57 protein-coding genes (2 of these 57 cut by a window edge) are annotated in these 57,671 nt (G+C 51.1%); 3 read left to right on the forward strand and 54 right to left on the reverse strand.

Going from position 1 to position 57,671, the window contains the following annotated elements:
- The 12 genes from PCH05_RS09200 to PCH05_RS09250 all read right to left on the reverse strand — a co-directional run.
- A protein-coding gene (locus PCH05_RS09200) for a methylated-DNA--[protein]-cysteine S-methyltransferase (RefSeq protein WP_281278752.1) crosses the window boundary here: on the reverse strand, positions 1–149 show its 5' end (the start). The gene continues 394 nt to the left of window position 1, outside the view; the window shows 149 of its 543 coding nt (coding positions 1–149); it begins with the start codon at positions 147–149; the stop codon falls past the left edge of the window.
- 17 nt (positions 150–166) lie between these two features.
- Positions 167–745, reverse strand: a complete 579-nt coding sequence (locus PCH05_RS09205; protein ID WP_127602089.1) for a bifunctional transcriptional activator/DNA repair enzyme AdaA — start codon at positions 743–745, stop codon at positions 167–169.
- Positions 746–948: 203 nt separating this feature from the next.
- Positions 949–1,464, reverse strand: coding sequence for a DinB family protein (locus PCH05_RS09210; RefSeq protein WP_127602090.1), 516 nt, complete (start codon positions 1,462–1,464; stop codon positions 949–951).
- Between the two features lie 87 nt (positions 1,465–1,551).
- Positions 1,552–2,073 carry a cysteine hydrolase family protein gene (locus PCH05_RS09215; RefSeq protein WP_127602091.1) on the reverse strand — a complete coding sequence of 174 codons (522 nt, stop codon included), beginning with the start codon at positions 2,071–2,073 and terminating at the stop codon, positions 1,552–1,554.
- Positions 2,074–2,273: 200 nt separating this feature from the next.
- Positions 2,274–2,441: a hypothetical protein gene (locus PCH05_RS27235; RefSeq protein ID WP_164766594.1), complete on the reverse strand. Its 168-nt coding sequence runs from the start codon at positions 2,439–2,441 to the stop codon at positions 2,274–2,276.
- Positions 2,442–2,487: 46 nt separating this feature from the next.
- Positions 2,488–3,417, reverse strand: a complete 930-nt coding sequence (locus tag PCH05_RS09220) for an alkaline phosphatase family protein (RefSeq protein WP_246049430.1) — start codon at positions 3,415–3,417, stop codon at positions 2,488–2,490.
- 5 nt (positions 3,418–3,422) lie between these two features.
- Positions 3,423–4,049, reverse strand: a complete 627-nt coding sequence (locus tag PCH05_RS09225) for an undecaprenyl-diphosphatase (RefSeq protein ID WP_164766595.1) — start codon at positions 4,047–4,049, stop codon at positions 3,423–3,425.
- Positions 4,050–4,150: 101 nt separating this feature from the next.
- Positions 4,151–5,545, reverse strand: a complete 1,395-nt coding sequence (locus tag PCH05_RS09230; RefSeq protein WP_164766596.1) for a HAMP domain-containing sensor histidine kinase — start codon at positions 5,543–5,545, stop codon at positions 4,151–4,153.
- 14 nt (positions 5,546–5,559) lie between these two features.
- The gene (locus PCH05_RS09235; RefSeq protein ID WP_127602094.1) at positions 5,560–6,234 is read right to left on the reverse strand and encodes a response regulator transcription factor; all 675 of its coding nucleotides are present in this window, start codon (positions 6,232–6,234) and stop codon (positions 5,560–5,562) included.
- A gap of 225 nt (positions 6,235–6,459) precedes the next feature.
- The gene (locus PCH05_RS09240) at positions 6,460–7,353 is read right to left on the reverse strand and encodes a DMT family transporter (RefSeq protein WP_127602095.1); all 894 of its coding nucleotides are present in this window, start codon (positions 7,351–7,353) and stop codon (positions 6,460–6,462) included.
- 121 nt (positions 7,354–7,474) lie between these two features.
- On the reverse strand, positions 7,475–8,317 hold the full coding sequence (locus PCH05_RS09245; RefSeq protein ID WP_127602096.1) for a metallophosphoesterase family protein: 843 nt from the start codon (positions 8,315–8,317) through the stop codon (positions 7,475–7,477).
- Between the two features lie 167 nt (positions 8,318–8,484).
- Entirely contained in the window at positions 8,485–9,528 is a 1,044-nt protein-coding gene (locus tag PCH05_RS09250) for an acyl-CoA dehydrogenase family protein (RefSeq protein WP_127602097.1), read from the reverse strand.
- A gap of 148 nt (positions 9,529–9,676) precedes the next feature.
- Between PCH05_RS09250 and PCH05_RS09255 the strand changes: the two genes are divergently transcribed.
- Positions 9,677–10,528: a class I SAM-dependent methyltransferase gene (locus PCH05_RS09255; protein ID WP_127602098.1), complete on the forward strand. Its 852-nt coding sequence runs from the start codon at positions 9,677–9,679 to the stop codon at positions 10,526–10,528.
- Positions 10,529–10,583: 55 nt separating this feature from the next.
- On the opposite strand, the gene PCH05_RS09260 is transcribed toward PCH05_RS09255, so the two are convergent.
- From PCH05_RS09260 to PCH05_RS09350, 19 genes are all read right to left on the reverse strand, one after another.
- Positions 10,584–10,916: a metal-sensitive transcriptional regulator gene (locus PCH05_RS09260; protein ID WP_246049440.1), complete on the reverse strand. Its 333-nt coding sequence runs from the start codon at positions 10,914–10,916 to the stop codon at positions 10,584–10,586.
- 108 nt (positions 10,917–11,024) lie between these two features.
- Complete coding sequence (locus PCH05_RS09265) at positions 11,025–11,846, reverse strand: VanW family protein (protein ID WP_127602099.1); 822 nt, start codon at positions 11,844–11,846, stop codon at positions 11,025–11,027.
- A gap of 143 nt (positions 11,847–11,989) precedes the next feature.
- A complete protein-coding gene (locus PCH05_RS09270) occupies positions 11,990–12,529 on the reverse strand; it encodes a helical membrane plugin domain-containing protein (RefSeq protein ID WP_127602100.1) in 540 nt (179 codons plus the stop codon).
- Positions 12,530–12,531: 2 nt separating this feature from the next.
- Positions 12,532–15,483, reverse strand: coding sequence for a formate dehydrogenase subunit alpha (fdhF, locus tag PCH05_RS09275; RefSeq protein WP_127602101.1), 2,952 nt, complete (start codon positions 15,481–15,483; stop codon positions 12,532–12,534).
- 234 nt (positions 15,484–15,717) lie between these two features.
- Positions 15,718–16,236 carry a hypothetical protein gene (locus tag PCH05_RS09280; protein ID WP_127602102.1) on the reverse strand — a complete coding sequence of 173 codons (519 nt, stop codon included), beginning with the start codon at positions 16,234–16,236 and terminating at the stop codon, positions 15,718–15,720.
- A gap of 224 nt (positions 16,237–16,460) precedes the next feature.
- Positions 16,461–17,369, reverse strand: a complete 909-nt coding sequence (locus tag PCH05_RS09285) for a YitT family protein (protein WP_127602103.1) — start codon at positions 17,367–17,369, stop codon at positions 16,461–16,463.
- Between the two features lie 44 nt (positions 17,370–17,413).
- Positions 17,414–18,646, reverse strand: a complete 1,233-nt coding sequence (locus tag PCH05_RS09290) for a cation:proton antiporter (protein ID WP_127602104.1) — start codon at positions 18,644–18,646, stop codon at positions 17,414–17,416.
- A 4-nt stretch (positions 18,647–18,650) separates the two neighbouring features.
- A complete protein-coding gene (locus PCH05_RS09295; RefSeq protein ID WP_127602105.1) occupies positions 18,651–19,145 on the reverse strand; it encodes a cation:proton antiporter regulatory subunit in 495 nt (164 codons plus the stop codon).
- Between the two features lie 261 nt (positions 19,146–19,406).
- Positions 19,407–19,760, reverse strand: a complete 354-nt coding sequence (locus tag PCH05_RS09300; RefSeq protein ID WP_127602106.1) for a hypothetical protein — start codon at positions 19,758–19,760, stop codon at positions 19,407–19,409.
- Between the two features lie 130 nt (positions 19,761–19,890).
- Positions 19,891–21,630 carry an assimilatory sulfite reductase (NADPH) hemoprotein subunit gene (gene cysI, locus PCH05_RS09305; protein ID WP_127602107.1) on the reverse strand — a complete coding sequence of 580 codons (1,740 nt, stop codon included), beginning with the start codon at positions 21,628–21,630 and terminating at the stop codon, positions 19,891–19,893.
- A 44-nt stretch (positions 21,631–21,674) separates the two neighbouring features.
- On the reverse strand, positions 21,675–23,504 hold the full coding sequence (locus tag PCH05_RS09310; protein ID WP_127602108.1) for an assimilatory sulfite reductase (NADPH) flavoprotein subunit: 1,830 nt from the start codon (positions 23,502–23,504) through the stop codon (positions 21,675–21,677).
- Between the two features lie 258 nt (positions 23,505–23,762).
- On the reverse strand, positions 23,763–23,951 hold the full coding sequence (locus PCH05_RS09315) for a hypothetical protein (protein WP_127602109.1): 189 nt from the start codon (positions 23,949–23,951) through the stop codon (positions 23,763–23,765).
- A 175-nt stretch (positions 23,952–24,126) separates the two neighbouring features.
- Positions 24,127–24,666: a superoxide dismutase family protein gene (locus PCH05_RS09320; RefSeq protein WP_127602110.1), complete on the reverse strand. Its 540-nt coding sequence runs from the start codon at positions 24,664–24,666 to the stop codon at positions 24,127–24,129.
- A gap of 114 nt (positions 24,667–24,780) precedes the next feature.
- Positions 24,781–26,046, reverse strand: coding sequence for an MDR family MFS transporter (locus PCH05_RS09325; protein WP_127602111.1), 1,266 nt, complete (start codon positions 26,044–26,046; stop codon positions 24,781–24,783).
- Positions 26,047–26,381: 335 nt separating this feature from the next.
- Positions 26,382–27,470 carry a Gfo/Idh/MocA family protein gene (locus PCH05_RS09330; protein ID WP_127602112.1) on the reverse strand — a complete coding sequence of 363 codons (1,089 nt, stop codon included), beginning with the start codon at positions 27,468–27,470 and terminating at the stop codon, positions 26,382–26,384.
- 15 nt (positions 27,471–27,485) lie between these two features.
- Positions 27,486–28,436 (reverse strand): helix-turn-helix transcriptional regulator, encoded by a 951-nt coding sequence (locus PCH05_RS09335; RefSeq protein WP_127602113.1) that lies wholly within the window; start codon positions 28,434–28,436, stop codon positions 27,486–27,488.
- A gap of 45 nt (positions 28,437–28,481) precedes the next feature.
- Positions 28,482–29,483, reverse strand: coding sequence for a Gfo/Idh/MocA family protein (locus tag PCH05_RS09340; RefSeq protein WP_127602114.1), 1,002 nt, complete (start codon positions 29,481–29,483; stop codon positions 28,482–28,484).
- Positions 29,484–29,669: 186 nt separating this feature from the next.
- Positions 29,670–30,764 carry a Gfo/Idh/MocA family protein gene (locus tag PCH05_RS09345; protein WP_127602115.1) on the reverse strand — a complete coding sequence of 365 codons (1,095 nt, stop codon included), beginning with the start codon at positions 30,762–30,764 and terminating at the stop codon, positions 29,670–29,672.
- Positions 30,765–30,791: 27 nt separating this feature from the next.
- Positions 30,792–31,538, reverse strand: a complete 747-nt coding sequence (locus PCH05_RS09350; RefSeq protein ID WP_127602116.1) for a sugar phosphate isomerase/epimerase family protein — start codon at positions 31,536–31,538, stop codon at positions 30,792–30,794.
- A gap of 122 nt (positions 31,539–31,660) precedes the next feature.
- Here PCH05_RS09350 and PCH05_RS09355 point away from each other — a divergent pair, with 122 nt between their 5' ends.
- Positions 31,661–32,548, forward strand: coding sequence for an AraC family transcriptional regulator (locus PCH05_RS09355; protein WP_127602117.1), 888 nt, complete (start codon positions 31,661–31,663; stop codon positions 32,546–32,548).
- Between the two features lie 50 nt (positions 32,549–32,598).
- Here the strand turns inward: PCH05_RS09355 and PCH05_RS09360 are convergent, their stop codons facing one another.
- The 8 genes from PCH05_RS09360 to PCH05_RS09395 form a co-directional block, all read right to left on the reverse strand.
- The gene (locus tag PCH05_RS09360; RefSeq protein WP_371860536.1) at positions 32,599–33,972 is read right to left on the reverse strand and encodes a DHA2 family efflux MFS transporter permease subunit; all 1,374 of its coding nucleotides are present in this window, start codon (positions 33,970–33,972) and stop codon (positions 32,599–32,601) included.
- Between the two features lie 94 nt (positions 33,973–34,066).
- Positions 34,067–34,660: a TetR/AcrR family transcriptional regulator gene (locus PCH05_RS09365; protein WP_127602119.1), complete on the reverse strand. Its 594-nt coding sequence runs from the start codon at positions 34,658–34,660 to the stop codon at positions 34,067–34,069.
- 159 nt (positions 34,661–34,819) lie between these two features.
- Entirely contained in the window at positions 34,820–35,443 is a 624-nt protein-coding gene (locus PCH05_RS09370) for a pyroglutamyl-peptidase I (RefSeq protein WP_127602120.1), read from the reverse strand.
- A gap of 24 nt (positions 35,444–35,467) precedes the next feature.
- Entirely contained in the window at positions 35,468–36,223 is a 756-nt protein-coding gene (locus PCH05_RS09375) for a LamB/YcsF family protein (protein ID WP_127602121.1), read from the reverse strand.
- A complete protein-coding gene (locus tag PCH05_RS09380) occupies positions 36,210–37,223 on the reverse strand; it encodes a 5-oxoprolinase subunit C family protein (protein ID WP_127602122.1) in 1,014 nt (337 codons plus the stop codon). The genes PCH05_RS09375 and PCH05_RS09380 overlap by 14 nt, the downstream gene beginning before the upstream one ends.
- On the reverse strand, positions 37,220–37,933 hold the full coding sequence (gene pxpB / locus PCH05_RS09385) for a 5-oxoprolinase subunit PxpB (RefSeq protein ID WP_127602123.1): 714 nt from the start codon (positions 37,931–37,933) through the stop codon (positions 37,220–37,222). The genes PCH05_RS09380 and pxpB overlap by 4 nt, the downstream gene beginning before the upstream one ends.
- A 153-nt stretch (positions 37,934–38,086) precedes the next feature.
- Positions 38,087–38,926, reverse strand: a complete 840-nt coding sequence (locus PCH05_RS09390; protein WP_127602124.1) for a YitT family protein — start codon at positions 38,924–38,926, stop codon at positions 38,087–38,089.
- A gap of 153 nt (positions 38,927–39,079) precedes the next feature.
- Complete coding sequence (locus PCH05_RS09395) at positions 39,080–39,925, reverse strand: L,D-transpeptidase family protein (RefSeq protein ID WP_127602216.1); 846 nt, start codon at positions 39,923–39,925, stop codon at positions 39,080–39,082.
- Between the two features lie 261 nt (positions 39,926–40,186).
- Here PCH05_RS09395 and PCH05_RS09400 point away from each other — a divergent pair, with 261 nt between their 5' ends.
- Positions 40,187–41,239, forward strand: a complete 1,053-nt coding sequence (locus PCH05_RS09400) for a permease (protein WP_127602125.1) — start codon at positions 40,187–40,189, stop codon at positions 41,237–41,239.
- Positions 41,240–41,414: 175 nt separating this feature from the next.
- Here PCH05_RS09400 and PCH05_RS09405 read toward each other — a convergent pair whose 3' ends face one another.
- From PCH05_RS09405 to PCH05_RS09475, 15 genes are all read right to left on the reverse strand, one after another.
- Positions 41,415–41,957 (reverse strand): hypothetical protein, encoded by a 543-nt coding sequence (locus PCH05_RS09405; protein ID WP_127602126.1) that lies wholly within the window; start codon positions 41,955–41,957, stop codon positions 41,415–41,417.
- A gap of 87 nt (positions 41,958–42,044) precedes the next feature.
- On the reverse strand, positions 42,045–42,914 hold the full coding sequence (locus tag PCH05_RS09410; protein ID WP_218030518.1) for a helix-turn-helix domain-containing protein: 870 nt from the start codon (positions 42,912–42,914) through the stop codon (positions 42,045–42,047).
- A gap of 244 nt (positions 42,915–43,158) precedes the next feature.
- Positions 43,159–45,375 (reverse strand): DEAD/DEAH box helicase, encoded by a 2,217-nt coding sequence (locus PCH05_RS09415; RefSeq protein ID WP_127602127.1) that lies wholly within the window; start codon positions 45,373–45,375, stop codon positions 43,159–43,161.
- A complete protein-coding gene (locus PCH05_RS09420) occupies positions 45,372–46,697 on the reverse strand; it encodes an ATP-binding protein (protein ID WP_127602128.1) in 1,326 nt (441 codons plus the stop codon). The genes PCH05_RS09415 and PCH05_RS09420 overlap by 4 nt, the downstream gene beginning before the upstream one ends.
- 5 nt (positions 46,698–46,702) lie before the next feature.
- Entirely contained in the window at positions 46,703–48,259 is a 1,557-nt protein-coding gene (locus PCH05_RS09425; RefSeq protein WP_164766597.1) for a TerB N-terminal domain-containing protein, read from the reverse strand.
- A 231-nt stretch (positions 48,260–48,490) separates the two neighbouring features.
- Positions 48,491–49,411, reverse strand: coding sequence for a DUF4179 domain-containing protein (locus PCH05_RS09430; protein WP_164766598.1), 921 nt, complete (start codon positions 49,409–49,411; stop codon positions 48,491–48,493).
- A 121-nt stretch (positions 49,412–49,532) separates the two neighbouring features.
- Positions 49,533–50,081 carry a sigma-70 family RNA polymerase sigma factor gene (locus PCH05_RS09435; protein ID WP_127602131.1) on the reverse strand — a complete coding sequence of 183 codons (549 nt, stop codon included), beginning with the start codon at positions 50,079–50,081 and terminating at the stop codon, positions 49,533–49,535.
- A gap of 155 nt (positions 50,082–50,236) precedes the next feature.
- Entirely contained in the window at positions 50,237–50,755 is a 519-nt protein-coding gene (locus PCH05_RS09440; protein ID WP_127602132.1) for a GNAT family N-acetyltransferase, read from the reverse strand.
- A gap of 144 nt (positions 50,756–50,899) precedes the next feature.
- Positions 50,900–51,571 carry a hypothetical protein gene (locus tag PCH05_RS09445; protein ID WP_164766599.1) on the reverse strand — a complete coding sequence of 224 codons (672 nt, stop codon included), beginning with the start codon at positions 51,569–51,571 and terminating at the stop codon, positions 50,900–50,902.
- A gap of 156 nt (positions 51,572–51,727) precedes the next feature.
- Complete coding sequence (locus PCH05_RS09450; RefSeq protein WP_127602134.1) at positions 51,728–52,783, reverse strand: ABC transporter permease; 1,056 nt, start codon at positions 52,781–52,783, stop codon at positions 51,728–51,730.
- Positions 52,780–53,505, reverse strand: a complete 726-nt coding sequence (locus tag PCH05_RS09455) for an ABC transporter ATP-binding protein (RefSeq protein WP_127602135.1) — start codon at positions 53,503–53,505, stop codon at positions 52,780–52,782. The genes PCH05_RS09450 and PCH05_RS09455 overlap by 4 nt, the downstream gene beginning before the upstream one ends.
- Positions 53,506–53,771: 266 nt before the next feature.
- The gene (locus tag PCH05_RS09460; protein ID WP_127602136.1) at positions 53,772–54,365 is read right to left on the reverse strand and encodes a YdeI/OmpD-associated family protein; all 594 of its coding nucleotides are present in this window, start codon (positions 54,363–54,365) and stop codon (positions 53,772–53,774) included.
- A 187-nt stretch (positions 54,366–54,552) separates the two neighbouring features.
- Complete coding sequence (gene rbsB / locus PCH05_RS09465) at positions 54,553–55,473, reverse strand: ribose ABC transporter substrate-binding protein RbsB (RefSeq protein ID WP_127602137.1); 921 nt, start codon at positions 55,471–55,473, stop codon at positions 54,553–54,555.
- Between the two features lie 13 nt (positions 55,474–55,486).
- The gene (rbsC, locus tag PCH05_RS09470) at positions 55,487–56,455 is read right to left on the reverse strand and encodes a ribose ABC transporter permease RbsC (RefSeq protein ID WP_127602138.1); all 969 of its coding nucleotides are present in this window, start codon (positions 56,453–56,455) and stop codon (positions 55,487–55,489) included.
- A 1-nt stretch (position 56,456) separates the two neighbouring features.
- Positions 56,457–57,671: the 3' portion of a sugar ABC transporter ATP-binding protein gene (locus PCH05_RS09475; RefSeq protein ID WP_127602139.1), read on the reverse strand. Its footprint extends 267 nt past the window's final position; 1,215 of the gene's 1,482 nt are visible here — the last part of the coding sequence; its start codon lies off the right edge, out of view — the gene reads right to left on this strand; its stop codon occupies positions 56,457–56,459.

The raw sequence follows: 57,671 nt of genomic DNA on the forward strand, positions 1-57,671 counted from the left end.
TGCTTCGATATCCATGTTTCCATTTCCTCAAAAGGCTGGTTCGCCGAACCGACGTAACAAAGCCCCCGTTTGGTAGCTGCAATATGCATGTTCCAATCCTTGTACTGAAGCACCGTCCAATACATGATTTGTTCCGATTGTGCTTGCAAATCGAACACCTCCATCGTTAATCCTGATCTTCATAAGACTGTCGTCTGTACTCGGCAGGCGTGATCCCTGTTTTCTTCTTGAACTGAGCAATGAAATAGGAGGCGTGAGGAAAACCGACCGTGACTCCGATATCAGAAACGCTCATGCCGGTACCCAGTAAATATTGTTTGGCTTTGCCGATCCGAATGTTCATCAAATATTCCGCCGGCGTCATATGCATCATTTTCTTGAATGTCCGGTGCAGGTGATACGGACTTCCATGGCATTCATCAGCCAAGTTGTTCAAGGTAAGTGACTTCGAATAATTTTTGTCCATATACTCCATCATGACCGCGACCCATTCCTTATCAGGGAGCCGTTCACCGGTAGGCTTGCAGCGCTTGCAGGGCCGATATTCTTCCCTTATCGCCTGCTGCGCCTCGCGGAAAATTCGCACATTGTCGCGATTGGGCACCTTTGACTTACAGGAAGGCCTGCAAAAGATGCCGGTAGATTTGACCGCATAAAAAAATGTATCGTCGTAAGACGCATCATTGTGAATAATCGCCTGCCACTGCTCATCGGTCAGAAACTCTGATGCCTGTGTCCTTGTCATCGATGATCACCTCTTCAAACACATTATATCCCGAAAACGGCCGGAAAGATGATTTTCGCGAATGTAAAAGCAAGATTGTGATATGAGTGTCATACCTTTGCTTCCTCATAGAAAAACGGGAGGCTCTGTCAAGAACCCCCCGTTTTTGCATGACTGCACGACCCGAATCGCAGCTTAGTGGTATTGAAAACGACGTTTGTACCTTACGCCAGGTACTTATCCCGAATGATGTTCACATGATGAAGCTCATGTCCTGCCAAGATATAAGCCCAGGCCCGGGCCGAGGATTCGCGGCCGGCGACATTTCCCGTACGGGTCCAGGCTTCATCAGGCAGCCCGCGCAGCAGAGCTATTGTAGCGCGGCGCACGTACGTGTACTCGGCGAGAAGATCCGGGAGGGTTACTGTCTCAAATGGGGCTCCATCCATCAGTATATCCTGGTCATATCCAGGCAAAGGCGTCTGGTCGCCCCGGGCAATCCGAAGCAATCGGTAGCTCATGATCCGCTCGTTGTCCGCAATATGGCCCAGAACCTCCTTCAAGCTCCATTTTCCCTCCGCGTAACGATAATCCGCCTGCTCAGCCGTCAAGCTTGAGAAAAGCTGATCCGTTTCCCGTAGCTGATGTTCCAGGATTTCCACGATATTCCCCTCTGGAACCAAGTCGATATATCTCCCGAAATACTCGTTATACTCTTCGAATGAAGGCCGGTTTGCCATGAATGAACACTCCTTGTTTTGCACATCGTATATTATTGCTCACATCCGGCGGGCATTTCAAAATATAGCCTCATAATTCTATATGATTTAGAACGAAATTTGAGACGCTTCCTCCAGCGTCGCATAGGAACGGAACTTACCGTTATACTCTTCAATAATTTGGGCAGCCGTTCGTTCGCCTTGGCCCCAAGTGCTATGCGCATTGCTGACGACCGTGACATCATAACCGAGCTCGCTGGCGCGTCTACTTGTCGCCTCGATACATATATCCGTCTGGATGCCGGTGATCACGAGACGTTCGATGCCCCTCTCTGTTAATACCTCCTGCAGCTCCGTTTCATGAAAAGAATCCGGGACACGCTTTTGGATAAGCAGCTCCCCTGGCTCCGGTGCGATGGAAGGATGAATTTCCCAATCGGCCGTACCCGTTTCCAGCTGCTCACCGGGACCTTCATTATGCTGAACGAAGATGACCGGAACGCCGCTGTCTTTTGCCTGCTCAATCAAACCTTGAATCCGCTCCAACAAAATATTACCGTCATATACCGGATCTGTCTCCGGAAACATGCCAACCTGTACATCTACGACTAGAAGCGCGGTGCGGCTCATACGACCATCCATCTCCTTTTAAATGAAATGAGGGTATACTTCAATCTGTATTCATATGTATGTGTGTAACATTATAACAGGAACGCTTGTTCCTGTAAATCAAAGATTTGTATCCCTGACCAATGCGCCAAATCAGTATTTTATCCACCCCAATAAAAGGCCGTCGATTAGGATTATCGACGGCCTTTTATTGCATGAGGCTATTCTTCTATGGAAGGGTCAAGACCAGGGATGACCAAAATATGATTCAAAATAAACTGCTGCTGTTTCTCGGATAAATCCGAGCTTCGGATCAGCTCTTTAATCCGGTCTTCCAGTCTGTGCATCGTCTGCAAAAACATGTCCATATCTTGAAGCTGTTCGTTCATACGGTTCATCTCCCTTTAATGCGAACTGGATATGAAATCGAGCCATTCAAGGTTTCCACAAGTTCAGAATAGGCTCCGCCTTGGATGTCTCCCCTAGATACGGCAGGTGATAGAAGTCCTCCAGCAAACGCAGCACGCTTAAATGGGTGATCCGCTGGTCTAGCTGAGCCGCCTGCACCTTCTCTCCAATCATCAGGGTCGGAATATGGTTCCGGCTTCCGTAGTCATCTTCATCCCAGGTCAGTATGAACAGGCTGTTATGCTTCTTCGCCCACTCTACATAACCACCCAGGTTGGACTTCAGCCAAGCGTCTGCCGAGCTGATGCTTCCGTCATGCATGTCATGATCCAGATTTGGAATGACGAATGAAACCGTAGGAAGCAGATGATAATCCTTCGGAAAGCTGGCCAGCGTCATGTTGGCGGATTGGGGCACATTTTTGAAGTTTACCCAAGGACTGTGTTTTCGGCCATACTTTCCATTCGTGCAAACCGTTGAACCCGTAGACGGCAAATCCTCGGAATATCCCCCGAAGGTATACTTCGCTCGAATTAGCTCGCTTGCCAGGTTTGGCGCATTTAGCGTATGCCCGCAAGAGTCATTTGTAACAGCCTGGTTGGAGCCTGAGAAAAGAATCAGGTAATTCGGCTGACTGGGATGGGTATTGGCATAGGAATTCGTGAAGTACGCTCCCTGCTTCACCAAGGCGTTCATGTAAGGTGCGGCAGCATTCCCTATAATTTTTTGCTCGGAATGGTTTTCCTCGACGACGATGACGATGTGATCCGGAGCGTCCTTGATCGTATTCCGGGACTTAGTCTGGCTCTTGGGATGGGGCTGAGTAGTCTTTGCCATGTCTGCAGACGAATGCTGGCCTTGATCCTTCTGGGAATCGGGACCCTTGCTGCCCTCCAGGCTCGTACAGGAACACAGAACGAGGATCAATAATAACGCTAGCGGTGTTGTTCGCTTCATAGCAGTCACTTCCCCTGGGCGGCAGATTTTTGTTCATTCCTTTTGGAACCGGGCCAAATTTTTGCTTCGAAAGTCTCATAGATCTGGATACATCCGAGCATGCAGCGGGATAACAAACGTGAGCGGCTGACAGCTGAATGCACACCGCAAGCTACCAGAATACCGATGATTGCTCCTCCAATAATATCTGTTGGATAATGCACGCCTGCCCATACCCGTGAAATGGCAATCAAAGCTGCTAATATCCACCACAGTATCCCTTCTTTTCTTCGGTAAATGCCGATCGACGTTGCTATGACAAATGCCCCGAGCGCATGGTCACTTGGAAAAGAAGCGTTGACAGGGTGATCGATCAGCTGCAGCACCGCATGGGCGACAAAGGGACGATTCCGATAAAAAAGATGGCCGAGAATCCAGCTGAAGGCCAGCCCAATGCAGAGTGAAACAGCAGCCTCAATAACCATCTTCCGATGGTTCCCTTTTCTCATAAACCAGTATGCTAATAATCCGATAAAGAAAACATAGAACGCATCTTTGGCTAAAAAACGGATCAGCGGATTAAGCATAGGAGCGGTTCCAGCCCACTCGTTAATAGCATGAAATAATTGGTAGTCCATCTGTTCGATACTCATGTACATTCTCCTTCTGTAGGTCTGCTGCACCGGATCACCTTCCGGCTTTTTATACCTTACAGGAGAAGGATGAGATTTTGATGAGAAAGATTGGAATGAGGCTAGCCTTCTTGTTGGTCAGGCAAATGAACGTCCACCCGTGTCCCCTCATTCTCCACGCTGATCATCTGAATATCGCCCTGATAGTGCTGCACGAGATTTCTGGCAATCGACAGTCCCAGGCCTGTACCGCCGATTTCCCGGCTGCGCGCTTTATCTACGCGATAAAACCGGTCGAAAACATACTGCAGCTCTTCGGAGGGGATGCCGATGCCATGATCCTGGACGACGATGCTAACCATGCCCCGTTCAGCCCGGGAACGGATGTTGATCCGTTTATCATCTTCCGAATATTTAATCGCATTATCCAATATGATCAAAAGAATTTGTTCAAAATGCAGCGGATTGATTTTCACGAGACAGCCTTGTTCCGGCAGATCCAATTCAAAGGCAAAATCCGGATGCAGGGCTTCCATCCGCTTAACGGTCTGTACCACAAACGGTGTAATCCGTACAACTTCGATATGGTCCGGCAGAGGTAAACTTTCTGTTCCCGTTAAGGTGAGCAGCTCCTGCACGAGTCCTTTCAGTCTGCGTACCTCCTGCAGCGAGGCTCCAATCGATTCCTCCAGAATGTCCGGATCCTTTTTTCCCCACCGGTTCAGCATGTTCAAATGGCCTTCCAGAATCGTAATCGGTGTACGCAGCTCATGGGAGGCATCGTCCACGAATTGCTTTTGCTGCTTGAAGGAAATTTCGAGCTGATCCATCAGCTCATTGAACAGCCGGATGAGCTCTGAAAGCTCATCTCCGTTTTCTATCACGGCAACGCGTTCCTGCAGGCCTTTCTCTTTGACATTTTGAATCGTCCCTGCCAGTGCCCTGATCGGCCGCAGAAATTGCTTGGCAATAGCCCATCCGCTCAAAGCGCTAATGCAGACGGCGAGTACCCCTCCGATCACCATGACCAGCAGGAGCGTTTTGTTGAAATGATCAAAGGTCTCCAGGTTGCTGGCAATTTCGATCGTCCCCTGAACCTTCCCGGATGAGAAAGGACTCCGGTACACGAGGATATGATCTTCATCATGCCGGATATCGAGCAGCTTCTGCCCATTATCCGCAGCGGGGCGAACCCACTCCGGATTAAAATGGCTCGATACGAGCAGCAGCTCCTGACCGTCGTGGTTCAGGATCCGAATCATTTGATTTTTGCCCAGCATGTTTCTCATATAGGATTTGGTTTCATTATCTCCGAAAGAATCCACCGTGCCCGTTTTATCTTGAACAAAGGCCTGAACCTGGGACATCATCGTATGCAGCGTATCCTGCTCCTGCTTCATCATCCAATTTTTCAGCACCAAATACTGCGAAAAATTGTAGGTCGCAAACAGCATAAAAATAAGCAGCGCCGCACCAAGCATGAGCTTCCAAATCATCGGCAGCTTTTTTAGCAGCATCGTTATCCGTCTGGTCATCGCAGTACATATCCCATTCCGCGGACGGTCTGAATCATGCTTTCTTCACCTTGATCGTCCAGCTTATTTCGCAAATACCTTACATATACGTCAACAACGTTGGTTTCAACCTCCGAATCGTATCCCCACACCTGATCCAGCAGCATATCTCTCGTCTGCACCAGATTCGGATGCTTCATAAAGACGGCCAAAAGATCGAACTCGCGCTTGGTCAGCACGACGCCAACTCCATGATGCTCCACCGTTCGGGCATTCAGATCCATCGTCAGCCCACGGAACGCGATCCGCTCCTGGCTTTGCCGGTCCTCCAGCTCGATCCTGCGAAAAACCGCACGCATGCGCGCAAGCAGTTCCTCGATATCAAAGGGTTTGGCTATATAGTCATCCGCCCCGCTGTCCAAACCGGAAACCCGGTCCTCCAGACGGTCTCTGGCCGTCAGCATGATCACGGGAGTTCGTTTGACCGCACGGATTTTGCGGCATACCTCCACGCCGTTCATTCCGGGAAGCATGATGTCCAGCAGGATTAAATCCCATTCCTCGGAAAGTGCAAGACTCAGACCGCTGTTTCCGTCATACGCGCTTTGGACGATAAACTGCTCATGCTCCAGCTCCAGCTGAATAAAACGCACAAGGCTTTTTTCATCTTCTATAATTAATATTCGCTTCATCGTTTTCTCCTTTTATGGCTGCCCTACGGACTCATTATAAATGAGAAATATGAAAAAGGGATGAGAATATTTTGGGGCAAAACTCGCACATCTTAAACCTCATAGGCACTCTAGCATCAATCGGACCCGTTAGGATAACCTCCGGCAAAAACAAAGAGATCCCCGTTTCCGGAGATCTCCTGGTTCAATCACGCTCGAACTAGCGCATGCTTCGCCCCTTATCGCTTAAGCTGGGGATGATGTCTTATCCGTTCTGCGGAATCGGACATTTACGAGAATGATGCTGGCAAGAATCAGCAGCAAGCCGACCACCAGGTTAAACGTCACATGCTCATGGAAGAACATGACGCTTGAAGCAATGGAAACGAGCGGTATGAGAAATGTATAGGAGCCGACTTTGCTGGCTTCACCCTCATGGATTAGTTTGAAATAAACATACCAGCCGAGCGCTATGACGAATATGGCAATGAATATGGTATCCGCAATGAACGGCAGATTCCATGTTATGGCTGACCAAGATTCCAAGCCGCTTCCGCCTGCCAACAATATGACGCCCCCGATCGTGATTTGCATCGCGGTGAGCCACAGTGAGTCGACTTTATGGCCGATCTTCTTCACGTATACCGTTCCGAGTGCCCAAGTTAAAGCCGTGATGATCGCTAGAATAATGCCGATCGTCGAAATATTCCCCGTCATTCCTCCGGCGCTCATCGTCGCTACGCCTGCGAAGCCGATGAACAGGCCCAGCATTTTCTGTCGTGTCATGCTTTCCCCAAGCCAAAGCCAGGAAAAGAGCCCAAGCAGCACCGGCTGCAAAAATACGATGGCGGAGAAAAGACCCGCAGGCGTGTACTGCAGACCGATGGTCTGAACGCCATAATACAGCACGATACTGAGCAAAGCCGATATTAGATATATGGGCCAGTTCCGGCGGAACTGAAGCTTCTTATACTTTGGCAGAGCCACGATGACCAGCAGGAGTCCCCCGATGAGAGCACGGAGCCCGGCAAAAAGCACAGGCGGTGTATACTGCAGCGCATACTTGGATAATGGCCAGTTAATTCCCCACACCAAGATCAGAAAAGCCAGCAGCAGAACCGTCTTATGATGTTGACGCATCTCAAGTTCACTTCCTCCAACAAAATCTAGACATGGAGAAAATTATACGCCCATATGTCTAATGCGTCATGTGTTTTTTCTGAAAACGTTATGATTAAGTCATGCTTCCCTGCCCCTCCGGTTATGAAATGACCGGTTTCTCGAGCTTCTGCAGCAGCAGTTCACGGTCTTTTTCCTTGCCACGTGCATGAGGCGTCGGCGAGAAATGCTTCATATGCTGGTGAAGTACCGGGGCACTGTCGAGAACGCGCGGGTCGGTAACATCGACGGCCGTGATTCGGATGCATTCCTCCCCTATATCGACCAGGCGGAAACCCGGTTGATCAAGACAAGCAGACATTTGCACGAAGGACCAATCCATCTGCTGGACAATGGAGTCCATGTGGATATGTCCGGTAAAATATATGCCGATCCCTTGATTACGGTTGAGAATGTTCCAGATGTTAATGGTCGGATGAATGGAGCCCATGTCCCGATCCGACCCGGCTGTTGTCCGGTAAACCGGGTGATGCCCGAATACAAGCAGCGGTTTAGTACCGGATTGGACGACTTTTGTATCCAGCCATTCCAGCTGTTCGAAATCCAGCCAGCCGCCCCAATCTGTATAATCCATCTCTTTGGCCGTGTCGAGGAAGACTAGCATCGCTTCATCGGTTTCGAGCATATGGTAGCGCTGCTGACCGGTCGTCTCCAGTACGTTCTGTCTGGGCTGTGCGTATAAATCATGATTGCCGAGGACGTGGATAAACCGCTTGCCCGGCTGGCCCAGCAGCTCATATACTTCCTTCAGCTCTGAGTTCAAGCCGTAATTGGTCAGATCCCCCATCGAAATATACAAATCGGCGTCCAGACTCATAAACTGCTGCAGCACATTGGAATAGAATGCCGAACGGGCTTCAGCCAGCCCAGGAATCGCGGTGTCGATTTCGTGGTAATGCAAATCTCCGATCAAAGCCAGTTTCATTCCATTCTCTCCCTCCGATATAGGATAAATCCTCTCCTTCCTTCATCATACAAGCCGAGTATTATTGATCCGTAAATTATTCGATCGTTGTTTGTAAAAGAAATATGCTCCGGATCAAGCTCCTGCCGAAAAAAAAGAAAACGGCTATCAGCCGTTTTCGGAATACACTATTCGCGCAGCAGCGCATGCTGGCACGCGGTCTGTAGGTCTCTCCACGTTCGATTCACATCGGTATCCTCCATGCATGCCGCCAATCCCAGCTGCGGAAACAGGCGCAGACCACAGCCTAACGATGTTCTGGCAGCCGTAACGCACTCGAATGATATGCGCTGCTCCATCTCCGGCGAAAGCTTGCCCTTGTGTCCTAGTTCCTCCCAGGACTTGTCCAGCACGAGATAAAAGGCTTCCTTCTGGCGGGCGAACTCCTGCTTCTGATCCTCCAGCGCAGCTAGAACCTGCTCTTTCCCCCGTTCCCGAAGGTGCTGCTCCGCCAATTCCACAAAACGATCTGCAAGCCCCATCGCCACGCCGGCAAACGAGGTTTGCGCAAAAGGAAGGAACGGATAACGGTACAGCAGCTCATCCTGATGCGACCGCATCTCATCAAAGGAAAAGGTCATTTCCTCGGGAATGAATGCCTCGGTGGCCACCATGCTATGACTTGCCGTGGCCTTAAGTCCAAAAGTATTCCAATCCTTAATAATCTCAACCTGTCCCGGCTCCATAATGATCGTGACAAGCTGCCGCTCGGCTCCGGAATCTGCCGAATCTTCCTGCTCGAGCACTGTATTCGCCGTAAAGGTTGTCGCATGCGTGGAACCGCTGCAGTATTTCCAGCGCCCGCTGACCCGGTATCCTCCTTCCACTTTCCGTGCTGTTCCGGTCACGGCCCCGCTGCCTGTAATGACGGCATGCGGATCAGCGAAGACTTTACGCCCGATCTCCTCCGTCATGAATGGAACGAAATACCCGCCGCCCGCTCCAATCGTAACCAACCAGCCAAAACTCCCGTCAATTCGGGCGCATTCCTGAAAAATGCGGATCGCTTCCGGCAGCGAAGTCATATTCCCCGCCAGATCATCGGCAACGAACAGGTGAAACAGCTTTTTATCGTATATGTACTGGAGTGCTTCCGGGGTAATCTCTCCTTCCTGCTCCATTCGACTGGACTGGGCACGGATGAGGTCAATTTCCTGCTGCGTAAATCTCATGCTACCACCGCTTTCTCTGTGTATATAAAATGAACGAATGAGGTTTAACTCGCGTATGATTTCTATTCTACCATGAACCAGCTAGAGAGTGGATTCCTGTATAATGATATTCATATCGGGTAGCGAAACCTGAACAAGGAGGGATTCCATGACAAACGATGTGACTGGCTTCATAACTAAATGCATGGCTTCTGCCCAAATAAGCGGCGGGGCCGCCGTCCAAATGACTCAGACCGAGCATCGCATTAAATTAACGCGTTTCTGGGGAATACATGAAGGCGCCAAAGTGCTTGAAATCGGTTGCGGTCAAGGTGATACGACAGCCGTGCTTGCTTATTTTGCAGGTTCTACCGGTTTGGTGCATGGAATTGATATCGGACCCCCAGATTACGGGGCACCGATCACGATCGGCGATTCCGCCGATTACTTGATGAAATCCCCTTTGGGACATCAGATTCACATGGAATTTGAAGTTGATATTCTGTCATCCGACACGGATTTTCCGGATGCCTTTTTCGATTTTGTGGTCTTTTCCCATTGTTCCTGGTATTTAAGTTCTCCAGAGGAGCTTTTGAAGCTATTGCGGAGAGTACGAGCGTGGGGCAAACAGCTTTGCTTTGCGGAGTGGGATACACGGGTGCAGCGGATCGAGCAGTATCCTCATCTTTTGGCCGTACTCATTCAAGCCCAGTACGAGTCCTTCAAGAACAGTAGCGAATCCAACGTTCGCACGCTTTTCACGCCATCCGACATCCAGCGGTTCGTCCAACAAGCGGGCTGGACCCTGGTTCAAGAAGCATCGATATCATCTCCTGAGCTTCAGGACGGTCAATGGGAAGTGGACAAGGTTTTGCTTGATGCAGAGGAAGAGTTCCAAGGGATTCCTCATCTGCCGGCTAAAAGTCTGGATCTCCTCCGATCTCAAATTCAGATGCTCAAGGATTCCACCGCTGGGCGCGATATCCAATCGCTTCCTGTTTACGCCTTCTCAGCCGTCTGAGCCGTTATTGCAGCTGACAACACAAAAAAGGCCGCCCATGGCGGCCTTTTACGTTTTACTTGATCAATTTGTTCATCGTCGTCATAAGCTCCGTTAATACTTCCTGGTCACCTTCCTGGATGCGCTGGACCACGCAGCTTTTCATGTGATGCTCCAGCAGCAGCTTCCCCACACCGTTCAATGCGGATTGTACGGAGGCAATCTGATTCAGGACATCATCACAATACGTATCCTTTTCAATCAGTCCCTTGATGCCTCGAACCTGGCCCTCAATGCGGTTCAAGCGGCTGATTAGACTGTTCTTTACCTTCTCTGAATGATGACTCTTTCGTTCCGAATGGTCACCTGAGCAGGTATCCGTGTTATGTTCCGTATTCGGGTCCATCATATCCGGTACCGTATTCATGCGATTCGCCTCCTTTTCCTTTCCTTCTATTATACTCGGCATCGGGATCTAAACAATCCTTAACCTGAACGATGTGAACCGGTCTACAAATCAGCTTCCGGACTCCAGGAACGGCTGATACATCATCAGCGCCCGGTTTTCAGTAACGAATTCATCGGCGACCAGCTCGCCGTCCAAGTTAAATATTTTCCGGTGAATCCGGTTATAGCGCTCATATCCTCCCCAATAATGCTGTGAAATCCGGTGCTGCTTTTCATAAATTTCATAACGGTAAAGCGCCGGCTTGGTTGATCTCCACTCCCCCGTTAACATTCCATCCTCCATCCCGAGGATGAGCTGATAAGGTTCATCCGTCGTATTTTTGATCCGCAGATCCAGGTAATTATAGGCGCAGGTCGCCCCGCTTCCGAACGGCTGCGTCCGGTTGGCATCCGGAAAAACGTCATAGCTGTGACGATGCCTTTCGGTGACCTCAAGCGGGGTATGCAGTGTGATCCAATAGAGAAGATTGGACAGCTGACACAACCCGCCCCCAACTCCCGGTTTAAAGCCGCCGTAAAATAGAACCATGCCTTCCACATACCCCTTGCGCCGATTCGGCTTACCGATCAGCTTCCAGTATGACATGGTTTCTCCAGGCATGATCGTCAACCCCTGAAGCCGCTCCGTTGCAAGCTTCAAATTGGTGACTTTATTATGCTGCATCCACATATCTACGTCCTTCAGTTGTCTAAGCATGGGTGTCCGATGTTCCGATATCCGGTAGGGAAGCGGCTCCTTCGTTCTTTTATGGGCAAATCGAACTGAACCAAAGCTCCATTCCCAATATCGTTTTCCCCTGTAATACGCCGTCCCCAGCAGCAATCTCCATTTAGACCTTCGAATCGGCTTGCGGATCGGTGTTGCTTCCATACACTCCGGTGCCTCCCATTCGCTTGAATTGAGGTTATGTATACAAAAGGGGCCTATATAATATAGGTCCCTTCGTTGGATCATGCTGATTTCTTCCATCATATCACATGAATTCTCATCATAGAATCTTTTCTGAATTCGGACTACATTTCATCCATAATATCCTGCTTATCCTGATTCATTTCTCGGTTGACTTCCTGCTGTGAATTCCCAAGATGCTGCCCCATACTCTTCAGGAACGTGAGCAGCATCGTAATCGAACGATTCACATCCTGATCCTTCATCATCTTAAGCAGATCGAAAAAGCCCTTATTCTCCCCATCCATATCCACATCTAGCGATTTGTTCAAACCGTGGCTAACCGCATTCATGGTGCGCTGCACTTTTTGGGGCTCCAGCGTCCCCAGAAACTGGAGGCCGGATATCACGTTTTTCATTACGATCGGCATGCCGGAAACTTTAATGAAATCGAACGCGTACGGCAGAACCTTTTCGCGGTTTTTGACCATTCCCTGCACAATTTCCAAATATCCCGCTTCGTACATTTCTTGGACAATGTCCATAAACATCAGCAGTCCCGGATGGCTTTTGGCAGCCCCCTCCGCGAGACGCTCCATTTCTTGGGCTCGTATTTCCGCTTCCGTCGGGACCTTGCGGTTAATGCGAGTGATTGGATTTGCCATGGTTAGACCTCCTCTCTCCGTACGACTTCGGCAACCTGTACAAAATCAGGCCGGTTCCACTTGTCCTCCACGCGAACGCCGATTTGCGGGTTCCGCTGCGTATCGATACGGTGATTGGATTTAGGCAGAGGAAGCTCGCCGTCATAGGATAGCACTTCCATGGAGACGGCCGTTTCCTTATAGTTCGGCGTATCCGTCACTTGATCATGATCGCTGCTGGTCAAAAAGTTAATCGCCTCGTTACGGCTGTCCGTATTCATCGGAAGGTATAATTCGTTGCCCTTCACACGATTCGTCACCAGTACAGGCAGCTTGACCGATCCTTCCGGCGACGTCAGACGCACGATTGCTCCGTCCGAAATACCGCGTTCGATTGCAAGCTCCGGCGAGACTTCAAGCCACGCTCTCGGTGCTTTATGTTTCAGGCCTTCGGATTGGTAGGTCATATTCCCTTCATGGAAATGCTCCAGCAAACGGCCGTTATTGATATGCAGGTCATATTGCTGATCATACGCATGCGGTGGCGTCCAATCTACAGGGAACAGCTTGGCTTTGCCGTCTGGAAAGTTAAAGCTGTCCTGATACAAGAGCGGCGTATCGGTACCGTCAAGCTGAACTGGCCACACCTGACTATTCCACCCTTCCAGGCGCTCATAGCTCACCCCCGCGAATAGAGGAGCCAAGACGGATGCCTCATCCATAATTTCGGAAGGATGTTTATAATTCCAATTGGCTCCCATTGCATTGGCCACCATTTGAATGATTTCCCAGTCCGGCTTGGAATCGCCCATCGGCTCAAAGACTTGATAGAAACGCTGAATGCGTCTTTCCGTATTCGTGAACGTTCCGTCCTTCTCCAAGCTTGGCGCCGCCGGCAGAATTACATCCGCATATCTTGCTGTCCTGGAGAAGAACACATCCTGCACAATAAAGAACTGCAGCTTGCTGAAAGCTTCGTCAACCAGATTGGCGTTCGCGTCGACAAGAGCCATGTCTTCGCCGAACAGATACATGGCTTTGATCTTGCCCTCCATAATGGCATCAACCATCTCATGGTTGTTATAACCGGTATGCTTGGGAAGCTCCACGCCCCATGCGCGTTCATAACGTCCGCGAATCTCGTCGTCTTCAACCGATTCATAACCCGGAAAAACATTCGGCTGCGTTCCGAAATCGCAAGCTCCCTGTACGTTGTTGTGTCCACGCAGCGGATAAGCTCCCGTGCCCGGTTTGCCAAAGTTGCCTGTGACCAGCTGCAGATTGCAGATAGCCGTGCTTGTATCCGTACCGCCCTTATGCTGGGTGACGCCCATCGCCCATAAAATGCATGTCGAATCCGACTCGTGAATCATCGTTGCCACTTGAATCAAGGTTTCTTTGGATATTCCGGTCATCTCTTCCGCAAATTCCAGCGTATACTTTTGCAGCGATTGGACAAATTCGTCATAGCCGTTAACGCGTTGTTGAATATATTCACGAGCTTCCCAGCCCTGATCAATGATGTATTTGGTCACGGCGTTCAGCCATATCAAATCGGTGCTGTGCTTCGGATGGAGATGAATATCGGCGCGCTCCGCCATCTCGTTTGTCCGCAGATCCGAAACGATCAGCTTCTGGCCGTGAAGCTTGTGGGCCCGCTTGATCCGGGTCGCGAGAACAGGATGCGATTCCGCCGTATTCGCTCCGATGATGATGACAAGCCCTGCACTTTGGATGTCCTGAATCGTACCGGAGTCCCCGCCGTATCCTACCGTCCGCAGGAGCGCTTTGGATGCGGGTGTCTGGCAGTACCGGGCGCAGTTATCCACGTTATTCGTGCCCATGACGGCCCGAGCGAATTTCTGGAAGATGAAGTTCTCTTCGTTGCTGCACTTGGACGAGGCGATATATCCGATCGAATCCGGGCCGAACTGCTCCTTCACGCTGCCCAAATGATGAGCGATGTAGTTCATGGCTTCGTCCCAAGTGGCTTCGACGAACTCGTCCCCCTGCCGGATTAACGGCTTCGTCAACCGTTCTTGGCTGTTCACAAAATCCCAGCCCCATTTGCCTTTGACGCAGGTTGAAACCCCGTTGACCGGTGCCTCTTCGTTAGGCTCCACTTTCAGAATATGCCGGCCCTTGGTCCATACCTCGAAGCTGCAGCCGACACCGCAGTAGGTGCATACCGTTTTTGTTTTTTTAATGCGCGAATCCCGCATCGAAGCTTCGATTTCAGATATTTTGAAAATATCGCGGTAACCGGGCTCGACTTCCTTCGTGAGATCGATCATCGGTTCCAATACATCGGCAAAGGTTCCGGTCAAATACCCGGCTTCACCGATCATGGATTTCTCCATCAAGGCGTTGCATGGACATACCGTTACGCAGTGTCCGCAGGAAACGCAGGAGGATTCGTCGATCGGAACATCCTGGTCCCAAATGACGCGTGGATGCTCTCGGCTCCAGTCAATGCTGAGCGTCTCGTTCACCTGCAGATCCTGACAGGCTTCCACGCAGCGGCCGCACAAAATGCACTGATCGGGATCGTAACGGTAAAACGGATGCGTCATATCCTTTTCATACGGCTTTTCTTTGAACTCGTATTTCTGATGGTCGAGCTCAAGAAACTCCGTCGTATTATGTACTTTGCAGTTTCCGTTGTTGTTATCGCAAACCGTGCAGTACAGCTCATGGTTTTCGAGAATGCGGGACATCGCTTCCTCCTGGGCATTCTTCACCAGCTTTGTATCGGTGCGAACCTGCATTCCAGGCCGCACCTCCGTCGCGCAAGCGCGAATCAATTCCCCGTCCACTTCGACGAGACAGGTATCGCATGTCTGAATCGGACCCAATTGTTCATGATAGCAGACGTTTGGAATATAGGTATCCCCGGATGCCTGCAGGATGGTTTGACCCGGCTCTGCCTTGTAGCTCTTGTCATTGATTCGGAAAACAAACGATTCTGCGTTCATTAAGGTATCACCTCATTAAGTATTCTGATATGAAAAAAGGAGCCGAACAGATATGTCAGCTTAAGAATAGTTACACGTGAATATTTAGCTTGAATCAGCCTCATAGCCCACCGGAATACAAGCTCAGGAGTCACGTCCACTTGTTATGCGTCACTTTTTTCTCTCATCACATGCAAAAAAGCCCGTCAGCACGGACTTTTCAGTAAGCTTTGAAGAAGCTTTGGAGTTTTCTGTTTAGTATCTTCTATAGGCTCTGCGGCGGCTCCGTCTTTCGTAGCGCGACATGGAAGCTGCCTCCATAAATTCATCGGGATATTTCACCGCAAAATAAATCGCTCTTCCGAGGACGATCCGGGCCACGGCGAATAGAAACGGAACAAACATCCGATCCCCCGTCAAAACGACCGGAATGTTGAACAGGTGAATGAAACCGTATTTGACAATAAATCGGATCGGCAGCGAAAACAGCCATACAGCAACCGAAAGCCATGAACCCGCGATCATCCAGACTTCATTATGCTGATACACCCGCGTGAGATGACCCTGAACGAAACCGACAGCCAAGCTCATCACAGTCATGATGGCAAGCGAAACGGCTTCCCCGGTTTGCACCCCCGAAGAAGCGCAGAAATATAATCCATACCCAAACATAATTATAGGAAGAACAAATAAGCTTCTTTTCATTGGCTTCGCGTTCAGCTGCCTTGCGGCAAGAATCAATATTACCAGCACTCCGATCCACATTTGATTCATGATCATTACCCTCCATTTTTCATCATATCCGATCAGGATCAACCTACGAAAAGATTCACCGCCTTCAATACCGACCGACGGTTTGATGTAATTTCATCATACATACCGGCAGTCGGTATGTCAAGCGCGTATTCTCTTTTGGATATGATAAAATTAGTCGTCTTATCCCACGTGCAAAAGCCCTGTCATGGACAGGGCTTTTGCATATCCAACGGATTCCCGTTTCAATCACCGGATCGGCGAGCCTGGCTGCGGACCTGATCCAGAATGATCACCTCCGCATTCGGATCCGCTTGTTTCGTTACCGCCTTAAAGCGGGGAATGTCCCAGACATGCAGCTTATATTTTAAATATACGGGACTTTCTTCCTCAACAAAATTACGCTGCACAGGCAATCCGCTGTTCAGCCGCAGTCTGCGCTGCACCATCTCATCAAACTTTTTCGGATTCGCAACAGATGCCAGCACGATTCGTTCTGTTCCGTACAGCACGAAAGCGGATGCCTCATATGCAGCCATGCAAGCCAGTGCTGAGTACAGGGTTCTCTCCCAATCCATCAACAAGCCGGCAATAACGAGCACACAGCCATGACAGAGGAGCAACCGGCCTGTCGTAAAATACCTGGGTGAGATCAGCCGCATGGGCAGCCCTATCCCCCGGTCACGCAATTCCAATCCCAACGAGTCCAGCAATCCTCCTGCTTTTGCAGCCATTCCAGCACCGATCCCCAGACATAGACCGCCCGCCATAGCAGCAATGACCGGTTCACTGCTTGCCGGAGGCACAGGCCCAAGCAGGAACGCCGCCCCCGCGAAGGCAAGCAGCCCGGGAACTCCCTTAATCAGTGCCGGCCACTGTCCGGATAGCCAATACAGCAGCAGAATTGGCAGGTTGAACACGATCAGCAAAACCGCAAAAGGATCATTGGTGTGAAAGGACACCAACGCGGAAATCCCGGTTATACCGCCTGCAATCAAGTCATGCGGATGGAGAAACATCTCAAGGCCGACCGCTGCCGTTATTCCGCCCAGTACAGACTGCAGCACCATTTTCCTGCCGCTGCCTTGGTCCCCGTTGTTTATCGGTTTATCCCGTTTCAAGGTCACGCATAGATCTTTATCCATAGAGGTCATCGTCTATCCCCCTTCACTCACGCAAGTGACATCAGATGATGCAGTTATAGCAGCTCATCCTTCGGAACGGCATTCGGCACGCGCCTGTCTTTGAATTTAAACCAACGGTTCAGCATGAAAAATATCGGTTTGGATTGCTTCGTCATAAGGGGACCGAGAATCGCCAGTATAAGCACATAGATCGCCGAAAAGGGCTGCAATATATCCATCAGGCCGCCGTCTTTGCCGAGATTGGCCATAATAATGGAAAATTCCCCTCTCGATACAATCGTAAGACCGATATTTGCGGACGCCTTCGGCGATAAAGACGCCGTTCTTCCCGCAAACATTCCGGCGCTGAAGTTCCCGATTAAAGTCACCACGACTGCAGCGAGCGCCAGCCAGATCGCGTTACCACCAAGCGATAATGGATCGATCGACAACCCGAAGCTGAAGAAAAATACGGCTCCGAAGAAATCCCGAAAAGGCATGATCAAGTGCTCGATGCGTTTGGCATGCTCCGTTTCGGCCAGCACCAATCCGACAAGCAGCGCACCGATCGCCTCTGCAACGTGAATCGTTTCCGAGAATCCCGCAATCAGAAATAACGAACCGAAAATCACGAGCGCGAACAGCTCATTCGAACGGATCCGCAGCCACTTGTTCAGCAGGGGCACCGCCTTGCGCCCGATAATGATTACGGCCAGCATGAATCCAAGAGATACCAGGGCAGACAAGAGGACGCCGCCGAGGGAGCTGGAATCGCTCAGGACGAACCCGGACAGAATCGAAATATAGACAGCGAGGAAAACATCCTCGAACATAATGATCCCCAGGATCATTTCGGTCTCGGGATTCGCCGTCCGTTTCAAATCCACCAATACTTTAGCCACGATCGCGCTGGAGGAAATGGTCGTGATGCCGGCAATGATCAACGATTCCGCGACCGGGAATCCGCTTAGAAAACCGAGCAGCAATCCCAGAGTAAAATTAATGCCGATATAGATCGAGCCGCCGACCGCAATGCTTCGTCCCGATTTAATCAGCCTGCCTACCGAGAACTCCAGTCCCAGATAAAAGAGTAGGAACAAAACGCCGATTCTCCCCATAAAATCAATGAACGGGGCGCTGTCGATGAACCGGAAATCGAAATGCCACAGCTCCATGGCATGAGGCCCGACAGCCATCCCCACCAGAATGTAAAACGGAATGACCGAGAAGCGCAGCTTCGCCGATATCAAACCGCCAAGCGCAATCAATCCGAGGGCCAAGCCAATTTCAAATACAAGATGCTCCATCCTTTCACCCGCTTCCGTTCATTAGAATTTGTTTGAACCGTTTTTGCTGCTCCCGCTCTCCGACCGCAACGACGGTCGCCTCTACGTTCAGCACGGCTTCCGGACCGGGATTCACCTGTTTACCCGTTTTTTTATCCATGAGAGCGATGACCGATGCACCCGACGTGTGGCGGATATTCAGTTCACCGATCGACTTTCCGATACAGCCGTAATGAGGCTCAATCCGGTACCACTCGATGGTCAGATCATCAAAAGCCATTTCGACGCTTTCGAGCTGCTTCGGTTTATACACCATGCCCCCGACAAGCGCGGCAAACTGCCTGGCCTCTTGATCCTCCAACGTCACCATGGAAATGCTTTGGTCATAATCCTCATACGAAAAATGATAGAGTTCCCGCCTTCCGTCATCGTGTATGACAATGACGATGCGATCCCCGCTTGCGGTATCCACCTGATACTTCATCCCGATTCCGGGCAAAACAGACTCACGAATATCCATGAACATACAGCCTCCTGATCGTATTCATTATAGTTTGAGATATTTTTCACATATATTATGGCTTCTACATCCGTCCAAGCCCTTTATGATTTTTTCGAAAAGATGCTTGTTGTACCTTGTGAAGCAAGATAAGAACTCATTGAAGGATCATTTTGAATCCAGATTTTTGGGTACACGAAATAAAGGTTGATTACAGAGGTTTTTTGACATGGAAAAACCATCCACCATCAGCTCAAAAAGGAACTTTGTACAGGATGCAGATTAAGCCACGTAACTTGAGGTGAATTTGATCGGCAAAAGCAAGAGGTATTTTTTACGGACGAGAATACAAGGCACAAAAGGCAATCGGGGTTTAGGAATGCGCAGCAATAGCAGCTGCGGTATGACAAAAAGCAGCGGAAGCGCGGATGCCATCAGCATCAGCCTTTGCATAAAAGAAGGGATTTTGCGTATGAGCGGTTTGCTCTGCGGATCGATGCGGCCATGCACCGTTTCGGTTTCATTGGCATAAGACGAGGGAATTTCTTCTTCAAAGGCGACGGGAAAAGATAACATCTGAAGGCATCCAAGGACGATAATCAGCAGCATACGAAGTCTGTTTGTCCGTGTCTTCATCCCATCCCTCCCTCTTGTGAAAAATTCATATATATTCATTTTATCATACAGAACAGGACCATTTCAAACCCGGAGTTGATTTAAAAACAAAAAAACAACCCTGAAATCAGGGTTGTTTGCATGTTCCATATCAGATCACAGCGCTCTGCGCATGGAATTCCTGTCCATCGCGGACTTCCGTCACATAGCCGGCCCGGATGACGAAATCTCCGAAATGCTCACCCGGCTCGCGCTCTGCGCCGTATCGGGCAAGGATGGGACGCAGCGATTCCAGAATCTCGGCTTCCCCAACATTCTCCTTGTACAGCTTATTCAGACGGTCGCCCGCAAATCCGCCGCCCAGATACATATTATACTTGCCCGGTGCCTTTCCGATGAATGCCAGCTCCGCCAGCATCGGTCGTGCACAGCCGTTCGGGCACCCAGTCATCCGGATCACAATATCCTCTTCCCGAAGACCTGCTTCTTCCAGGATAGGCTCGATTTTATCGAGAAGCGTAGGCAGATAGCGCTCCGATTCGGCCATAGCCAAACCGCAGGTTGGAAATGCCACGCAAGCCATGGAATTCCGTCTCAAAGAGGAGTAATGAGCGCCGTCCGTCAAATGGTATTCTTCGATCATCGCTTCGATTTTTTTCTTTTTCTGCGGACTGATATTGGCAATGATCAGGTTTTGATTCGGTGTCAGGCGAAAATCTCCCGTATGCACTTTGGCGATTTCGCGAAGTCCTGTCATCAGCTCGTATCCTTCTTCGTCCTTCACGCGTCCGCTTTGAATAAACAAGGTAAAATGCCATTTGCCGTTGGCGCCCTTCACCCAGCCGTAGCGGTCTCCGTTATCTTCGAAGCGGAATGGTCTGGCTACTTCCAGCTTCCATCCGAGACGGGAGGTCAGCTCATCGATAAACCAGCCGATTCCCCGGTCATCGATCGTGTATTTGAACCGGGCATGCTTGCGTACGGCACGATCCCCGTAATCCCGCTGGATCGTGACGGTTTTTTCGGCAACGTCGATCATCTGCTCCGGTGTGCAGAAGCCGATGACTTTAGACACCTGCGGGTAGGTTTTCGGATCGCCGTGCGTCATGCCCATGCCTCCACCGACAGACACGTTGAATCCTGCCAAGCGGCCATTTTCAACGATGGCAATGAAACCGAGATCCTGGGAATAGACATCCACGTCGTTCGAAGGAGGAACGGCAATGCCGATTTTGAATTTGCGGGGCAAATACACGCGCCCGTAGATCGGCTCCTGCTCTTCATTCTCGTCATCGCTGGATACAACCTTTTCACCGTCCAGCCAAATTTCGTGATATGCCTTGGTTTTGGGATCCAGGTGATCGCTGACCCTGCAGGCCCAGTCGTATACTTCGGCATGAATATCCGATTGATGCGGGTTCGGATTGCACATCACATTGCGGTTTACGTCTCCGCATGCGGCCAACGTGGTCAGCAGCGCATCATTCACTTCGCGTATCGTATTTTTGAGATTCCATTTGAGAACGCCGTGGAGCTGGAAGGACTGCCTTGTGGTCAAACGGATCGTGCCACTCCCATATTTGAACGCAATGCGATCCATCATCAGCCACTGGTCCGGCGTCACGACGCCGCCTGATGCGCGCACCCGAAGCATGAACTGGTACGCGGGCTCCAGCTTTTGCTTTTGCCGTTCATTGCGCAGATCCCGGTCATCCTGCATATAGCTGCCGTGATGCTTCATCAGTCGGTTGTCATCCTCCGGGATCGAACCGGTGATCGGGTCCTTCAGCGTTTCCTCTAAGCTTCCCCGCAAATAATTGCTGCGGATTTTGATTTCTTCCACGTCGCTGTGAGGGGCGCTGTTCTTGGACAATAGATTATTCTCAGACATCTGTAACTCTCTCCTCTCGCTATTCCACCAAGGATTCGGCAGGATTAATAGACATCGCGCTGATAACGCTTCTCCTGCTGCATCTGGAGCAAATACTCCGCTGCCGCTTCCGGGCTCAAGCCGCCTTCCCGCTCAAGTATGATCGCCAACGTCGCGTGCACGTCATGCGCCATTTTCTTTTCGTCGCCGCATACATAGACGCAGGCTCCTTCCTGCAGCCATTCATACAGCTCGCGGCTCTTCTCCAGCATCCGGTGCTGCACATAGACCTTGTGATCCATGTCTCTGGAAAAAGCGACGTCCATGCGGGTAAGCAAGCCGTCTTTCAGCCAACGCTGCCATTCGGTCTGGTACAGAAAATCGGTAGAGAAATGCTGATCACCGTAGAAAAGCCAGTTCTTGCCTTCCGCTCCGGTCTCTTCCCGTTCGCCGAGGAAAGCTCTGAACGGCGCAACGCCGGTGCCGGGGCCGATCATAATGACAGGAGTATCCGGGTTCACAGGCAGCTTGAAGTTCGGATTATGCTGTATGTACACCGGCAATGAACCGCCCGATGCCAGCCTTTCCGCAAGCTGAACGGAGCACACGCCATAGCGGTCGCGTCCATGGGCTTCGTACCGAACCGTACGAACCGTCACATGGACCTCGTCCGGATAAGCCTTCGAGCTGCTGGCAATGGAGTACAGCCTGGCGGGAAGCTTGCGTAGTATGCCTGTGAAACTTGGGGCAGGAATGCCCTTAAGCCGATAATCCTGCACAAGATCGAGCAGATCTCTTTCCACCATATAAGCCTTAAGCTCCTGCTCTCTACCCGGTCCGACCAGCTCTTTAAGCGGTTCGCTGCCGGACAGCTTTGCGGCCTGAACGAGCAGCGGCTTGGTCAGCACGGAGATTTCATAATGACGAAGCAGCGCCTCTCTCAGCGCGAGCTGGTCACCTTGCTTGTTGATCGTGATGGTCTCCTCCGGATTCCAATCCATGGCAGCCATCAGCTGATCGACAAGCTCCGGGTGATTTTCCGGACAAATGCCCAGACTGTCCCCCGGTTCATACTGAAGTCCGGAGCCCTCCAGCGATATTTCAACATGTCGGGTTTCACGGTCGGAGCCGCGTCCGTTCAAATTCAAGTTTTCCAATATTTCAGCTTGGAATGGATGCGTGCGCGAATATTCGGTCTCACCTGCAGCGATTTGCGCTGCATCTACTGTCTGCGCACTTGAAGCAGCTGCTCCGTTACCTTCGCTCAACGCTTTCAATACCGCATTCATCCAGTCTGCAGCCGGTTCATCAAAATCCACGTCGCAATCTACGCGTTCAGCCAGTCTTTTGCCCCCGAGCTCCTCCAGGCGTTTATCAAAATCCTTGCCTGTCTGGCAGTAGAATTCATAGGAAGTGTCCCCGAGCGCAAGCACGGAGTAAGCTAGCCCTTCCAGCTGCGGAGCTCGTTTGCCGTGCAGGAATTCATAGAAGGAAATCGCGTTGTCGGGCGGCTCCCCTTCGCCATGCGTACTGACGAGAATCAACAGATTCTGAACCTTCTTCAGGCTGTTCGGCTTAAAATCGCTCATGGAGGACACCGTCACCTGTGCCCCTTGCTCGCTCAGCCTTTTGGATAACTTCTGCGCGAGTCCGCTGCAGTTCCCGGTCTGGGAACCGAAGAGGATCGTAACTTCCTTCGGCGCCGAGGACTCTGCTGTCGTATTGCCCTGATGTACTTGAGTACTTTCCGGGCTTGAAACACCGGCCTGGCTTTGCAGCGCGGTCAAATACCCGCTGAGCCAGCTGGCCTGCGCTCCCGTCAATGTCGGCAGCAGGCGGTTCAGCAATTCTGCCTGCTCTTGATTAAAAGGACTGTTTGTTACTTGAAGCTCCAACCCTATCCACCTCACGTCAGCATGCATATTTATGATCTAAATCCGAGTAAAACTATCCACTTAATATTATACTTTCTTGAATCTATCACAGCATGCGCATGAGGTCAACGAGGAATTTTCAGCATTTTACCAAATTTTCAGGAGCATGGAATCTAAAAAAACCGCGCGGCTGCGCGGTTCCAGTCTATTTTGTACATTAAAGTGTTATCGGATTAATGCGTTATATTTCCCAGGTGATTGAGTCTGGACGACTCCGGTTCATTCCGGTCCTTGTTCTGACGGGCTTTCCGGCTTGCCGGGATGGAACTGCAGCTTTTCAGGTGCATGCTCGCGCGGGCGCCATTGACGCGGCTCTGACCGCTCTCTTCTGCTGGAAGTCGTGGCGCTGCGGATGCTGGCGCTTGGCTTAAGGCGATCCGCGCCGGATCGAATCGATTTGTCCCTCATCTTCCTATCCCTCCTTCTTATTCCACCATGGATTGGAAAAAGCGTATCCCAAGTATACGAGATCCAGGGCGATTGTCATATCCGTCCAATTCACTAATCATCCGCCCAAAGGATGTCGAATGAACAAAAGCAGCCAAAACAATTGTTTTGACTGCTTCCATGCTTCGAACCGTATTTAGCGAATAACCGAGCATGCGATGCGGGCGCCGGAGTTCCCGGAAGGATCGGTTACATAATCGTCGGCTTTCTCATGAATCATGAGTGATGTGCCTCCCTCCTTCAAGAGGGAATTCGCTGCTCCTTTTTGCAGGGTCACGGTCTTGCTCTCCAGGTCTGCGTCCACCGTTCCATCGGCTTTCACATGAATGTTCAGCAGATCACCGGCGTGGAATCCCTTCGGATTCTTGAATCCATGCTCCTTGCCCTGCGGATTGAAGTGGGCTCCTGCGGTCGTGAAATCCGGCGGATCGCATTTGCCGGTCTCGTGAAAGTGAATGCCATGCTCGCCCGGAGGGAGATTTTTGGCTTCGACGTGAATGAGGACGCTATCTTTCTTTTGCGTCAAGACGGCGGTGCCTACCTGTACCCCTTTGGAATCGATGATGGTTGTTTTGACCTGCAGCTCCTCTGATTTCGCCCAGGCGGACGAGCTGAATGGTGCAGCCCCGAATGCTAACGTGCTGAGAATGCTCAGGCAGATGGCTTGTTTTTTCATTATGCTGATTCTTCCTCCTGTAGATGTTTTCGGTTCCTTCTCACAGGGTTGCCCTTTTACCGGAAAAAGATAACATCAGGTTCAGCAAAAATGATGGAGCTGCACATCCTTGGGCTATGCGTTTAGTTTGGCATTCGTGTCCGGAGCATCCTGCGGAATAATGCGAAACAAAACGATATACAGCACGGCGCTCAGCAGCGTACATAGCAAGATGATTCCAAACACCTGCACGGGTCCCAGCCAGGAAGACAGCAGCACGGTCATCGGAGCGAGAAAACGCCCCAGGGAATACTGCAGATTCGAGGCTCCCATATACTGCCCTCTGGCATCCGCAGGCGCATATTTGCTGACGAAGCTCTCGGTAACCGGGGAACGGGAGATTTCGCCGATGGTCATAATAATAATGAACAGGAACAGCAGCCATATATGGGTCGTTAAACCGATCAGGAACATCCCCGTTCCAAACAACACCGAGGAAATGATGAACACATTCCGGTCGCTCGTATGCTCAAACAGCTTCGTGACCGGCAGCACGCCGACAACGAACAGCAGGCCGTTAATGCCCAGCATCCATCCGAAGACGTCCGTACCGCTGAGCGTGTAAGTCCAATCGCCAATAGAAAGCAGCGGCTGCGCCGGTACATATTCTTTCACGTACGTCGCCAGATACATATCCAGCTGCATGAAGGCAATCGTCACCAGAATTCCGGCTGCGATATAGATCGCAAAAGCTTTGTCTTTGAAAATCACGCCATAGTTCGTAAACTGCTCTTTCAGCAGCAAGGAAATGCCCCCCCGCTTGCCTTGTTCCCGGGGACGAGGAGGCATTGTTTCCCGGATCTTCCATAGAATCATGAGGAAATACAGCAGCGTGACGACCGTGCAGGCCCACAGCAGCTCCGTACGGTGATGAATAAAAAAGATGGAGCCCAGGGCCGGACCAAACACAGCGCCGATATTCCGGCCGGTCACGAACGTGGCGAATACCAGCCGCCGATCCTTCTCGGCCGTCACGTCCGCTACCATGGCCGAGCTTGCAGGAGAGAAAATCGAGCCCCCAAGCCCGATGCCGATATAAGCCGCATAATCGACCCAATGGTTCGTGGACATGGCAAAAATGCCAAACATGAGGGATTGGATCAGGTACCCCGCAAGCATGGGAGGCCGTCTGCCGAAACGGTCGGACAGAAAACCTCCGAGCAGGCTGGCGAAAATACCGATCAGCGGCGGAACAGCCATGAGCATACTGGCGACGGACTTGCCGAATATCCCGCTGAAATACAGCGTCATAAACGGAAAGTACATCCAGAACAGCATGTTGAACAGTGAATCCCCGATCAGCCTGATTTTGAGATTGAGATCCCATTTTAACCAGTACATAGAATTAGTGTCCTCCTGTTTTGATGTACATGAGAAGCGTAAATATATGTTGGCCATGTTACAAAGTGAGATGTCGGGAAAAAAGGAAGGAGTTTTAATATACCATATATTCTCAAAATGACAAGACACATTATAATAGGAAAAAACATCAGAAAAATCCCGGATCCTAGTTGCGATCCAGGCCTGAAGCGTTTCCCCGGCATAGAATTTGAAATCCGGACATATATCACAGCAGCGATGCTTTCACTTCATTTATACTCAAGACAACGCAAATACAGCCTGCAATACCTGATTCTTCAGGCAGCAGACTGTACCCGGGACCCTTGAAAACCGGTTTAACCGATTTCGGGAATATGGATTTCGACTTCGCGCTTCGTCGCCGAGGACTGCAAAATGCCGTCCAGTATCGCTTGATTGCGCAGGATTTGCTCTCCAGGAATCGGTGCAGGCCCGCCTTCACGGAGCGCGCGCACGTAGTCCTTGATTTTCTCTTCAAATACGCTGAGCTTATGGTCGATTAACGGAATAATGCTTTCGGTGTGATGACCCTGAATGTCATGGAAAAGGGACACGGAGCCAACGTTGCCGTCCCATACGCCGCTCCAAGGACCTTTACCGGCAGGAAGAACCTTCATGCCCGCATCTGTCCCCAGAAACATCGTTGAGCCAAGCGTATCCATATGCATCGCCCAGGATGTCTTGAAGTTGAGCACCAGATCCCCTTCGAAGCGGATGATCGCTACGCCGAAGTCTTCGACGTCGAATTGACCGGCTTCAGGATGATATTTCGGATTCGTACCGAAATAATTGGATGTATAGGCCGAAACCGTAAGAGGTTTAGGATATCCGAGCGTATTCAAGGCCAGATCCAGCGAATAGCAGCCGATATCCGCCATTGCCCCCGCTCCCGCGATGTTTTGCCGGATAAAGGTTCCGCCCGGCATACCACGGCGGCGTCCTCCGCCCGTTTCAACATAATATACCTTGCCCAGCTGCCCTTTCTGAACCAGATCCTTGATGAGCCCCATGTTCGGGTCATACCTCGGCTGAAAACCGATATTCAGTATTTTCCCGGTCCGTTTGGCCATTTGGACCATATCGACAGCTTCTTCCAACGTGACCGACATCGGCTTTTCAACCATGACGTTTTTCCCCGCTTGAAGGGAATCGATCGTCGTTTGATGATGCGCCACGTTAGGCGTACAGATGCTGACGCCGTCCAGCTCCATTTCGAGCAGTTTGCGGTGATCGTCAAAGCCCTTCGCCTGCGTCAAACCCCAGCGTTCAATAAACTGGTCCGCCCGGCCTGGTAAAATATCGGCAACCCCGACAATTTCAACATCCTCTATGTTTTTATACGCGCGGACATGCTCCCCGGCAATGCCGCCGCTTCCGATAATGCCTATCCGTATCGTCTTTCCCACTTGGTTGCCATCCTCCTATTGGTTTGTGTTCATATTCCGGTATTCGGTCGGTGTCATCCCGAATCTTTTCCGGAACACCGTATGCAAATAACTGCCGCTGGAGAACCCTTCATTCGCAGCAATGCTGTCGATCGGATCTTTGCTTTCCGCGAGCCTTCGGCAGACCGCCTTCAGACGGATATCTTCCAGGATCTCGCTGAACGAGCGCCCATCCCCCTGCTCTTTGATAATGCGCTGCAGCTGTCTGGCACTGATATGCAGTTTATCCGCAACATCGTCCAGAACGACGTCCCCGGATGAATTAGCCTGCATGTATTCGAGCGCAAGCTGATAACGGTAGGCTTTCATGTCCCGGGATGGCATCTGTGCCTCCGTCGGTTCCGATGTGTAGGCCCTTACGGCCCGCAGTAAAATCTGTATGACGCAATGCTTGATCGTCGTGTACTGCCCCGCATATTTCATCTGCGAAGCCTCGTATGCTTCGAGGAAGTAGGGCATCGCCACATGCGTATCGCTAACCGGATGCAGCGGAAGACGCGCTAGCTTTTCCATGCAGTCATGGGCTTCGGCCAGCTCCCAGGGATCGGCCGCCTGGCGGGCGGCCTTTCCTCTATGCTTCTCTTTGTCTGCCAGATGGATGATATCCACATGCAGACAGAGCTCATCCATCGCTTCTAGTTTATCTGCTTCCTGGTAATGCATCACATCCGGGCCCGTCAAATACAGCATGCCTTCTCTCAGCGAAAAAGGTTCCTCTTCCAGGATGACCATCCCTTTGCCGCGAGGAATAAAATGAAATTCATATTCCGCATGCTTATGAAAAGACACCATTTTACCAGGAGGGAAAGAAGTGAGATGAAAGCGGAGCACCCGAATCTCGTAATTCCCCCAGTACACCTTCAAATCAAGCCGCTCCAGCGCGTCCTGGCGCTCCATCATCGTTTCATACGGAAAGATGTTTGTCATGCAGCACGTTCCTTCTTTCCATAATTGAGAACCGCCATGTCCTGCTTAAGCCTTCAATTCGTCAACCCGGACCGCGCGGTGCTCACGTGCCGATTGGTTGGCAGCTTCCATCAGCTTTGTCAGCTCCACCGCATGAGCGATATTTTCGGTTGCCAGCGTGTCATTCTGAATATGCCCGATCCATTGATGGAATGCACTTTCACGCGCGGCTGGAACCGGCAGCTCAGCCCATTCGTCCTTGTATTCGTCCTTGCGGGAGGTCCGGATCAGCAGCTTTTCGTCCGGCGTGCCGTACAGGAGCGTTCCGTCGGTTCCGTGGACTTCAATGCAGAATGGGGAGAAATTGTTCACGAAGCCCGCTTCCACGATGCCCACCGCGCCAGTTGCCGTGGACAGCGTAGCAACCGCATTGTCTTCCACTTCCTTGCCGGTAACATATCCGAACTGAGCGCTGACATCGACCGCTTCCTGATTCAGGAACAAGCGCGTCAGATACATAGGATGACAGCCGAGATCGATCAAGGCTCCGCCCAGGCAGTCCTCCAAGCTGTAGAAATGCTCCGGCAGCCAGCCTGCGGTTGCCCCGTTATGAGACAAGCGAACCCGTACAAGGGTCACCTTTCCGAGTAATTCCTGATCAAGAATATCCCGGATCGCGAGCGTGTAACCATCGTTTAGCCTTGGCAGGGATACCGTCAGCTTCACCTGATGTTCTTCGACCGCTCCCAGAATCTCATTCACTTCATGCAGCGTCGGTGCCAGTACTTTTTCGGTGAAAATATGCTTGCCCGCTGCCGCTGCTTTCAGCATGACCTCGCGGTGCATACGCGTAGGCGCATCCACAATGACCGCATCGATGTCATCCCGTGCCAGCATCTCATCCAGGGACGCATAAAATGTGGCGCCTTGTTTCGCCGCTGCTTCTTGCCCCCGCTCCGGATTCTCGTCCCATACCGCGACGATTTCAGCATCCGGATGCTCCTGTGCCTGCTTGGTATAATCCCACGCGTGAACGTGCCAATAACTAATTTTTCCGATTCGAATCATGGTTAGCCACCTCAATCTTTAATATTAGGACATCATGCCCTTAATCTAACATATCAAACGCTGAATATGACAGTATAACATCACGACAAAACACTTCAGATTTACGACATGATTTCAAAATGCATCAGAAGAAAAAGAAGCTCACTCTCTCTTTTGACAAAAGGGTGAGCTTCATTCTATTTAACTCTATGTGAAATATACGGTTTTTCCCGTGCGCGCCGATTCGTAGATCGCTTCCAGCACTTCCGTGACAACCAGCGCCTGCTCCGGCTTCACCATCGGTTCGGTGTCATTAAGAATGCTGTCGATCCAAAGTCTGCACTCCCTGGCCGACTGGCTTTCGGATTTGCCATCGAAGTAAGCTACGCCTCCGGTATTGAGCTCCGGCTGTTTCGTGTACAGATGACCCAGCTCCTCGCCGTTGATCCGCAGTCCGTCACGCATATCCGCTCCCGCTTCCGTACCGCACAGCGTCGCCTTGGCTTCGCCCACGTCCAGCGTGTTCAGCGCCCAGCTGGATTCCAGTGCCACCGTTGCCCCGTTCTCCATCGTGATGAATCCGAACGCGGAATCTTCCACGGTAAACTGCTCGGGATCCCAAGGACCGAATGCGTTAGCCGCATCCTTTTTACTGCCCAGCTTGTAGTAGACATTACCAACAACGCTTTTCACCTTGTAGTTGTCCATCAGCCACAGCGTCAAGTCCAGTGCATGGGTACCGATATCGATCAGCGGGCCTCCGCCCTGCTCTTCCTCGTTCAAAAATACGCCCCAGGTCGGTACCGCGCGTCTGCGAATGGCATGGGCCTTGGCAAAATAAACATCGCCCAGATCGCCGCGTTCGCAGATTTTCTTCAAGAGGAGCGAATCCGGACGGTAGCGGTTATCATATCCGATCGTCAGCTTTTTGCCTGTGCGCTTGGCGGCTTCCAGCATCGCCCTGGCTTCCTCGGAGGTTTTGGCCATCGGCTTTTCGCACATGACATGCTTGCCTGCTTCCAGGGCGGCGATCGTAATGAAGGAGTGCGATTTGTTCGGCGTGCACACATGAATCACATCGATGCTATCGTCCTTCAACAGCTCACGGTAATCCGTATAGATTGCAATGTCTTCCTTGCCGATTTTGTGGGCGGATTGAACCGCGCGTTCCTCGATAATGTCGCAAAACGCGACCAATTCGACGTTCGGATGGGCATTCAGATTCGGGATATGCTTGCCGTTAGCTATTCCCCCGCAGCCGATGACACCCACTCTTACTTTTTTCAGTTCCTGCTCTGCCATATATGATCATCTCCCGATACAATTTGTTTATAATATTTGTCGAAGGTATTGCAGACTGGCCGCGATACTGTCGAGCTGTGGAATTTCATATTCTTCCTGCTCGACCGTGTACCACTCGACGCCGTAACGCTTGCCCGCTTCCGTGATGGCCGCGAAATCCATGATGCCGGAGCCGATCTCCGTATTGCGGACGTCTTCTCTGCTTTTCATGTCCTTGATGTGAAGAATTCGGCAGCGATCCTTGAATTGCTCGATCCAGTCCACGGAACGGAAGCCTGCATGCTCTGCCCAATATGTATCCAGCTCCAGGAAGAGATGATCCGGGTGGGTATGGTTTGCGAGCCACTCCAGTCCGGTCAAGCCGTCGAATTTCTGAAATTCGACCCCGTGATTGTGGTAGCCGAAGCGAATGCCCTGCTCCTTGCAGCGTTCCCCGATCCGGTCCAGGCGTTCTGCGGTCCGCCTATAGCTGTCAGCGCTTTCACGCATTTCTTCGGGAAGTCCCGGACAAATGATATACGGACTGCCGATGGCCAGCGAGTATTCGATCGTCTGTTCCAGCTGGAGCATCAGATCGGAAATGCCGATGTGACTGCCAGCAGCTTTCAGTCCGTATGCGTCGAGCGCCTGCCGCAAATCTGCCGCCGATGTTCCGAAATATCCGGCGAATTCGACGCCATCATAACCAATATCCGCCACCTTTTTCAGCGTGCCAAGAAAATCCGTGCTTGTAAGCTCTTTGATGGAATACAGCTGAAGCGCTATATTCTTCATTGATTTGCCTCCTTCCGTGTAACAAGTCAAGGTAAGGATACCAAAATCACCGAAATAGTAATACAATGAACCTATTCTAAAGTATTAAATATTTGTCATGCTGAAGACGAGGTGCTGAAATAATGCCTGAACCGTATTTCGAATCCAACCGATCTGCCGCCGGGTCGATTCATTATCCCTATGAAAGCATGATCCACTCCAGCCAAGCCTCCAGCTGCATTGTGGGTCCCCACTGGCATCTTTATATCGAAATCCTGTATTTCCTTTCCGGCACGGCGAAGGTATTTCTGGGCGGCACATGCCATGTTCTCGGAAAAGGCGACTTAATTCTGATCCACTCGCATGAGACGCATTCCATTTACTCCTTGGATGAAGAGGTTTCCTATATCGTCGTCAAATTCGATCCCGAAATTCTGTACTCCACGTCACGCACGTTCCTGGAATCCAAATACATCCTTCCGTTTACGCTGGCCGATGCTGGTGGACAACGGGTTTTTGCTGAAAAGGATATTACGGATACGCCGATTCCTTCCCTGATCCGGGAGATCTACGACGAATTCACGGCGAAGGGCTTCGGCTTCGAGCTGGCGGTCCGCACCCTGATCTGCCGCGTCTTTTTGTGGTTTCTGCGCAGGACGCATCACCAGCAGTGGAGCTGGGAAGTGGCGCATTCGCTGAATGACAGCGACTATCAGATGCTGCAGAAGGTATTCGAATACATCGACTATAATTACATGAACGATATCAATGCCCAAACGGCCGCCAGCCTGTGCAACATGAGCTACAGCTATTTTTCAAGAAGATTCAAAGCGATCATGGGAAAAACGTTCACCAATTACCTCAGCTATATCCGGATTACGGAAGCGGAGAAGCTCCTGCTCACCACGGACCGGAGCATGACCAGCATCGCTCTAGAAGTGGGCTTTTCCAGCTCCAGTTATTTTATACAGCAGTTCCGGCAGTTCAAGAACATCTCGCCCCATCAATTCCGACTTAAAGGAAAAGCCTGAAGCTCACGCTTCAGGCTTTTGGTATGTGGGGGATGCATATAGTACCGGAATTATTTAATTTTAACCCGCTTGATAAAGAGCGCCGTGACGAACCCGATCAGTGCGACAATCATGCCGAACAGGAAAGCACCTTGCACGCCGGCGGTCAGCGCATCCAGCATATTGGGATTCTCCGCATGATTGTTCATGTAATGCGTTTGTCCGGCGGTCATAATGCTGACCGCAAGCGCGGTGCCGATGGCGCCGGCAACCTGCTGCAGCGTATTCATGATGGCTGTTCCATCCGGGTAATACTGCTTCGGCAGCTGGTTCAAACCATTGGTCTGCGCCGGCATCATGATCATCGAGATCCCGATCATCAGGCAGGTATGCAGCACAATGACGAGAATAATCGCCGAAGTCGGCGTGATTCCGGAGAAGAACCACAGCATGGCCGCCGCGATCAGGAAGCCCGGGAATACAAGCCACTTCGGACCGTATTTATCGAACAGGCGTCCCATAATCGGTGACATAATACCGTTGATAATGCCACCCGGCAGCATGATCAGACCGGCGTAGAATGCTGTTTTTCCGAATCCCATCTGCAGGTACATCGGCAGCACCAGCATGGATGAAAGAATGATCATCATGGAGATGAAGACCATGAGCGTGCCGAGCGTGAACATCGGATATTTAAAGGCCCGCAGATTGATCATCGGCTCCTTCATCCGCAGCTGGCGGAAAGCGAACAGGATGAGGGCAACAATCCCTACGGCGATCGAAACGATTACCTTGGTGCTGCTCCAGCCCCCGCTGCCTTCACCCGCGCTGCTGAAGCCAAAGACGATCCCGCCGAATCCTACCGATGAAAGAATGATCGATAGTACATCGATTTTCGGTTTCGTAATCTCGGACACATTTTGCATGAAGAAAATACCGCATAGCAAGGAAATAACCAAGAACGGCAGCGACATCCAGAAGATCCAGTGCCAGCTCAAATGCTCGATCAATACTCCGGCGATGGTCGGCCCGATCGCGGGCGCGAACATGATTACCAGTCCGATAATGCCCATGGCCGCCCCCCTCTTTTCAGGAGGGAAAATGACCAAAATTGTATTAAACATCAAGGGGAGCATGATCCCCGTCCCTATCGCCTGCACCACCCGGGCCAGCAGCAGAATTTCGAAATTCGGAGCGAGCGCCGCAATGATCGTGCCCAGGATCGAGAAGCAGATGGCTGTTACAAACAGCTGTCTTGTCGTAAACCACTGCAGGATTAAGCCCGAAACAGGGACAAGAATCCCGAGCGTGAGCAGATAACCGGTTGTCAGCCACTGCACCGTTGCCGGCTCGATATGCAGCACTGTCATTAAATCGCTAAGCGCGACATTCAGCGCTGTTTCACTGAACATGCCGATAAATCCGCTGATCAGAAGCGCAATCATGATCGGAATGACTTTAAATTTCTTTTGTTCTTTCGGTTGTATTGTCTGTTGATGTATGGTTGCTTCCAAATTCTCATCCTCCATATGTCTATATCTAAGTTTGCGATCGGCCAAGCACCTCGTTCAGCATCAAACCTGCGTACTTGGATATCAATAAAATGTGCCGCGTATCCCGGTTCGTTTGAGCCAGTATCAAGGCCCCTTCCAGCATCGACAGCAGAACCTCGGCCGTTTCTGTGGCAAGCTGCTCCTGAAGCCCCTCCTTCAGGAGCCTTCCGGAAATGATGTGCAGCCACTCCGCCAGCACGCTCTGGCAAGCTGCCCTCAATGAATCGCTAATCGCCGAGGTTTCGACCGCCATCCAGAAGCTGAATGGAATGAAGCCTTCAAAATCGGTAGCCTGCGCGTCTTCGGCCATATTTTCGATAAAACGCTGCACCGCGCGCACCGGATCCGGTACACGCTCGAAGACATCCTTCCATTTATCAGCCACGATCCGTTTCGAGCGGTCAATGCATTGGAGCGCCAGCTCCTCTTTGCCTTCAGGAAAATAATAATAAAGGGATCCCTTCGGGCAGCAGCTTTCCTTAATAATCTGATTCAATCCCGTTCCATGGTACCCCTGCTTGAAGAACAGCTTGGATGCTGTGTCCAGAACAGTCTCACGTGAATTGGGCTTGCCTGCCATCGATATTCACCACCTCAAATTATAGTGATCGGTCTACATATTATAGCGGGCGCTAACACCTGTTTGTCAAACTTTTTTTATGGACAACAGATCTGAAAAATATGGCAGGATGAACGTGAAAACAAAAAAGCCCGTGCCTCAGCACGGGCAAAACATGAATTAGTTCGGACGGATTAGCGTACCTACGATCACCTTCAGCCCCAGAAGCATCGTCTCATGAGATAAGGACGGAAGGCTTGGCTTATGCGCAGCCATGTCCTGCGAAGCCGGGAAATGGACGAACCCGCCAGCGATCGGCAAATCATGCAAGCGGATATAATCCAGGAGGGCATACATCGTATTATTGCAAATAAAGGTTCCGGCCGAGTAGGAAATGGATGCGGGAATGCCCTGCTGCTGCATAGCCTCGACCATTTGCCGTACCGGCAAACGGGTAAACAAGCCGTCAGGTCCGTCCGGATTTACCACTTCGTTATAGGGACGGTTTCCGTTATTGTCCGCGATGGCCGACTCCTTCGGTACCTCTTTCAGATTGATGGCGATTTGCTCCGGCGTAATGGAAGTTCTTCCCGACGCTAAACCGCAGCAGACCACGGCATCCGGCTGTACGGATTCGATTGACGCTATCAATTTTTCCGAGCATGCATCAAACACGACCGGGAGCAGCAGCGTATGAATCTCCGCTCCCTGGATCGATTCTTTAGCGATGTCCTCCAGCAGTCTCTGAGTCGGGTTAATTTCATCTCCGCCAAAGGGTTCAAAAGCAGTAATTAGAATTTTCAAGTGATTTCCTCCCGCTGTGTCATTTTACAAAGCCTGTACGGATACCTTTTCCTCACGTAAAGCCGCGCGGAGCATTCGGGCAAATGAAAGCGCATGGGCTCCATCCCCGTGTATGCACACCGTATCGGCCTGAATCTGTATTTCCGCTCCGCTGACGGTGGCGACCGTGCCCTTTTTCACCATTTGCAAGACCTGCCCTACTGCCTGTGAGGGATCTTCGATCAGGGAGCCCGGCCTGCTTCTGGGCGTCAAAGAACCGTCCTCCTGATAGGTCCGATCGGCAAACACCTCTGCGGCGGTCTTCAGTCCGTACTGTTGTCCGGCATGGATAAGCTCGCTTCCGGATAGCCCGAAGAGGACGATCGACGAGTCGATCGCGTGGACAGCGGCGGCAATCGCCTCTGCCAACGGCTTGTCCGATGCAGCCATATTGTACAGCGCACCATGCGGTTTTACATGTCGAACGATGCCTCCCTCCTGTCTGGCGAAAGCCTGAAGCGCCCCGAGCTGGTACGTCACCATGTCGAATACCTCTTCCGGCGACACCTCCATGCGGCGTCTGCCGAAGCCCTCCAAATCAGGCAAACCCGGGTGGGCTCCGATAGCTACACCTTTTTCGATCGCCATTCGGACTGTCCGGCGCATCACGGCAGGATCCCCGGCATGAAAGCCGCAGGCAATATTGGCGGAACTGATTTCATTCATCAGATCCGCGTCCGAGCCAAGCGTGTAACGTCCAAAGCTTTCGCCCATATCGCAGTTCAGATCAATCCTCGTCATGGAACCCCTCCTTCAGCTTGCAGTTGATCATGCATTGTAATGCTCTCATCGCCTGAACCTGCTGCATATACAGCATCTCGGATTCGGATGGAGTAATTTCGAGGAAACGAAGGCTTCCGCCGGGAGCCAGCTGGGCGATCCGCGGCAAATCGACCGTCGCGACCTGCGCAATTTTGGGATAGCCGCCGAGCGTTTGCCGATCAGCCATCAGGATAATGGGCTGGCCATCCGCAGGCACCTGCACCGTTCCCGAGACCACACCCTCCGATATGTACTCTTTAGGCGCTTCAAGCGCTAGTGTGGGTCCGGACAAACGAAAGCCCATCCGGTCGGATTCCGGTTTCACCGTGTAGACGCCTTGATAGAATTGATCAATTGATTCAGAACGAAAATCTGCAAACTGACGACCATGCGTGACTCTGACGATTTGATTCGCCTGGATATAAGGACGCCGGGGAGCTGCAGACCAACGCACGGCTTGAAACGGAGCGTCCTTCTGTTGGCATGCCGATGAAAATTCAGCGGTGCGCCCTGATTTTCCGGCATGAAGAATGTCCCCGGATTCAAGTGCCCTTCCGTTCAAGCCGCCAATCCCTGCGCGGATGTAGGTGCTTTTGCTGCCCATGACGACAGGAACATCAATACCTCCGGAAATCGCCAAGTAGGATCTCGAGCCGGATACCGGACGCCGAAATGCAAGCTCGCTTCCTTCACGAAAAAGGACGGGTCTCCACATCGGAACCGTTAACCCGCCGCATTCGGGAGATAAATCGGCGCCTGTAATCGAAACAAGCGAATCTTGAAGAAAACGTAAAGAAAATCCGGACCAGGTCAATTCAAGCACCGCTTCGCTGCCTGAATTGCCTACCAGCCAATTAGCGAGCTTGTATGCGTAACCATCCATGGCACCTGAGGTGCTGACGCCGTATTTTCCGTATCCCGTTCTCCCCATATCCTGTACCGTCGTCAGCAATCCCCGTTTCAATACTTCAATGCTCATCGGCATCCACCTCCCAGGCGCTCATAGTCCGCAGTGCGGATCGCCTTGAAGCGGATCATCTGACCGCTCTGGACAAGCACGGGCGGCTGATCCCCTGGCCGAAACAAGGCCAGCGGAGTGCGCCCGATAATTTGCCAGCCTCCCGGCGTTTCCAAGGGATAGATGCCGGTCTGCGTACCTGCGATTCCGACCGAGCCCGCGGGTATATGAAGCCTTGGCGTCGCTTTACGGGGCGCGGAGATCCGTTCCGGAACGCCGCCGAGATACGGAAATCCGGGCGCGAAACCGAGCGCATATACCAGGAAATCCTGTCCGGTATGAATGCGAATGACCTCTTCTTCACTCAGTCCGTTAATTTCCGCTACATATGACAGATCAGGCCCATGCTCGCCTCCGTAGCATACGGGTATTTCAATGATCTGACGGCTGTCCGCAGGCATTGCACCCGAATCTTTCAACAGCTCCTCCACCCGGCAGCGAACGAATTCAAACGCCGATGTATGTTCTGCAGACCGTTTCAGCTTTTCCAGGTCATAATACACAGTCAGTGTCGTAAAAGAAGGCACGCATTCCAGAAAGCCTTCAAACGCCTGCCGCTCCAGACAAGAGGCCGCCGCCTGAACCGCCGCATGGACCGCTTCGTTCACGTTGGCGCCAAACTGAATCAGCAAGGCGGAATCGCCCATGGGTTCAACTATTAGCTGTGTCATATCGGAACCTCGCTTTGAGAATATTTGCCTGATTCTATTTTAGGTGGAAGAGATGGCAGATAGCAATCCACTTCAGTGATGCCATTGAGATATGAATGGCTTTGAATATACCAAAAAAGCCTGAATCCAGTTCAGGCTTTATACTTATTCAAATTATTTTGCCAAATCGATGAATCCTTCGCCGAATACGTCGCGGACGTCGTGGATCGTGATAAAAGCCTCTTTGTCCACCGATTTCACGATTTTCTTCAGCACGGGAACTTCCTGCTTATTGATGACGACGTACAGCACTTCTTTCGGGGATTTGGTGTAATATCCATACCCCGGAAACACGGTCACGCCGCGTTCCATCATCACGTTAATCTCCTGCGCGATATGCTCGTATTCTTTGGAAATAATCGTCACGGCCTTGCGCGGGTTCAAGCCTTCGATGATGAATTCCATCACCTTCGTGCCGACGAAGAGCATGATAATGGTCAGCATCAGGCTTTGCGCACCGATAATGAAGAAGGACGAGAACGCCACGATCAGATCGAAAAAGAGCAGCGCGTAACTGATATTCCAGTCCCAATATTTGTGGGCGATCCGCGCCAAAATGACGCTTCCCGCTGTCGTTCCTCCGGCACGCACGATGAGACCGATCCCCACGCCCGCAAACACGCCCCCGAATATCGCATTCAGCAGCAGTTCGTTCGATGACAGCGTCCAGCCTTCGGTAAGGTGCAGGAACAAGGAGTTGAACACGATGGCGATCACCGTGTAAATGGTTGTCTGCCTGTCCAAAAACTTATAGCCCACGATCAGCAGAATCGCGTTCAGTATGAGGTTCACGAGTCCCGGAGACCATTTGAACAGATAGTATAAAATAATCGTAACCCCTGTGACGCCCCCTTCAGCCAAATCATGCGGGATGACGAACAGGTTAATGTCGAGTGCGAAAATGAATGAACCGGCAATAATCAGTAAAATATCATTAATTGTTTTTCTATTCATAAGATGCCTTCCTGAGTCGTAAATTTTCATGTTGAAATAGTCGCAACCTTCATATTTTATAAGGTTTATGCGATATTCGTCAACTCGAACGACAGGAAAACGGCAAAAAAAATCCGCGTCATCCGCGGATCATCACATAAGGGTCTTCTATGATCATGGTGATGTCATTCTCACCGTATTGGAGCCTGCATCCCACTGAACCGTATAACCGGACATCTCCGAGAAATTTCGGAGCGGCAGCATCAGAGAATCATCCCGATATTTTGAAGGGGTAATTTTCATTGTTTTGCCGTCTACAACGGCTTGATCCGACAATGCTTTATGGACAATGGTTCGATTTCCAATCTTGATGGTGGCTGTCTTCGTTTGGCTGCTCCACAGCACCTCCCCGCCCAGCAATTCCATGCCTGCTCGTAAAGGGACATAAATTCGGGAATCGTACAGGACGATATCATTACGCATTGCAGCTTCCTTGTTGTCGATCAACAGCCTCCCTTCAAATTTCTGCTCATCGACGTGATAACCGGCGTTTCGAGCGATATCTTCGAACGAAAGCTTTGACGATATAATAATGGCTGTCGTATGCAGCTTAATTTGTGAAAAAAGCCAGTGGATATCATCGTTATACATGCGGATACATCCGGCGCTCACATATTTGCCGATGGAATTTTTGTTGCTGTTTCCATGGATCGCATATGTCGTTCCTTTCGTTCCGTTTACATCCAGCCCGATCCAGCGGTCGCCGAGCGGATTTCTTGGATCTCCTCCCGGAATTTTTTCTTTGTAATACGGACGGTTTACAATTTTATTGACGATTTCGAAGCTGCCCTCCGGCGTGAGTGTTGGCGTTTTGCCGGTGGCCACAGGGAATTCCCTGACCAGGGAACCATTTTGGAAAAAAGCCAGTTTATTCGTTTTTTTGTTGACGATAACGAGATCGCTGCCCGCACTTTGTGTGTCCGCGTGCACAGGCGCGGGGATGATCCAGCCCAATAGCATAATAAGAAGCACTGCTGCGAATGGGCGATGACGGGTACCCAGAATAAGAGAGCCTCCTTTCCTGTATCGGTTACTAGCCATTATATGGGGGAAGATGGGTGTCCTATCACCATTTCATGTGTTTTGATGTGGAATTGTTTTAAGAGAGGAAATTCATGAAAGTATATTGTAAATTACATTTGAATATGAAAATTTTCTTGTTTTAATTCAACCGGAGATTTAAAATAAATACTTGTTCATTCTTTGAAGGAGGAATTACCTATGTCACCTGTCAACTCGTCCACACGCCGTCCTTCAACGAAAAGGTCCATGTGGTTGGCTCTTATCTTCGTCATGATCGCGGTCATCGGTCTGCTATACGTCAAATGGTGGCCGTATTACCATAAAGCCTTTACGGCAGCATCCAAGCATTCCATCGGCTCGTCGATATTGGGCATGGAGCAGGATGGCCCCTCCTGGCACGCCGCACTGGAATATGCCAAGGCTTACTTCAAATCGGTCTGGAAAGCAGCCGTGCTGGGCATATTGCTGGGTTCGCTCGTACAGGTGCTGCTGCCGGTAAACTGGCTGTATCAGAAGCTCGGCAAAGCCGGGTTTAAAAGCACCTTCATCGGAGGCGTGTCCGCATTGCCAGGTATGATGTGCACCTGCTGTGCAGCGCCTATCGCAAGTGGTCTGCGCAAGCGCAACGTTTCCGTAGGCGCGGCACTGGCTTTCTGGCTCGGAAACCCCCTGCTCAACCCGGCCACGCTCGTGTTTATGGCGTTTGTCCTATCCTGGAAATTCACGCTGATGAGGATCGTTTTCGGACTCGTGCTAACCTTCGGTGTCAGTTATTTTGCTAACCGGTTCGCAGGTAATACGGAAGTTCCTGCATCCGTAGCGACGGTTCCGGAAGATCAAGCTAAACCTGAGCACGGCCCGTTCCTGAAACGCTGGCTGAAAAGCCTATGGATGATGATCGTGAGCGTCGTACCTGCTTATCTGATCGCCGTGCTGCTGCTCGGAGCTTTTCAATCGACCCTGTTTCCCGTCTGGGTAAGCGGAGGCATCGCCGCCATTGCCTTGTTCGCGATTGTCGGCACGTTGTTCGTCATTCCGACAGCGGCGGAAATTCCGATCATTCAGTCTTTTCTGGCGCTTGGCATCGGAACAGGCCCGGCCGCGGCATTGCTTGTCACCCTGCCCGCAGTCAGCCTCCCCTCCGTCCTCATCGTCGGCAGAGCTTTTCCGAGAAAAGTGCTGGCTTTCGTTGTCGGCGCCGTCGTGATCGCGGGATTGTTGAGCGGTTTGATCGGAGCTTGGGCTTTATAGAATTGATTCGTTACACGAAAAAAAGCATCTACAGCAGCGGCTGTGGATGCTTTTTCGCGTAATACAATCAATTAAAGAAAACCTGGAGGATCACTCATGAAGAAATCCGTTGTATTTACTGATATGACGCAATCCAAAGAAGAAACATGCGGTTTCATGAGCCCGGCTTGCCTCATTACTTCTCCCAAGCCAAGCTTCTCAAAAGGTCTATAAACTGCTGCTTCGTGCTTGACTCATTATCGTTTTTTGAGAAGTTCAACAGCAAGATGGAACGCGAGCTGTCGGCAATGACGGCGTAATAATGGTCATGCGTCCCTGTGATGCCTGACGCCGCAGTCCCGTTGTCAGCATCCAGCGTAATCAGCCTGCAGGTTCCGAGCGGAACGTCGAAATATTCGTCGTCGATAATTTCACTATGATTCGGCTTCACGGTATGAAAATCAAAATCCTTCGGTTCTTCAATCGAGTATATATCGCCACTGACTTCGCCTTCTTCATTAAGCATAAGATCATGCGTTTTGCTTTGCGCTTCAAGCTTCCATTTCGCCGGCATTTGAACATGCAATCCTGCTAAATCAACGGGCAAATTGGCAGTTGGTTTCGATTCATCAGCGTGAACCCGGCTTTCGAGCATAGCAGCATCGGATGTTGAATGCGTGCACCCGGACGCGCTCGTAACGATCAGCGCAGCCAAAATGATTTTTTTCAAAACGAACATGCGACGTATATCCTCCCTAGTGGCCTATTCTTGTTCTCTAGTATAAATAACAACGGCCATAGGGAAGATGTTATGATCTTTTCATGGTCAAGAAGTATACTCAAGCCCGGCTCTGATCCATTTTTCGATGACTCCCTGATTTAGAAACGGGGCAATGGGTCTCAAGGAATGGAGCCCGCCGGCTTCGAATGCTTTTCTGGCACATTCCTCGATTGCTTCACTGCCTATGAACGGTGCCAGGTGCTTCAGCGACTCGATGCCTTCGGTTTCAAACGATATTCTCGCGCATTCATCGATCACTTCACGGCTCGTGAACGGTGCCAGGTGTTTCAGCGACTCAATACCTTCGGTTTCAAACGACTTTCTCGCGCATTCGTCGATGGCTTCGTCGCTCATGAACGGTGCCAGGTGCTTCAGTGACTCGATACCTCGGGTTTCAAACGACTTTCTCGCGCATTCGTCGATGGCTTCATCGCTCATGAACGGCGCCAGGTGCTTCAGCTCATCGATGCCTTCCGCCTCGAAGGCCGTTCTTGCGCACTCATCGATCAGCTCGGTACTGACGAACGGGGCAAGCGCAATCATGTCCTGAATTTTAAATTTCGTTTTGATGTGTTCAAACACTTCATCGGCCTGTTCCGCTTTCAGAATCGGTGCAATCGCGGAGAAATCTTCAACCGTCACCTCATTGTTTTTGAGAAATTCAGATGTATTCTGATTGACGAACGTATGGACGATCTTGCTTCCTTTTTGATCTTCCAGGATGTGTTCAATGCTTACTTCGAATATCTCTGCGAGCTCCGGCAGCTTTGAGATGTCGGGCATCGTCTCTCCCCGCTCCCAATTGCTGACCGCCTGATAGCTGACGCCCATTTTATCAGCCATTTCCATCTGTGTCATTCCTTTTTCTTTTCTCATCTTGGCAATGTTTCTGCCGATTTTGACCATATCGAACATTTCAAACACTCCTTATCGGTTGATGAATCCAGTGTAGCAAAGGAACGTTCCCACGGTATATCAAGCGCTGCTTGAGTCTCTATTCATCCCGGATCCTAGAGCCGGCATCCGCTTCATTGAACCTATTGAAAAACGGAAAACCCGAGGCATCGGATTTTCCGTTATAGAGTCATGGCAGTCGTCGTATACAAGCATTCCATATGAAAAAGCATCACATCGATTCAAAGCAATTTCATCTCCAGCCTCATTGCGGCCTCGATGTATTCCATATCAAACTCAAGCCCTGCTTGAGTCCTTCCACATCCAGTCCATCCACAGCAAAAGCCTGCCTTACCAGCTCCGGCGCGACAAACTCGTCATACTTCCCCAGATAGGGTGCCTCTTCGGGTCCAAGAAGGGAGGACGGATCCGTACATTCCGCGCTTTCCTTCATGATTTGCTCGAGCAGCACCTGGCTGTCGGCTTTGCCGGCTACGACGAAGTAATAGGGCTCCATCGGGGTAATCGAGCGCAGGGAGAGCCGTTCGGATAAATTGTTCTTCAGCAGCCTTTCCAGCGTGCGGAACGATTTGCTGCCGATCCATGGCAAAATGAACATCGAATCGCCACCGGCCGGGATAACCACCGATTTCAGCAGCCCGCTTTCTCTGGCCAAGCGGCGGGCACGTTCCAGCCGGTTCACGGCTTGAGGCGACAAATAGCTGTACAGCGTGCTGTCGGCGAGCACTTCGCGCATTTTCCGCACGACCAGCGTATGAATATCTCCGCCCGCTCCCAGCCACAGCGTATCGACCTTTCCGAGCGCCGCTTTCACATACACCGCCTTATGCTTCGTATCGACCTCGGTTACCTTCCACAGCTTTCCGGCCAGTGAAAAGCAATATCCCGGCGGCGGGACGGTCGTAATCGAACCGATTTCCTCCGAACCGTTGTACACGGCATGCTCCTCGTCATCCTTGAAAACGGCGTAAAAGCGGAAATTGTTCACGATCTTCTCGCCCGTCAGACCGATGATGAAGCTCTCCTGCTCGGTCCACTGGATATGATCCGTCTGCAGCAGGTAGTTGAGGAACACTTTGTATGTATCCAGAGCGATTTGCCAAAAAGAAGGCAGCGACAGCACATCCGCTGCGAGCTCCGCAGGCGTCGCTTCCCCGCGGCTTTTCAGGATGCTCATCGTCTGATGATACAGCAAGCCGATCGGCATCTGCCGGATTTCGAGCGGCTCGACCCAGCGGTCCCTCACATACAGCTCGATGACCGCGATGGCACGCAGCAGCGTCCACGGCATCCTCGCAGGCAGCATGGCATCTTCGTCCTCCTCTTCGGGACAGACGAACAGCATCTCGGACGGCGCGTCGTTGCGCCTTCCAGACCGCCCGAGCCGCTGCACGAAGCTGGATGCGCTGTATGGCGCACCGAGCTGAACGACCCGCTCCAGCTCCCCGAGATCGATGCCCAGCTCTAGCGTCAGCGTTGCGGCTGCGACAGCAGGACCGGGGCCGTTCTTCAGGGCCGCCTCCGCCTCTTCGCGCAGCATTGCTGATATGCTGCCGTGATGCACATGGAACACGTCCGGTTGATGACGATGTGCCGCGACCCGGCGCAGCTCCAGCGTCGTCAGCTCCGCATCCGAGCGGCTGTTGGTGAACACCAGCGCTTTTTTCAGATGCGTGCTGTCATAGACAAAATCGTAATAAGCTTTGCGGGCATTCTGCAAATGCTCTGCCTGCTCTTCGTCACGGGCATCAGGGAACGAAAAATGCTCGACACGCAGCCGCAGCTTGCGTCCTCCCGGCACGGACACCGCCTCTACCGGCTGGCTACTGCCTGCACCCAGCCAAGCTTTCGCGGCATCATAATCGCTCAGGGTGGCAGACAAGCCAACGCGCCTTGGCGAGCAGCCCGTCATTCTCTCGATCCGAGCCAGCTGGCTCAGTACTTGAATCCCCCTGTCAGCGCCCATAAAAGCGTGGACCTCGTCAATAATAATATACCTGAGGTCATGAAACAGTGCCGGAATGGCGTTTGGCCGGTTCATCAGCAAGCCTTCCAGAGATTCGGGCGTAATCTGCAGCACGCCGGAAGGACTTCGCATCAGCTTGGTTTTCTCTGTCTGGGACACATCTCCGTGCCAGTGCCAGACGGGAATATTCCCTTCCCGCAAGAGCTCTTTGATCCGCTCGAATTGGTCATTGATGAGCGCCTTCAGCGGACCGATATAGAGAATGCCGACGGAAGAAGACGGACGTTCATACAGCTCGGTTAATGCCGGAAAGAAGGCGGCCTCCGTCTTCCCCGAAGCCGTGCCGGCGGCGATCAGCATATGGTGGGAGGTGTCCATGCAAATCTGAAGCGCTTCAACCTGCGCAGGCCGCAGCGTCTCCCATCTTTTCCGGTAGATAAATTCCTGGATGAACGGTGCCAACCGGTAAAATACGTGAGTCTCACCGCCACTCATAGCTCAAACTCCGCCAAAAAGTCGTCCAAATCATCCTTCTCCTGATCGGCGGCAGCCGGTGCAGCCATGCGCTCGCCCAGCAGCTGCGCAAAGGTAGCTTCCGGATTCTGGTGCAGGGTATGAAGCAGGTCCATGAAATCGCGCACCACTTCGCGCGGAGTGAGCAGCTCGTCCGCTCCCATCCGGCCAACCGCCATCTCCATGAACTGAATCAGGTCCTCATCGGTCAGAGACGGTGCATAACCAAAATGAAGGGCATGGATTTGCCGCAGCTTCTGCAGCAGAATCAGGATCTCTTCATGCGAGAGCATCTCCAGTTTCAGGATCGGGCCGGTGTAGTTGCGATAGCCTTTGCCGGCATAACGACCCTCGACCAAACGCGAACGCAGCGCCTCATAACTGAACAAACCGCGTCGTTCATCCTCGACGAACTGTGGAGTGCCTCCGAGAAAAATGCCGAGATGCTCCGCTTTGCCCTGCATCGTGTCATTGAACATGGTCAGCAGCTTCTCGTAATTGCTTGTGCGCGACACGCTGTTCGATATTTTGTACAAATTCACGCCTTCGTCAATAAAAAGGAGCAGTCCTCTGTAGCCGATTTTGGCCATAAATTCGGACCATAGCTTCATATAATCGTACCAGTTGTCGTCATCAATGATGACGCCGACTTCCAGCTCTTTTCTCGCTTCGGTCTTGTTCGGAAATTCACCCCGCAGCCAGCGCAGCGCGGCCTGCTTTTTCTCTTCCTCCCCCAGCTTGTATCCATTCCAATACGCGGCCAGCACCCGGGCAAAATCAAAGCCATGCACCAGATTCTGCATCGCTCCCGTCACTTCGAAAATCCGCCGCTCCACTTCACCCGGAAGTGCCGGATCACCCGGACGCAATCCGCTTTCCTTCATCGCCTCCTGCTGTATCGTGGAAATCCACTTTTGCAGCACGGCTTCGAGCGCTCCGCCGTCGGGGCGTGTCCGCGTCGATAAATTCATCATCAGCTCGCGGTACGTGGCCAGACCTTGTCCCTTCGTGCCGACCAATCTCCGTTCAGGCGACAGATCCGCATCCGCGGTTACAAAGTCCCGGTCGAGCGCATAGTTGCGGATCGTTTGCAGCAGAAAGCTTTTCCCGCTGCCGTAGCGTCCGGTAATCAGCTTCATGGCGGCTCCGCCCTCGGCGATATTTTCCATATCCCTCAAAATGGCTTCCACTTCAGGCTTGCGCCCGACGGCGATATGCTCCAGTCCGATCCGCGGGACTACGCCTGCGGTCAGGGAATTGACGAGCGCGGTCGTCAGCCGCTTTGGTATTTTTATGTCAGTCATGCGATTCACCTCGTTAATGATTCAAAATAATTCTCATATTCTTCCGATATGCGCTCGCCGTCGATGACCAGATCACCGATCGTTTCCATTGCAATTCCATTGATTTCATCTAGCAGCAGTTCGGGCATCGTTCCATACGTTTCGGCTATCAGTTCCAGCTCATGAGCGGAGGCATGCAACTTCAAGGCATACAAAACCTCCAGATGCGCTTGTCCCAGCTGTTCCGCAAACTGCGTCCAGTCCTCGTCCAGCCCGGTTGTCTTCCATTCGAAGAAAGGATCTTCAGGCAGCCGCTCAACATGGACATCTGAATTCGGCAATGCCTCATGCAGCATTTCTTGAAACGGCGCATCATGCGTCCAGCCTTCCTTGCCCACAGCCATGTCTGGGGCAGAAACCTCTTGGTCCTGCGAATCAGGCTCATCTTCCCAGGCTTCCACCGTCAGCATGCTCCGTACTTCCTCGCTGTCCCGCTGCAGCAGGGCAAGCTTCTCCGCATCGATGGAAATGGCGGGCAGCACCGGCTTGGCGGCTTGATATTCTCTCTCCAGATAGCGCTGTATCAACGTTTCCGTTTCACTCTTCAGGCTTACGCCCCGGAGACGGCCTTTAAACTGCCTGAGCTCTCTCAGCTTATTTTCCGTACTGCGCACCAGCTGGGTGATATAGTAGCGCAGCGGCGCGCATTTTCGGACCTGATCCAGGCGCAGCGCGAACGTTCTCCCATAGAGGGAAGCATCATAGATGGCACTCCGGAACAAATAACGCTCGATCGTTTTTCCCGGCCCTTTATAAAAGGTATCCACCAGCGTTTTGCCGGTTGTCTTTTGCATGTAGGAATCCACAATTGCAAGCACTTTTGGCACATACTCTTCCATCAGCGCACTTCCGCCGTCCTGGTAAAATTTGCTGCGCTGCACATCGTAATCGGATAACGTCATCACTTGTCCGAACGTCAAGGAAGCCGGATTCCCGCGTAACAGCCCGCTGAGCTCCAAATCGAACAGCTCATGGGTTCTGGACGTATCGGAACGGGACAAAATGTCCATCAAAGGAACATCCAGATGATGTACCAGCACAAAGTCGCAAACCCAATCCGCCAAATAGGCGTTCAGTTTGGGATATCTTGTGCCGTACGCCTCCCAGATGCCTATCCATAACGCGTACCCTTGATAGGGGGCCTGCCAGCCGATCCCATGAATCAGCTCATACAGATAGACAAAAACATATGAAAGGTCCGTGAACAGGTATTGTCCGCCCCGCACCTCGCTTCTCCAATAAAAATACCAGCTGCGCTGAGCCTCGCTCATCTGCTCGTATGTCGGCCAATAGCTCATAAAGGGCACGAAGGGAGCCGGCTCGCCCCTCCGTTCCTCTAACGCCCTTGCCTGCTGAACGAACTGCCGTTCTCTCGACAGCGCTTTGACAAAGGGAATGCGCTCCACGGCAGGAGGTTCTTTCCGCTCCGGGATGGCAAGGCTCCGCAAGCCGGCGCCATCCTGCGCCGGTTCATCCTTCATATCGATTTCCGCAAAATCCAGCGGCTTTTTATCCCATTCCATGAAATCGCACATCACCGTTCCAGTAGAATATTTGTTCTTTTTTTTATTATAATATAAACGAGGCATAAATAAGATCCCCTTGAAGTAAATACTCGAAAATCTTCAGCATTTCATGAAGAGAACGAGTAAACTTCAAGGGGATATTTCCATGTTTATTATAATCTTTTCCAGAAATTAATTATGGATAGTCCAGGTACTTTTGCGATTGCGCACTGAAATGCGGCTTCCCATTCATGGCCCGGGAATCTGAATGGTAAAGCTATGCTCTTTCAACGTCTGACGCTTCAGCACATGATCTTCGCTTTCTGCTCCAGGCATGATCACAGGCGTTAACAATAGTTCCGTCTCCTGCCCTGTTAAAGCGGGATAACGATTGAAGTTACTTTTCATGTTGCTGCGGGCTGATTGCTGTTCAATACTTTTCCCGTTCTGATCCGTCATTATAAAATGCATATCCCATTCATTTCCACCTGATATTTCATAATAGAGCGTTGTCGACACCGGACTCAGGACGAGCTTGCTCACGGTAATGATTTGCCCGTTATCCAGCGCAATCTGATGATGAACCGCGATTTTCTTGGTCTCGCGCATGAGCTTCTCCGTAGAAGTCGTCATGGCAAAGCCCCATGTTCCATTCACCGTGTCTCGATTCTGAAAAGGTATCCCGCTGATCACGATTTGAATATCGAGTGAGCCCTTAAACGTATGATCCGGAAGATCGACCGCCTGAACAAATGAGATTGTGGCTGCGTCCAGGCGGGATTTATTGCCGCTGCCGTTCCGCGGTATTTCTGTCCCGTTCACATATACGGACATCCAAGGAAAACCGATTCCTTCCAGAGGGGTATCCGTGGCATGAACGGTGTACGCAATGAGAAGCTGCCCTTCGTCCACCAGTACATCGTCCAGTCGGATATCCATGCCGGAATCGCTGACCGTCTGTCCGACGGTGGTCGTATATCTTTGTATCACAGCTTCGTCACTTTTCATATGCTCGGCCATCAACATGCGAAAGAATGGTACGCCGGATAGCGCCTTCACGGGCAGTCCGGTCGCAAATCCCAGGCAGATAACAGCAACCAAGCTGATGGCTGCCAGTCTGTATCTCCCCCGCTGTAACCGTGGGTTATGAAGATGAAGTTTTCTTTTCATTCTTTTTTTGATGCGTTTTCTCTCTATCTCGCTTAAGCATTCGTCCTCATAAAGACTTATATCAACGTCAGCTTCGTTAAAAAGTTCATATATATCCCTCATTTTGACACCTCCGTTCGTTTCATAGCTCCCTGAATCCTTTATACATAGCCTTCAATTTTTTTCGTCCGCGGGACAGCCGATTGTATACCCAAGAATGCTTTACGCCCATATGGGATGCGATTTCTCCAACGCTTTGATCATGAAAATAATGGTTTAAAAATAACGCTCGGTCGGGTTCCCTCAGACTGCCGAGCATCTCTTCCAATTCCTTGCGGAGTTCATTCTCCGTCTCAAGTATGTAACTGCCACTGATCTGCTCCACATCGTTTCCAATCAACTGTACCTTGCTATTCTCCCTATAATATTTCCGCTCGTAATCGATCGCTTTGAATTTGGAAACGGCAGCAAGCCAATGCTTGAAGGATCCCTTCTCTCCCGTAAACGAATTCGTATGCGTCCATACCGACAGCAAAATATCGTCCATGCATTCTTCATGCATATCCTGCTGGTGAAGGTGTTTACGAATGATGTTTTTGATGAAGCCGCCATACAGGTCTATCACATAATAAAGCGCCTTTTCATTTTGCCTTCGCAGTTCGGAAACAAGGTTCTCTTCCGTAATCTTCATTGATTAATCTCCTTTTTAAAACGGCTACACCTTATATATCGATTCAAACCGAACGTTTCTATCATCCTACAGAAAAAAATCCAATGCTACACGTAAAAAACCACTCCTCGGAGTGGTTTCACAATCATGATCGAAAGCTGCTGGATGAAATATAATCACTGCTCGCGACGCTTGGAGAAATAGACCAATCCCGCCTGAAGCTCCGACGCTTTGACAAATCCGAGCTTCTCCATGAGATGAATAGACCTGACGTTATCAGGCTCAACGGTTGCATCGATCATCGTCAGCTTCATCGTTTCAAAGCCAAACCGTATCACAGCCTGCATCACCTCCGTCATATAGCCCCGCCCCCAGCTGTCCTTGGCCAGGTCAAAGCCGATCTCCGCGACAAACTCGCCATCCGAAGTTCTAAGATAATGATATCCGCATGTGCCCATAAAGCTGCGGGATGCTTGATCGTAAATCCCCCAGCGGCAGCCTGCATCATCCAGATGATATCGGATGATCTCTTCTGCTTCTTCCACATCCTTGCAAGGATCAATATCCATGAACCGCGTAATCTCTTCGTCAGCAAAATGCCGACGGACTTCTTCCGCATCCTGCAGCGTAAGCAGCCTCAAGTGCAAACGCTCGGTGTCGATCGTTGGGTATTCGACCGGTTTCACTGCTGCCATATCCCCTAAACCTCGCCTACAATGGATTTGTCCCTTTCAAATGCTGGTTATTTCATCGATGTTTGAACATGAAAATATTGTATTGGATACTCAGCGGCTTCGGCAATATGAATTTGATTTGAACGTATCGGCCCTTTTACAGCTCTATTCAACATATTTTTTGATCTCTGGAGACACCTTCTGAACGTTCTTACCATAGAAAATGAAGTCTCTGCCGTCATCCGCTAAAGCACGAGAGAAGGCATAGGGCTTCATCCCATAAAAAATAACATCATAATAGGTCAAAACCGCACTGGAGTCCGGCTGATCCATCGAATCCTGCCCTTTCTCCAAGAGCCGGATAAAATCCTTCATTTCCGCTCCGGTCAACACGTGCAGCCGCTTAGGACTCGGGTTTGTCTGGTAAATATCAATCCGGATGACTTTACTCAGATCCAGCTCCTCGGCAGTAGGCTGAAAATCCGAATGTTCCGCAGTATATAGCTTGAATCCATTGACCTCTGCCGGATCCTTAACCGCGATCACCGCTGGCTCTGATGGGTCGTTCAATCCGTAAATCGCAGTTCCAGCCGGTAAAAATGCAGCATCGCCATCCTTCGGCTGGTATCCGGCATGATGAATATTCCCGCTGATCTCAAATGCCGTGAAGCCGATCGGCGTTTCCGTTGCGACTTGGGAAGGATCGGCGACGATGCCGCGATGAGGTAGATGCGTGTACATAGTCTGATCAAGCATAATAAAATCAACCCAGTCCACCTTGGTTTCAAACTCCGTCTTGCCGCTGCGGCAGGCGGAGAGGGATATCAGAAGCAGCATACACACTCCACACAGCAGCCATCTTCTCAAGTCGTTCACCTCTCAAACCGTAAACCACGCCCATCCCTGTATTGCGAATGGAGGGTTTACCATTTAAACGTGAGACCATAACCATTTGTTACATCGGGTGCAAAAAGAATGAACCAGCCGAACAGTTCAAAGCTTCCGATACTTTTTGAGCGCCAATATGTTCAGCCCGATAAAGAGTGCGGCGAAACACACCAGCACTACCAGATCAAGCGCGATATCTCCAAATCCCATTCCTTTGTACATCACGCTTTTAAGCGCATCAGCCCCATAATACAGCGGCATGATTCGGGCTATGATCTGAATCCATTCCGCCATATGGTTGAGCGGGAAAATGCCCGCGAAAAAAACCTGCGGAATAATGACGATCGGAATGAACTGCACCATTTGAAATTCGGATGCGGCGAAGGTCGACAGCAGAATGCCGAGCGAAAGCGCCACGAAGGCGAGCAAAATATTCGTCAATAAAACGAGCCAGAGCGAGCCTTCCAGATGGATGCCGAGCACCAGGGTTGCAAACAGCACGACGATGACCGTTTGCAGCAGCGCGAAAATGCCGTAGCCCGCCAAGTAACCCGTGATCACCTCGCCTCTGCGTACCGGGGTGGACATTAAGCGTTCGAGCGTCCCCGTCGTGCGCTCCCGCAGGAGTCCGATGCCCGAAATCAGGAACACGAAGAAAAATACGAAAAATCCGATCAAGATGGGACTCAGCGTGTCAAAAAAGGTCGTGTCTGCGTCGCCGTATACATAATCCGTCTTCACTGTGATCTGCGGAGCCGCTGCTGGGTTTCCAAGCTTCTGCGCCGTATCCGCAAGTCCAGCCACCGCCTGGCTGACGGTCATTTGCAGCGCCTTGGACTGGGAAGGGTCGTTGTTCTTCAAAATCAGATGCAATGTATTGTCCCGCCATTCCATCATGGCGTCCAGATTGTCATTCACAACAACGTCCTTGCTGGCTTGATCATAGGTCGTAATATCCATGCCCTTTTCTTTCAGCAGCTCGACGATCGCCGGATTCAGGTTGACCGCCCCAATCTTCGCATCCGATGCGTTGCCGGTATGATTAAACAGGTAATACATCAAGCTCAGTACCAGCAGAGGCGCGAGAAAGAGCATCGCGAGCGTTCGTTTGTCACGCAGCAGCTGCTGGAAAATTCTCAGGACAAGTGCGCGTATTCTCATGACTCTTTCCCTCCCGCCCGCAAAAATACGTCTTCCAGGTTTTCCGCATCATACTGTTGTTTCAGCTGCAAGGGCGTTCCGCTGGCCAATATCCGGCCTTCGCGCACCATCGCCAGCACATCGCATTTCTCCGCTTCATCCATAACATGAGTCGTAATGATAATCGTTTTCTGCTCCGTTCCCTTGAGCCGGATCAGCTCAGCCCAGATCGACTGCCTCAGCTCCGGATCGATCCCTACCGTCGGTTCATCCAGAATCAGGATCGGCGGGTTATGCAGCAGCGCGATGGCCAGGGATAATCTCCGTTTCATGCCGCCGGAGTAGGCGGACACCTTTTTCTCCAGCTCATCCGTGAGATTGACCAACTTGGCCGCATACGCGATCCGCTGCTTTTGCTCCGTTTTGCCCATTTTGAACATCGAAGCAAAAAACCGGAGGTTTTCTTCGCCCGTCAGCTCGTTATACAATGCATCCGATTGGGCCATATAGCCGATTTGCTGCAGCATGCTGAGGCTTGGCATCGGAGTACGAAGCACTTCAATGGTGCCTTGATCCGGTTTATCCATGCCGACCATCATTTTGACGAGCGTGGTTTTTCCGGCTCCGGATGGTCCGATCAATCCGTAAATCTGTCCTTTCTCCATATGAAGACTAACTCCGGAGAGGACCGTTTTTTTCCCGAATGCTCTGCTGACCTGCTCTACACTAACCGTTGTTTCCATATGTCCTACCTCCAATAAGATAATGAACACTGCGTTGATTATCTTCCTTAGTTCATTATAAGGGATGCCGTCTTACCCGGCAATGAACAGAATCGCGGAATGTGATCATTAACGAAAGGTTTGCCTTTTGCCTTCATTCCCTGGTGCATTCAAAGGTTTGGCAAGCAGTCAGCCGTGTACGAAAAAAGCACCCGAATGCATAGGCTGGGTGCTTGGAAATTGCCGTCTGATTTGATCTTATGAGGTGCTTCCTGTCAATCCACGTCCTAATCGTTTAATCCCTTGCCATTGAGAATTTGCTGCATATACTTTTCAACCCTGGACACCCGGGTTTTGGATTGTTTGGGTGCGGAAAAATAAAAAAGGTACGCTCTTTGCCGCCCGGGCGTCAACGCTTCGAATGCAGGCTTCAGGGCGGGGATTTCATCGAATTTATTCTGAAGCTCTTCAGGAATGTCGTATTCTTCATGCTTTTTAAATTCTACTTGCAGGCCGGATTTTTCAATGCCAATAGCTTCCTGAATATACGCTTTCAAAATGGATTCCTTGGCCGTTATTTCTTGAGCGTTGGAGAACCGGATCTGGCGTCCCGCCTGTACCTTCTCCGTTTGTTGAATGAGAATGCCATGGGCATCCTTCATCAAGGAGCCTTTGATAAACAGAATCGCACAGTATTCCTTAAATCCGTGTATTAAAAGAATGTTCTTGTTCTGAAGCGTGTAACAAGGATGCATCCACTTATATTCTTCGGTCAGATCAAACTCAAGAACGAGTTCCCGCAGCTTCTCATATTCCTTCTTCCACTTCTTGGATTTCCCTATGAATTCATCCACTTTAGGATTGGTTCTACGCGTTGTCATCAAAAAATACCCCTTTTTATCCATGGTGTTTTTAAAATCATGATCTAATCTGCATGATCACATATGACTACCTTCTTTGTAAGTTTGATTGTACTGATTTTTTTAAGAATTGTACAATTTTCATAGAGGCTTATTGAATACCAAAACAGCCTCCAACACAGGTTGGAGGCTGTTTTCAGCATCATGATTATGGTTCTTTCGTCACCAATTTCAAAGGTGCGGGAATCGATTTTTCAACCGTCTTGCCTTGCAGCACATCATACGCTGCTTGCACGGCCAACTGCCCGATCAATTCAGGCTGCTGTGCCACGGTGCCGGTGAGCTTACCTTCCTGGATCGATTTCAACGCGTCATCATTGCCGTCAAAGCCGATGACCGGAATATCTTTGCCGGAGCTTTTGATCGCTTCAATGGCACCGAGCGCCATTTCATCGTTGTGCGCGAAGACCGCCTGTACATCCGGATTTGCCTGCAGCAGATTTTCCATCACGTTCAAGCCTTTCGTCCGGTCAAAATCGGCTGTCTGCTTGGCAATGACTTTCAATTCCTTATCAGCCACTTCATGGAAGCCTTTACCGCGTTCCCGGGTCGCCGAAGCCCCTGCAACGCCTTCCAATTCAATCACTTTGGCGCCTTTGCCGACGATTTTCTCGATATACTCGGCTGCCATGTTGCCGCCCTTGACGTTGTCCGAGGCAACCAATGCCTTCACATCCCCTTTATCCGCCGAGCGGTCCAGGGTGATCACGGGAATGCCCAAATTGTTCGCCGACTGCACGACGGTGGAAATCGCTGCGGAATCGGTCGGATTAATGAGCAGAACGTTGACGCCCTTTTGCATCAAGTCGTCGACGTCGTTGCTTTGTTTGGCGGAATCGTTCTGCGCGTCGACGACAATGGTTTCGATTCCGTGCTTTTTCGCTTCGGCAACGACGCCATCCTTCAAGGAAACGAAGAACGGATTGTTCAGCGTCGAAATCGAAAGACCAATCTTCATGTCCTTAATGTCCCCGCCCGTTTTAGGCTTGGCCCAGCTTGGCGGTTCCAGGGAACATCCCGTGGTAAGAATAAGCAGAAGCGCTGCCAGTAAGAACGTTAGCTTTTTCATATATGTCTCTCCCTTATGCAGATTTCTTCCGGTCAATGAGTACGGCAATCAGGATGACGATGCCCTTGACGACCATTTGGTAGAAGGAGGATACGCCGAGCAGGTTCAAGCCGTTATTCAGCGTACCGATGATCAGCGCACCAATCAGGGTGCCGACAATGCGGCCGCGGCCACCGGATAGGCTTGTACCGCCCAATACAACCGCCGCGATGGCGTCCAACTCATAAGACGTACCTGCCGTCGGCTGCGCAGAATTCAGGCGAGAGGTCAGGATAGCCCCTGCCAATGCAGACAGCAGACCCGCCAAACCGTAAATCATGATTTTTACGCGGGATACCTTGATGCCGGATACGATGGCCGCCTTTTCGTTGCCGCCGATCGCATAGGTTTTACGCCCGAATGACGTCTTGTGCAGCACGACCCAGAGCAATGCGAACGTAATAATCATCGTAATGGCCGGCACCGGAATGCCAAGCTCATAGCCGCGGCCGAACAGCTGGAATGTCATGCTGTCGCCAAGGCCGGTAATGGGGTTGCCATCTGTATAGACGAGTGTCAAACCTCTGAAAATCGTCATGGTTGCCAACGTGGCGATAAACGGTGCCATTTTGCCCTTCGTGATCAATAGCCCGTTAATCATCCCCATAATGCCGCCGAGCAGACAGCCGATAATGATCGCCAGAATCGGATCGAAGCCGGCGACCAGCATATTGGCTACGAAAGCACTCGATAAGGCCAGTATGGAGCCGACGGACAAATCGATCCCGCCGGTCAGAATGACAAAGGTCATGCCGAACGCGATCAATGCGTTGATGGATACCTGCCGCAGCAGATTGAGAATGTTAAGCGGTTCCAAAAAGCTTGGATTCAGAACCGATACGATAATAATCAGAATGATGAGGCCAACCAGTGGTCCCAATTTTTGCGTGATCTGCGATACCTGAAAGCCTTTGGAAGTTTTTGCTTCATTCACCGTTGTCATGTTACTGTCCCCCTGTAGCCAGCGTCATTATTTTTTCCTGCGTCGCTTCTTCCTTGCTCAGTTCTCCTGAAATGCTGCCTTCGTGTACCACCACGATCCGGTCGCTCATGCCCAGCACTTCCGGAAGTTCGGAGGATACCATGATGATCGCCACGCCGTGTCCTGTCAGTTCGTTCATCAGCTGATAAATTTCGCGCTTGGCGCCGACGTCTACCCCGCGGGTCGGTTCATCCAGAATGAGGAGCTTGGGTCCGATCCCCACCCATTTGGCGATGACCACCTTTTGCTGATTCCCACCGGACAGATTGCCCGCCGCCGTTTCGGAAGAATGCGTCTTGATTTGCAGCCGCTTGATCAGCGCGTCAACGAACACCTTTTCCTTCTGGGAGGATATCAAGCCCTTGGAGGTGAATCCGCTCAGGCTCGGAAGCACCATATTGTCACGGACGGAGAAGTCCTGGATCAGCCCTTCATCCTTCCGGTCCTCCGTAATGAAGCCGATTCCCAGCTTCACAGCATCCACCGGTTTCCGGATATGAGCCTTCTTGCCGAAAATGCGGATTTCGCCGCTGTCCAAATGGTCAAGCCCGAACAGCGCTCGCATGATCTCCGTGCGTCCCGAACCCATCAGTCCGGAGAAGCCGACAATTTCGCCGGCGCGAACCTGGAAGGATACATCTTCAAACCATCCCTTGCGTGACGCATGCTCCACCTCGAGAACAATCTCGCCGGGGCTTGGTGTTCTGGCAGGGTAGCGCTCCGTCAGCTCTCTTCCCACCATTTTCTTCACGACTTCATCGAAATTGGTGTGCGGAATGTCCTTGGTGTCCACGGTACGCCCGTCCCTCATGACGGTGATCCGGTCACAAATCGTGAAAATCTCTTCCATCCGGTGCGAGATATATACAATGGATACGCCTTCATTTTTCAAGGAGGCAATGACCTCGAACAGCTTTTCGATTTCCCTTTCGGTCAACGCCGAGGTCGGTTCATCCATGATGATGACTTTGGTATCCGTCAGCAGCGCCTTCGCAATTTCGATCATTTGCTGCTGCCCGACCGAGCACTCTCCGGCTTCGGTATTCAAGGGAATGTCCACGGACAGTCGCTTGAATTGCTCCTTCGCGAGCGCCTTCATTTCTTTCGTTTTCAAAATCCCCCAGCCCGACGACATCTCCCTGCCGATGAACAGGTTCTCAAGCACGGTCATATCCGG

The organism is Paenibacillus chibensis (assembly GCF_004001045.1).
In the GTDB taxonomy this organism is placed as follows: domain Bacteria; phylum Bacillota; class Bacilli; order Paenibacillales; family Paenibacillaceae; genus Paenibacillus_AQ; species Paenibacillus_AQ chibensis.

Coding starts and splice junctions, on each gene's coding strand:
- PCH05_RS09205 (WP_127602089.1), bottom strand. CDS start 745: ATGACAAGGACACAGGCATCAGAGTTTCTGACCGATGAGCAGTGGCAG.
- PCH05_RS09210 (WP_127602090.1), bottom strand. CDS start 1,464: ATGGCAAACCGGCCTTCATTCGAAGAGTATAACGAGTATTTCGGGAGA.
- PCH05_RS09215 (WP_127602091.1), bottom strand. CDS start 2,073: ATGAGCCGCACCGCGCTTCTAGTCGTAGATGTACAGGTTGGCATGTTT.
- PCH05_RS27235 (WP_164766594.1), bottom strand. CDS start 2,441: ATGAACGAACAGCTTCAAGATATGGACATGTTTTTGCAGACGATGCAC.
- PCH05_RS09220 (WP_246049430.1), bottom strand. CDS start 3,417: ATGAAGCGAACAACACCGCTAGCGTTATTATTGATCCTCGTTCTGTGT.
- PCH05_RS09225 (WP_164766595.1), bottom strand. CDS start 4,049: ATGAGTATCGAACAGATGGACTACCAATTATTTCATGCTATTAACGAG.
- PCH05_RS09230 (WP_164766596.1), bottom strand. CDS start 5,545: ATGCTGCTAAAAAAGCTGCCGATGATTTGGAAGCTCATGCTTGGTGCG.
- PCH05_RS09235 (WP_127602094.1), bottom strand. CDS start 6,234: ATGAAGCGAATATTAATTATAGAAGATGAAAAAAGCCTTGTGCGTTTT.
- PCH05_RS09240 (WP_127602095.1), bottom strand. CDS start 7,353: ATGCGTCAACATCATAAGACGGTTCTGCTGCTGGCTTTTCTGATCTTG.
- PCH05_RS09245 (WP_127602096.1), bottom strand. CDS start 8,317: ATGAAACTGGCTTTGATCGGAGATTTGCATTACCACGAAATCGACACC.
- PCH05_RS09250 (WP_127602097.1), bottom strand. CDS start 9,528: ATGAGATTTACGCAGCAGGAAATTGACCTCATCCGTGCCCAGTCCAGT.
- PCH05_RS09255 (WP_127602098.1), top strand. CDS start 9,677: ATGACAAACGATGTGACTGGCTTCATAACTAAATGCATGGCTTCTGCC.
- PCH05_RS09260 (WP_246049440.1), bottom strand. CDS start 10,916: ATGATGGACCCGAATACGGAACATAACACGGATACCTGCTCAGGTGAC.
- PCH05_RS09265 (WP_127602099.1), bottom strand. CDS start 11,846: ATGGAAGCAACACCGATCCGCAAGCCGATTCGAAGGTCTAAATGGAGA.
- PCH05_RS09270 (WP_127602100.1), bottom strand. CDS start 12,529: ATGGCAAATCCAATCACTCGCATTAACCGCAAGGTCCCGACGGAAGCG.
- fdhF (WP_127602101.1), bottom strand. CDS start 15,483: ATGAACGCAGAATCGTTTGTTTTCCGAATCAATGACAAGAGCTACAAG.
- PCH05_RS09280 (WP_127602102.1), bottom strand. CDS start 16,236: ATGAATCAAATGTGGATCGGAGTGCTGGTAATATTGATTCTTGCCGCA.
- PCH05_RS09285 (WP_127602103.1), bottom strand. CDS start 17,369: ATGACCTCTATGGATAAAGATCTATGCGTGACCTTGAAACGGGATAAA.
- PCH05_RS09290 (WP_127602104.1), bottom strand. CDS start 18,646: ATGGAGCATCTTGTATTTGAAATTGGCTTGGCCCTCGGATTGATTGCG.
- PCH05_RS09295 (WP_127602105.1), bottom strand. CDS start 19,145: ATGGATATTCGTGAGTCTGTTTTGCCCGGAATCGGGATGAAGTATCAG.
- PCH05_RS09300 (WP_127602106.1), bottom strand. CDS start 19,760: ATGAAGACACGGACAAACAGACTTCGTATGCTGCTGATTATCGTCCTT.
- cysI (WP_127602107.1), bottom strand. CDS start 21,630: ATGTCTGAGAATAATCTATTGTCCAAGAACAGCGCCCCTCACAGCGAC.
- PCH05_RS09315 (WP_127602109.1), bottom strand. CDS start 23,951: ATGAGGGACAAATCGATTCGATCCGGCGCGGATCGCCTTAAGCCAAGC.
- PCH05_RS09320 (WP_127602110.1), bottom strand. CDS start 24,666: ATGAAAAAACAAGCCATCTGCCTGAGCATTCTCAGCACGTTAGCATTC.
- PCH05_RS09325 (WP_127602111.1), bottom strand. CDS start 26,046: ATGTACTGGTTAAAATGGGATCTCAATCTCAAAATCAGGCTGATCGGG.
- PCH05_RS09335 (WP_127602113.1), bottom strand. CDS start 28,436: ATGACAAACATCTTTCCGTATGAAACGATGATGGAGCGCCAGGACGCG.
- PCH05_RS09340 (WP_127602114.1), bottom strand. CDS start 29,483: ATGATTCGAATCGGAAAAATTAGTTATTGGCACGTTCACGCGTGGGAT.
- PCH05_RS09345 (WP_127602115.1), bottom strand. CDS start 30,764: ATGGCAGAGCAGGAACTGAAAAAAGTAAGAGTGGGTGTCATCGGCTGC.
- PCH05_RS09350 (WP_127602116.1), bottom strand. CDS start 31,538: ATGAAGAATATAGCGCTTCAGCTGTATTCCATCAAAGAGCTTACAAGC.
- PCH05_RS09355 (WP_127602117.1), top strand. CDS start 31,661: ATGCCTGAACCGTATTTCGAATCCAACCGATCTGCCGCCGGGTCGATT.
- PCH05_RS09360 (WP_371860536.1), bottom strand. CDS start 33,972: ATGATTGCGCTTCTGATCAGCGGATTTATCGGCATGTTCAGTGAAACA.
- PCH05_RS09365 (WP_127602119.1), bottom strand. CDS start 34,660: ATGGCAGGCAAGCCCAATTCACGTGAGACTGTTCTGGACACAGCATCC.
- PCH05_RS09375 (WP_127602121.1), bottom strand. CDS start 36,223: ATGACGAGGATTGATCTGAACTGCGATATGGGCGAAAGCTTTGGACGT.
- PCH05_RS09380 (WP_127602122.1), bottom strand. CDS start 37,223: ATGAGCATTGAAGTATTGAAACGGGGATTGCTGACGACGGTACAGGAT.
- pxpB (WP_127602123.1), bottom strand. CDS start 37,933: ATGACACAGCTAATAGTTGAACCCATGGGCGATTCCGCCTTGCTGATT.
- PCH05_RS09390 (WP_127602124.1), bottom strand. CDS start 38,926: ATGAATAGAAAAACAATTAATGATATTTTACTGATTATTGCCGGTTCA.
- PCH05_RS09395 (WP_127602216.1), bottom strand. CDS start 39,925: ATGCTATTGGGCTGGATCATCCCCGCGCCTGTGCACGCGGACACACAA.
- PCH05_RS09400 (WP_127602125.1), top strand. CDS start 40,187: ATGTCACCTGTCAACTCGTCCACACGCCGTCCTTCAACGAAAAGGTCC.
- PCH05_RS09405 (WP_127602126.1), bottom strand. CDS start 41,957: ATGTTCGTTTTGAAAAAAATCATTTTGGCTGCGCTGATCGTTACGAGC.
- PCH05_RS09410 (WP_218030518.1), bottom strand. CDS start 42,914: ATGTTCGATATGGTCAAAATCGGCAGAAACATTGCCAAGATGAGAAAA.
- PCH05_RS09415 (WP_127602127.1), bottom strand. CDS start 45,375: ATGAGTGGCGGTGAGACTCACGTATTTTACCGGTTGGCACCGTTCATC.
- PCH05_RS09420 (WP_127602128.1), bottom strand. CDS start 46,697: ATGACTGACATAAAAATACCAAAGCGGCTGACGACCGCGCTCGTCAAT.
- PCH05_RS09425 (WP_164766597.1), bottom strand. CDS start 48,259: ATGGAATGGGATAAAAAGCCGCTGGATTTTGCGGAAATCGATATGAAG.
- PCH05_RS09430 (WP_164766598.1), bottom strand. CDS start 49,411: ATGAAAAGAAAACTTCATCTTCATAACCCACGGTTACAGCGGGGGAGA.
- PCH05_RS09435 (WP_127602131.1), bottom strand. CDS start 50,081: ATGAAGATTACGGAAGAGAACCTTGTTTCCGAACTGCGAAGGCAAAAT.
- PCH05_RS09440 (WP_127602132.1), bottom strand. CDS start 50,755: ATGGCAGCAGTGAAACCGGTCGAATACCCAACGATCGACACCGAGCGT.
- PCH05_RS09445 (WP_164766599.1), bottom strand. CDS start 51,571: ATGCTGCTTCTGATATCCCTCTCCGCCTGCCGCAGCGGCAAGACGGAG.
- PCH05_RS09450 (WP_127602134.1), bottom strand. CDS start 52,783: ATGAGAATACGCGCACTTGTCCTGAGAATTTTCCAGCAGCTGCTGCGT.
- PCH05_RS09455 (WP_127602135.1), bottom strand. CDS start 53,505: ATGGAAACAACGGTTAGTGTAGAGCAGGTCAGCAGAGCATTCGGGAAA.
- PCH05_RS09460 (WP_127602136.1), bottom strand. CDS start 54,365: ATGACAACGCGTAGAACCAATCCTAAAGTGGATGAATTCATAGGGAAA.
- rbsB (WP_127602137.1), bottom strand. CDS start 55,473: ATGAAAAAGCTAACGTTCTTACTGGCAGCGCTTCTGCTTATTCTTACC.
- rbsC (WP_127602138.1), bottom strand. CDS start 56,455: ATGACAACGGTGAATGAAGCAAAAACTTCCAAAGGCTTTCAGGTATCG.